General features: G+C 38.4%; 47 protein-coding genes, 1 pseudogene and 1 riboswitch (1 of these 49 only partly in view). Of the genes and pseudogenes, 13 read left to right on the plus strand and 35 right to left on the minus strand.

Features of this window, described 5'->3' with window-relative positions; genetic code table 11:
• Positions 1-201 carry the 3' end of an ABC-F family ATP-binding cassette domain-containing protein gene (locus AC1VNJ_RS23175; RefSeq protein ID WP_028412463.1) on the plus strand. The gene continues 1,356 nt to the left of window position 1, outside the view, so 201 of the gene's 1,557 nt are visible here — the last part of the coding sequence; the start codon falls outside the window, past its left edge; its stop codon occupies positions 199-201.
• A 194-nt stretch (positions 202-395) separates the two neighbouring features.
• Here AC1VNJ_RS23175 and AC1VNJ_RS23180 read toward each other — a convergent pair whose 3' ends face one another.
• Both AC1VNJ_RS23180 and AC1VNJ_RS23185 read right to left on the minus strand, forming a co-directional pair.
• Entirely contained in the window at positions 396-1,292 is an 897-nt protein-coding gene (locus AC1VNJ_RS23180) for an amidase (protein ID WP_155008624.1), read from the minus strand.
• A 160-nt stretch (positions 1,293-1,452) separates the two neighbouring features.
• Complete coding sequence (locus AC1VNJ_RS23185; protein ID WP_328158092.1) at positions 1,453-2,790, minus strand: ATP-binding protein; 1,338 nt, start codon at positions 2,788-2,790, stop codon at positions 1,453-1,455.
• Between the two features lie 347 nt (positions 2,791-3,137).
• On the opposite strand from AC1VNJ_RS23185, the gene msrA reads away from it, so the two are divergent.
• Positions 3,138-3,653 carry a peptide-methionine (S)-S-oxide reductase MsrA gene (gene msrA, locus AC1VNJ_RS23190; RefSeq protein ID WP_028412466.1) on the plus strand — a complete coding sequence of 172 codons (516 nt, stop codon included), beginning with the start codon at positions 3,138-3,140 and terminating at the stop codon, positions 3,651-3,653.
• Between the two features lie 48 nt (positions 3,654-3,701).
• On the opposite strand, the gene AC1VNJ_RS23195 is transcribed toward msrA, so the two are convergent.
• Together AC1VNJ_RS23195 and AC1VNJ_RS23200 are read right to left on the minus strand one after the other, a co-directional pair.
• On the minus strand, positions 3,702-5,339 hold the full coding sequence (locus tag AC1VNJ_RS23195; protein WP_033580731.1) for a family 14 glycosylhydrolase: 1,638 nt from the start codon (positions 5,337-5,339) through the stop codon (positions 3,702-3,704).
• A 105-nt stretch (positions 5,340-5,444) separates the two neighbouring features.
• Positions 5,445-6,599: an endonuclease gene (locus AC1VNJ_RS23200; RefSeq protein ID WP_033580730.1), complete on the minus strand. Its 1,155-nt coding sequence runs from the start codon at positions 6,597-6,599 to the stop codon at positions 5,445-5,447.
• A gap of 287 nt (positions 6,600-6,886) precedes the next feature.
• On the opposite strand from AC1VNJ_RS23200, the gene AC1VNJ_RS23205 reads away from it, so the two are divergent.
• Positions 6,887-7,363 (plus strand): hypothetical protein, encoded by a 477-nt coding sequence (locus tag AC1VNJ_RS23205; protein ID WP_033580729.1) that lies wholly within the window; start codon positions 6,887-6,889, stop codon positions 7,361-7,363.
• Between the two features lie 50 nt (positions 7,364-7,413).
• Here AC1VNJ_RS23205 and essA read toward each other — a convergent pair whose 3' ends face one another.
• From essA to corA, 16 genes are all read right to left on the minus strand, one after another.
• Complete coding sequence (gene essA, locus AC1VNJ_RS23210) at positions 7,414-7,911, minus strand: type VII secretion protein EssA (protein ID WP_033580728.1); 498 nt, start codon at positions 7,909-7,911, stop codon at positions 7,414-7,416.
• Positions 7,889-11,071 (minus strand): type VII secretion protein EsaA, encoded by a 3,183-nt coding sequence (gene esaA, locus AC1VNJ_RS23215; protein ID WP_482641350.1) that lies wholly within the window; start codon positions 11,069-11,071, stop codon positions 7,889-7,891. The genes essA and esaA overlap by 23 nt, the downstream gene beginning before the upstream one ends.
• Positions 11,068-15,546, minus strand: a complete 4,479-nt coding sequence (essC, locus tag AC1VNJ_RS23220; RefSeq protein WP_328173953.1) for a type VII secretion protein EssC — start codon at positions 15,544-15,546, stop codon at positions 11,068-11,070. The genes esaA and essC overlap by 4 nt, the downstream gene beginning before the upstream one ends.
• Positions 15,547-15,558: 12 nt before the next feature.
• A complete protein-coding gene (gene essB / locus AC1VNJ_RS23225) occupies positions 15,559-16,863 on the minus strand; it encodes a type VII secretion protein EssB (RefSeq protein ID WP_048021601.1) in 1,305 nt (434 codons plus the stop codon).
• A 14-nt stretch (positions 16,864-16,877) separates the two neighbouring features.
• Positions 16,878-17,117, minus strand: coding sequence for an ESX secretion system protein YukD (gene yukD, locus AC1VNJ_RS23230; protein WP_025752817.1), 240 nt, complete (start codon positions 17,115-17,117; stop codon positions 16,878-16,880).
• Between the two features lie 93 nt (positions 17,118-17,210).
• Positions 17,211-17,504, minus strand: a complete 294-nt coding sequence (locus AC1VNJ_RS23235) for a WXG100 family type VII secretion target (RefSeq protein ID WP_028412473.1) — start codon at positions 17,502-17,504, stop codon at positions 17,211-17,213.
• A 369-nt stretch (positions 17,505-17,873) separates the two neighbouring features.
• Positions 17,874-18,266, minus strand: coding sequence for an SseB family protein (locus tag AC1VNJ_RS23240; RefSeq protein ID WP_033580724.1), 393 nt, complete (start codon positions 18,264-18,266; stop codon positions 17,874-17,876).
• A gap of 61 nt (positions 18,267-18,327) precedes the next feature.
• Complete coding sequence (locus AC1VNJ_RS23245) at positions 18,328-18,927, minus strand: WXG100 family type VII secretion target (RefSeq protein ID WP_028412475.1); 600 nt, start codon at positions 18,925-18,927, stop codon at positions 18,328-18,330.
• A 109-nt stretch (positions 18,928-19,036) separates the two neighbouring features.
• Entirely contained in the window at positions 19,037-19,354 is a 318-nt protein-coding gene (locus AC1VNJ_RS23250; protein ID WP_013055102.1) for a hypothetical protein, read from the minus strand.
• A gap of 252 nt (positions 19,355-19,606) precedes the next feature.
• The gene (locus AC1VNJ_RS23255; RefSeq protein WP_028412476.1) at positions 19,607-20,812 is read right to left on the minus strand and encodes a DEAD/DEAH box helicase; all 1,206 of its coding nucleotides are present in this window, start codon (positions 20,810-20,812) and stop codon (positions 19,607-19,609) included.
• A 364-nt stretch (positions 20,813-21,176) separates the two neighbouring features.
• A complete protein-coding gene (locus AC1VNJ_RS23260) occupies positions 21,177-22,271 on the minus strand; it encodes an ATP-binding protein (protein ID WP_482641351.1) in 1,095 nt (364 codons plus the stop codon).
• A 293-nt stretch (positions 22,272-22,564) separates the two neighbouring features.
• Positions 22,565-23,317, minus strand: coding sequence for an STAS domain-containing protein (locus AC1VNJ_RS23265; protein WP_033580723.1), 753 nt, complete (start codon positions 23,315-23,317; stop codon positions 22,565-22,567).
• Positions 23,304-23,963, minus strand: coding sequence for a cobalamin B12-binding domain-containing protein (locus AC1VNJ_RS23270; RefSeq protein ID WP_482641352.1), 660 nt, complete (start codon positions 23,961-23,963; stop codon positions 23,304-23,306). Before AC1VNJ_RS23270 ends, AC1VNJ_RS23265 begins: the two co-directional genes overlap by 14 nt.
• A gap of 142 nt (positions 23,964-24,105) precedes the next feature.
• A complete protein-coding gene (locus AC1VNJ_RS23275; RefSeq protein WP_028412480.1) occupies positions 24,106-24,831 on the minus strand; it encodes a response regulator in 726 nt (241 codons plus the stop codon).
• Positions 24,824-26,410 carry a DcuS/MalK family sensor histidine kinase gene (gene dcuS, locus AC1VNJ_RS23280; RefSeq protein ID WP_482641359.1) on the minus strand — a complete coding sequence of 529 codons (1,587 nt, stop codon included), beginning with the start codon at positions 26,408-26,410 and terminating at the stop codon, positions 24,824-24,826. The genes AC1VNJ_RS23275 and dcuS overlap by 8 nt, the downstream gene beginning before the upstream one ends.
• Positions 26,411-26,564: 154 nt before the next feature.
• Entirely contained in the window at positions 26,565-27,530 is a 966-nt protein-coding gene (gene corA / locus AC1VNJ_RS23285) for a magnesium/cobalt transporter CorA (protein ID WP_028412482.1), read from the minus strand.
• A 151-nt stretch (positions 27,531-27,681) separates the two neighbouring features.
• Between corA and AC1VNJ_RS23290 the strand changes: the two genes are divergently transcribed.
• Positions 27,682-28,137 carry a ferritin-like domain-containing protein gene (locus tag AC1VNJ_RS23290; RefSeq protein WP_154990677.1) on the plus strand — a complete coding sequence of 152 codons (456 nt, stop codon included), beginning with the start codon at positions 27,682-27,684 and terminating at the stop codon, positions 28,135-28,137.
• 64 nt (positions 28,138-28,201) lie between these two features.
• Here the strand turns inward: AC1VNJ_RS23290 and AC1VNJ_RS23295 are convergent, their stop codons facing one another.
• A complete protein-coding gene (locus AC1VNJ_RS23295; protein WP_482641353.1) occupies positions 28,202-29,368 on the minus strand; it encodes a M20 family metallopeptidase in 1,167 nt (388 codons plus the stop codon).
• Between the two features lie 143 nt (positions 29,369-29,511).
• On the opposite strand from AC1VNJ_RS23295, the gene AC1VNJ_RS23300 reads away from it, so the two are divergent.
• Entirely contained in the window at positions 29,512-30,567 is a 1,056-nt protein-coding gene (locus AC1VNJ_RS23300; RefSeq protein ID WP_033580721.1) for an aromatic acid exporter family protein, read from the plus strand.
• A gap of 32 nt (positions 30,568-30,599) precedes the next feature.
• Here the strand turns inward: AC1VNJ_RS23300 and AC1VNJ_RS23305 are convergent, their stop codons facing one another.
• Positions 30,600-32,054, minus strand: a complete 1,455-nt coding sequence (locus AC1VNJ_RS23305; protein ID WP_028412486.1) for an alanine/glycine:cation symporter family protein — start codon at positions 32,052-32,054, stop codon at positions 30,600-30,602.
• Positions 32,055-32,310: 256 nt separating this feature from the next.
• Between AC1VNJ_RS23305 and AC1VNJ_RS23310 the strand changes: the two genes are divergently transcribed.
• Positions 32,311-33,063, plus strand: coding sequence for a lipase family protein (locus AC1VNJ_RS23310; RefSeq protein ID WP_482641354.1), 753 nt, complete (start codon positions 32,311-32,313; stop codon positions 33,061-33,063).
• A 26-nt stretch (positions 33,064-33,089) separates the two neighbouring features.
• Here AC1VNJ_RS23310 and AC1VNJ_RS23315 read toward each other — a convergent pair whose 3' ends face one another.
• Entirely contained in the window at positions 33,090-33,578 is a 489-nt protein-coding gene (locus tag AC1VNJ_RS23315) for a DinB family protein (RefSeq protein ID WP_033580719.1), read from the minus strand.
• A 346-nt stretch (positions 33,579-33,924) separates the two neighbouring features.
• On the opposite strand from AC1VNJ_RS23315, the gene AC1VNJ_RS23320 reads away from it, so the two are divergent.
• Complete coding sequence (locus AC1VNJ_RS23320) at positions 33,925-34,080, plus strand: hypothetical protein (RefSeq protein WP_014461889.1); 156 nt, start codon at positions 33,925-33,927, stop codon at positions 34,078-34,080.
• Positions 34,081-34,212: 132 nt separating this feature from the next.
• Here the strand turns inward: AC1VNJ_RS23320 and AC1VNJ_RS23325 are convergent, their stop codons facing one another.
• A complete protein-coding gene (locus tag AC1VNJ_RS23325) occupies positions 34,213-34,737 on the minus strand; it encodes a type 1 glutamine amidotransferase domain-containing protein (RefSeq protein WP_013055087.1) in 525 nt (174 codons plus the stop codon).
• Positions 34,738-35,042: 305 nt separating this feature from the next.
• Between AC1VNJ_RS23325 and AC1VNJ_RS23330 the strand changes: the two genes are divergently transcribed.
• Entirely contained in the window at positions 35,043-35,465 is a 423-nt protein-coding gene (locus AC1VNJ_RS23330) for a DoxX family protein (RefSeq protein ID WP_033580717.1), read from the plus strand.
• A gap of 67 nt (positions 35,466-35,532) precedes the next feature.
• Here AC1VNJ_RS23330 and AC1VNJ_RS23335 read toward each other — a convergent pair whose 3' ends face one another.
• The 4 genes from AC1VNJ_RS23335 to AC1VNJ_RS23350 form a co-directional block, all read right to left on the minus strand.
• Complete coding sequence (locus tag AC1VNJ_RS23335) at positions 35,533-36,696, minus strand: M20 family metallopeptidase (protein ID WP_482641360.1); 1,164 nt, start codon at positions 36,694-36,696, stop codon at positions 35,533-35,535.
• 231 nt (positions 36,697-36,927) lie between these two features.
• Positions 36,928-37,725, minus strand: coding sequence for a HoxN/HupN/NixA family nickel/cobalt transporter (locus AC1VNJ_RS23340; protein WP_098112295.1), 798 nt, complete (start codon positions 37,723-37,725; stop codon positions 36,928-36,930).
• 133 nt (positions 37,726-37,858) lie between these two features.
• A riboswitch (cobalamin riboswitch) is annotated at positions 37,859-38,041 on the minus strand.
• 105 nt (positions 38,042-38,146) lie between these two features.
• A complete protein-coding gene (locus tag AC1VNJ_RS23345; protein WP_028412491.1) occupies positions 38,147-38,566 on the minus strand; it encodes an organic hydroperoxide resistance protein in 420 nt (139 codons plus the stop codon).
• A gap of 151 nt (positions 38,567-38,717) precedes the next feature.
• Positions 38,718-39,311 carry an undecaprenyl-diphosphatase gene (locus AC1VNJ_RS23350; RefSeq protein ID WP_033580715.1) on the minus strand — a complete coding sequence of 198 codons (594 nt, stop codon included), beginning with the start codon at positions 39,309-39,311 and terminating at the stop codon, positions 38,718-38,720.
• Between the two features lie 190 nt (positions 39,312-39,501).
• Between AC1VNJ_RS23350 and AC1VNJ_RS23355 the strand changes: the two genes are divergently transcribed.
• From AC1VNJ_RS23355 to AC1VNJ_RS23370, 4 genes are all read left to right on the plus strand, one after another.
• Positions 39,502-40,194 (plus strand): response regulator transcription factor, encoded by a 693-nt coding sequence (locus AC1VNJ_RS23355; protein ID WP_243555742.1) that lies wholly within the window; start codon positions 39,502-39,504, stop codon positions 40,192-40,194.
• 3 nt (positions 40,195-40,197) lie between these two features.
• Positions 40,198-41,544 (plus strand): HAMP domain-containing sensor histidine kinase, encoded by a 1,347-nt coding sequence (locus AC1VNJ_RS23360; RefSeq protein ID WP_154992327.1) that lies wholly within the window; start codon positions 40,198-40,200, stop codon positions 41,542-41,544.
• Positions 41,545-41,616: 72 nt separating this feature from the next.
• Positions 41,617-42,192, plus strand: coding sequence for a PepSY domain-containing protein (locus AC1VNJ_RS23365; protein WP_482641355.1), 576 nt, complete (start codon positions 41,617-41,619; stop codon positions 42,190-42,192).
• Positions 42,193-42,325: 133 nt separating this feature from the next.
• Positions 42,326-42,865, plus strand: coding sequence for a PepSY domain-containing protein (locus AC1VNJ_RS23370; protein WP_025752882.1), 540 nt, complete (start codon positions 42,326-42,328; stop codon positions 42,863-42,865).
• 37 nt (positions 42,866-42,902) lie between these two features.
• Here the strand turns inward: AC1VNJ_RS23370 and AC1VNJ_RS23375 are convergent, their stop codons facing one another.
• The 7 genes from AC1VNJ_RS23375 to AC1VNJ_RS23405 form a co-directional block, all read right to left on the minus strand.
• Positions 42,903-44,180, minus strand: coding sequence for a DUF445 domain-containing protein (locus AC1VNJ_RS23375; RefSeq protein ID WP_482641356.1), 1,278 nt, complete (start codon positions 44,178-44,180; stop codon positions 42,903-42,905).
• A 127-nt stretch (positions 44,181-44,307) separates the two neighbouring features.
• On the minus strand, positions 44,308-45,663 hold the full coding sequence (locus AC1VNJ_RS23380; protein ID WP_033580704.1) for an amino acid permease: 1,356 nt from the start codon (positions 45,661-45,663) through the stop codon (positions 44,308-44,310).
• Positions 45,664-45,888: 225 nt separating this feature from the next.
• Positions 45,889-46,539 (minus strand): amino acid ABC transporter permease, encoded by a 651-nt coding sequence (locus AC1VNJ_RS23385; RefSeq protein WP_482641357.1) that lies wholly within the window; start codon positions 46,537-46,539, stop codon positions 45,889-45,891.
• 14 nt (positions 46,540-46,553) lie between these two features.
• Positions 46,554-47,192 carry an amino acid ABC transporter permease gene (locus tag AC1VNJ_RS23390; protein WP_013055074.1) on the minus strand — a complete coding sequence of 213 codons (639 nt, stop codon included), beginning with the start codon at positions 47,190-47,192 and terminating at the stop codon, positions 46,554-46,556.
• A 74-nt stretch (positions 47,193-47,266) separates the two neighbouring features.
• Complete coding sequence (locus AC1VNJ_RS23395; protein ID WP_028412504.1) at positions 47,267-48,082, minus strand: transporter substrate-binding domain-containing protein; 816 nt, start codon at positions 48,080-48,082, stop codon at positions 47,267-47,269.
• Positions 48,083-48,103: 21 nt separating this feature from the next.
• Positions 48,104-48,832, minus strand: a complete 729-nt coding sequence (locus AC1VNJ_RS23400; RefSeq protein ID WP_028410185.1) for an amino acid ABC transporter ATP-binding protein — start codon at positions 48,830-48,832, stop codon at positions 48,104-48,106.
• Positions 48,833-49,307: 475 nt separating this feature from the next.
• Positions 49,308-49,829, minus strand: a complete 522-nt coding sequence (locus AC1VNJ_RS23405) for a M15 family metallopeptidase (protein WP_048021637.1) — start codon at positions 49,827-49,829, stop codon at positions 49,308-49,310.
• A gap of 214 nt (positions 49,830-50,043) precedes the next feature.
• Between AC1VNJ_RS23405 and AC1VNJ_RS23410 the strand changes: the two are divergent.
• Positions 50,044-50,345, plus strand: a pseudogene (locus tag AC1VNJ_RS23410) (hypothetical protein); the annotation flags it as partial.

Here is a 50,345-nt window from a genome sequence, read left to right on the forward strand (position 1 = left end):
AAGCTGATTAACAATGAAACCAACATTCTTGTACTGGATGAGCCTACAAACCACTTGGATGTAGATGCGAAAGATGAATTAAAACGAGCTTTAAAAGAATACAAAGGAAGTATCTTAATTATTTGTCACGAACCTGAATTTTATCAAGATGTAGTCACAGACGTGTGGAACTGCGAATCTTGGACGACTAAATTATTTTAAAAAAACGGGTTAAAAGAGGCATATCTTTTAGAAAAAGTGGGAATGATAAGATTAAGTTCCCCCCCTTTGTGTGAGTAGCCATTTTTTAAATGGTTACTTTTTTTATGTATAGTCCTTTAATAAAATGGCTATATTGTATCTATACTCCCTAAACCCAAAAAGACCGCTGCAGTGATGCAGCGGTCTTTTCGTTGTCATGGTTTCATCTGTAGCCAGCTATCAAAATGATGAACAGCTATACTGCTTGGAGGGTTTTTAGCTTGACACTTCGTAAGCAACTTACCCAGCTCTTGCATCATCTTTTCTTCTCCTTTAGCAGAAAAAGAAATGTATTCCCCTTCATCTGAAGCCATCGTTTCTACCCCTATTTCAATCGGAGTGGATAGTACACGTCCCCACTTGCGTTCATTTTGCGTTATGTCAGCAATACCGTCTTCTTTATCTGCATGGTTTCGGTACGACATAATTGTGACTTCATCAGCGTACTGAATAATCCAATGCCCCAGCGAACCGGAACCGTTGCTATTTTTGAATGGAACTTCGTCAAACCAAAACGGTATATCTACAGCAAGCGGCAAGTGTAACTGACGAGACTGTACTGCAGCTTGAGAAATAACATATTGATACTGCAGAATACTTTTCGCTCGATTATTTTTCCAGCTTTTATACAAATACGGCTCTATATCTAAATGAACCCCTGAAAATTGCTGTTGTTCTTCCGCTTCTGCTTGGTAAGCTGTTATCCAATTAAAAAATGCGTCTTGCTCTTCTATACCAGAAGGCCCTATCCAAGAAGGAGCGCCGTCAAGTGCGTAGACATCTATACCCTGGACTTGCGCTTGTTGGATAAAATGCCTATATACAGAAGGTGAAAGATGAGCGTCAATTTGTAAATAAACCTTTGTCACCTTTTTTTCTTGAAGTTTTTCACGGATAGCTTCTTGGTCCAACATCCATTTCTTTGTATCCCACACCCACGTCGACAGCGGTATATTCATCTCTGCATTCACCTTTGATCCACATCCTGTTCCTTTCCCCATATTAAACAGCCATACAACCACCAGAAAAATAAGAACGCACTTGCTTTTCACACTCTATTTCCTCCTTTATACGAGCCAGAACTCATATAAAGAGAGTCTGGCAGCTTGGCAACTTTATGGTGAATTTCTCCCTTAGATCTGTAGCTTTCAGCAAACTCTCCCTTATCAATTTTTTCAGCCTAATCTTTATTTGTTCTAGCGGTTGCTTGATTTACTTCCCTGTATCTTTCTTATGGAATAAATATGCCTGCTTTGGATGGTTTGGCTGATTTGGATATTTCAACTGTAATTGTCCTTTTCGTAATAGCTTTGTTAAATAATTATTACGTACTCCATCCGGCGTTCTTTCTAGTAAATAAGCAAACTCTTTAAGCATGAGCGGTTTTTCTTTGCATAATTCAAGAATAATATGCTCCATCTGATTAGGCGAAAGCCGTTTTTTTTCACGAGCCAGCGCTGCAATATCCCATAGCTTCGTATCAATATCCTCACCATTCACTGAATTAGAAGAACCATCTTCCGATTCTTTATTATAGGAGCTTTGATAACTATTATAGGAGTAATCATCTTTATTATATGAGTTAAGTTCACTATTATAGTAGTTTTCTTCTTTATTATAGGAGTTATTGTCGTTATTACATGAGTTTAACTCCTCTAATAAATCTTTATTATAAGAGTCTTTATTTTTATTATAGGAGTTATTTTCGACATTGTTTTCAGGTATGTTTTGATATTTTTCGACACTTTTAAAATTATTTCCCAAATCAGTTACAGACGTATGATAAGTGTCTTTTTCAGAAGAACTAACCTGTCTTTCTTGAGTGGACAGAGATAACGTGACTACCGTACGATGCATAGAAACATCTTGATCAACAGAAGGCTTTTTATAATGATGCAAGCTCCAGTTTTGCTTCACTTTTTTCAAGCCAGAGCCCGAACGTTCACATAGCCCTAGTAAACTGAATAGCTTAACGATATTCGGGTTTCGAAGCTGACTAACGGTTTTACTAAAAACTGAATCTGTAGGTACTAACAAAAGACCTGGATTAGAAAAAACGTAATGAGAAGGTTGCTTTTCTAAAATAACGCCGCCCTCGCCATTATAATCTGCATGAATAAGCATATTGATTAAAACTTCTGTTAAAGAGGAAGCGATTGACGACTGGGGTTCGCTATTGCGAACAATTTCATGAATATGGAAATAAAAATCAAAAATATTTCCTGACCACGTCCCGTCTTGAGAGGTAAAACGCTCTGTCCATTCTTCATTCCCTTTACTTTCCCGGTATTCTAAAAAGTATTGTGGTAAAACTTCTGTGATAATCCGTTCTTCACTGAATAAAAGCAGGCCTGCGAGCGTAACTCCTTCTTTATGGGTATCTCTTACCTTTCCCCATGCTCCTACTTTGTATAAAAACTCTTTTGTTTCAAGCGCATTCCAAGGATGAGCTGGTTTTACTTCAGCAAATCGATCCCGGTAGCTTTTGATCGTATCAAAATTTAATTCATTTAATCCATAGTGCTCTAGGATGAGATTATCTTGTAACATATTCAACTCTCCTATTATCTTTGTATATTTATTTAACAGCGCGAATATGCTGTTTCTTACCTCTTGTTACTAACGTACTAACTTTATTTATCTAGATGCCGCATAGATCCTGCTTCTGCCGCCTAATCTCTGCTACATCGATATATACACCTCATCTATTCTATCATTTTTTCTTTCTTCTCTCCTGCATTTTTCAATCTTCAACATAGCCGAGTTTATTGTGTAAAAGCTGTGGATATTTATCTTTATCCACAGCTTTTACACAACCTACAAACCCTTTTCTAGCTGTTTCAATATAAATTTGTTATAATACCCTTCATAACAACGGATTAAGTGAGGGATTACGTATGGAAAAAGCTACATTTGCAGGTGGATGTTTCTGGTGTATGGTTACACCATTTGAAGAGCTAGAAGGTATTCACGGCATTGTATCAGGATATATGGGGGGAACTGTGGATAACCCTACCTATGAGCAAGTAAAATCTGGCACAAGCGGTTATTACGAAGTGGTTCAAATCACATTTGACCCTGAAGTGTTTCCGTATAAACGTTTGTTAGATCTTTATTGGCCGCAAATTGATCCAACAGATGATGGAGGTCAATTCCAAGATCGAGGCTCGCAGTATCGAACAGCAATTTTTTACCATAACGATAGCCAAAAGCAGGAAGCTGAAGAGACAAAGCTAGAGGTCGCAAAAAGCGGACGTTTTAAAAAACCAATAGTGACAAGCATCCTTCCTGCCTCTGCGTTTTATGAAGCGGAAGAGTATCACCAAGATTTCCACAAGAAAAATCCAAAGCATTATAAAGAAGACCGCGCTAAGTCTGGTCGAGATGAGTTTATTCAAGCGAACTGGAAATAATTCTTATGTTCAAAACAAAGCCGCATAGCGTTTGCTATGCGGCTTTGTTTACCAATTATCTGTATAAGTTGCTGTTGTTGACGGCACGCTCCAATATTGCTGCGAAGGCTGCCATGCTTTTAACGAGCCATCAGCTCTCTTCACAATTGCTTTAAATTGAACATTTTGACTCGCAGGAAAATAGACGGTGCCTCTCCAATCGGCTGTAGATGAATTATATGTTAATTTAATTGGATAAAGGGACGTATCCCACTGACCTAGCTCAGCTCTGTCTCCAACAATATAAACCGTTTCTCCTACCGCAGTTGGCGCATTTTTTACTACAACCGTTTGCGCAACTGGTGTAACGCCCAGCGTATTTTTAAATTGCCCCATCAGCGTATCATTGTTAATGACATCGTAGAAACGAAGCAAAGTAAATCCTGCAAAATTATAGTTAAAGGCCATTTCAGCTGCTTTTTTATATTGATCTTCACTGCCTATAGTTAGAGCATTTTCCCCGTTTAAAACAATTCCTTTTGCATTCGCAATACCTGCTACTTGGCGTACAAGCGTCTTTGGCATAGAATATTCGGGATAACTTCCGCTGTCCGTCATTTCTAAGCACGTAAACGTTATATCTAATTTAGCTGTTTTAAAAGCGTCTAAAAGCGCATTGTAATCATTATATCCAGCAGGTTTTTCTGCAGCATGAGGAATCGTCGGATTATTATACTGCCAATGAATTCCCGCCACTTTTGCACCGATTGGTACGTTAAAGGTGGCATCAAAAGCCTGATGAGCTAACTGTCCAATACGTTTTGTGTGATCTTCCAAAGCTCCTTGATACCATGCTAAGAAATCTTTTCCATAAGCTGTTGAATAACCATCTTTTAAGAACTGATAGCCATCTGATGGCGGTAAAATTTGCGATGCAGAGGTTAAATTGGTTCCCCATGCCTGATTGACGCCGGCGAGTGAACCGTATTTAGTCAAAGCATATGATTGAAACTTGCTTTTGGCGAAGTTCGTATACACTTGAAATTTTCCTCTAGACGGATAGCCGGTTCCGTCTGCTGCTGTATAGGACGGATAACGAATTTCACCTGCAGGGCCTCCGGATAAATAGATTTTAGCAATCACGTCTTTATAAGGTGCTAACGCTTGCGCAAATGCCGTATAGAGCTCTCCGTATTGCTTAGAAATAACGTCAGTTGCAAGCGGGCTTAACGTTTCTTTATTTGTCGTACCTGTTTCAGATTTAAAGTAAAGGCTGTCATCACTTTTTAAGTTCCATACCCAAGACGGAAGCGGAACGTTACAATCATCTCCAACATTACCGCCGCACTGATGAGTAGAAATAATAGGAACGATCTTTATACCTGCATTACGAGCAGCTTGAGCAAAGCGCTGAGCATAGGAAAAATCAAACTGCTGATCGCCGTTCTTCTCCATATCTCCCCACCAGAAGTCTACTGTCACCGCATAAAATCCATTTTGTTTCGCTTTGCGTAAATCGTTCTCAAACGCTTCCCATGTTGTATAGTCTGTTACCTTTTTTAAAGGCGCCATTAAGTAGGTTTTGTAACCAGGATTCATTGATTTTCCATCTACGGCAGCCGCTCCATTAAGTGGATTCAAAATGAAAGCGTTAACAAAAATGAGCACCAAAATAAAAGCCAATCCTTTTTTACATAGCTGTTTCATAGCTTCCCTCCATTTTTTCAAAATCACCTATAGGTATTCGGCGGATTTTAGTTTTTTCCTTTTTCTTTTATAAAAAAAAGACGCCCCGCCAGGACGCCTCCTACATTAGTTCCAAATCTCATTCACCCATTCAGGATGGTCAATAAACGGATTGCGGTTATGCTGATAGTCTGAATAAATAATATCATTTCTGCGTCGTTCTCGATCATCTACTGGATCTTCGGCGTTCCATTGAAGAAGCACAGATAATTTCCCATGATAAGGAGCAGTGCCATTATTCACTGTGTTATTAAGTTCTAAGTCAGGCTCATCACTTACATCGCCTTCATAGCGTACGGCCATATAAAACAACATACGAGCCACATCACCTTTTACTTCATCTCGAGGTTCCCATGAATCACTGTCAAAATAATTTCCGAGTGCCTCGCTATGTTCCGTCCCTCCGTTATCAAAATCTAAGTTTCCTCTCGTACCATTTACAGACACATCGGTTGGACGTAAATGATGAAGATCTGTTCCAGGACCCATAGCTGTTCCAAAGTCCCCGTGAGACTTTGCCCAGACGTGCTCACGATTCCAATCGTCCACTCCGCCTCCATTTGTACTCTTACTCTGTGAACGCCCCGTATAGAGCAAAATAACGTTATTTGCGTTAGCTGGATCTTCATCCGTTTTCTTTAAAGCTTCCCATACGGCTGAATACGAAAGTTCTGTGTGATGGTCAATAATGTTATGAAGCTCTGTTTTTAAGGTGTTTCCTGTTTTTCCAGCTGCGGTACGATAATAGTCTTCTACTGGAACAGTTGGCTCTGTGGGGTCTGGAGTCGGATCAGTTCCTCCTGTTTCTGTACTGATAGAAGTAACTGATTTTATTCCTGGGTGTGAAAAGTAAGGGGTGAGTGTGCCCGTAACAGTAAGACTTTTCCCTTTTAACTCCGAGCGACTTTGAAGTCCAAATGTACTTCGCAAATTTGAAGGAATTTGAACGTATACCATCTTGTCTGTGTTGGTTTCATTTGCACTGTCAGCGAGAGCAAGTGCATAATCGTTTGGGTAATTGCTCGTAATAACTGTAGATGTGCCTGTAGGTTGACCTACTACATATCCTTTAACAGCTTGTACACTATTGTTTTGATTTTCAAGAGCTTGTGACACAGATAAAGATGCCGCTGCTTGACTAACAGGAGTTAAGCTCACTACAAGAGCAAAAACAAGCAGGGACATTACCCATGTTTTTTTACATAGAGCATGTAATCTCACTTTTTTATTCCTCCTTATGATAGGTTTAAAAACTCGTTTCCTTCCACCTCTTTATATTATTTTTTCACTGTGAATTCCCTGCCTGTTTTTTGTTAAGTTTTATAGTGAAAAAGATGTGTTCTTCTTTACAGTGGCGGCTGCTTTATGCGAAGGGTTATATTTTTAAAAGTCCACACTGGAAAAAGCATTATGTGTCTTTCTTTATATATGGTATAATCAACCGAATCGTAAAAGAGCTTATACCATTTCAGAAAATGAAATGATTTAAATAGAAATGAGGATTGTCTATGCTTAGTTTTGACGAAAAATTAGCTATTATTTCATCGTTTCCAGAGCTGCATCGAAAAGATGTATCTTTAGGACGCGTGAATTTTCATTATGAAGAAAGCGTGTACGATAAAACGGTTGTTGTGCATCATCTGCATCCTAACGGAAATGGATTTGTATATGCAGGTTTTTTAAAAGGATATGAAACAAATGACAAAGGTCTTGTGAATATCCGTGATTACACTGAAGAAGATCTTCGATTAATTATTGAAGCTTCTATTGAATCTTTGTCTACCCTTCCTGATACAGCTAGAGAAGAAGCTATTGTAGGGAATGGAAATGAACAGCGCTGGAACGGTCCAGACAATGCAACGCTTTTACTTGTTCATGAAGATGACCTGTGGAATATTTATTCTGGCTTGAATTTGGAGGCAGCATTTTTATCTTACGAAGAAGCAGAAGATTATTTGTTTGAAGAAGGCTTCCGCCGCCTGTAAATTTACGTCTATACGCAAAAACCTCGCTGTTGATTAACAGCGAGGTTTTTTCATTTTTTCACAGAAGGCTGAGGGCTAATGCGCGGTATTAAAACCACAAATAATACAACAACCCCCACACCAATCAATAATAAATAAAACCATTGTAGATCTGATGACTTTTCAGAAGCCGTTTGTTCTGTCCGATCTTTCTTGTAGGAAGTGTTTTTAGAAGAAAACAAGTTATATTCTTTTGCTTTCGCAGAAATCGTATTATCTTCAGCTGATGCGTTCGCAAAAAGACTTTCTTTTAAACTCTCTTTCTCTGCATCTTCCTCTTTTTCAAATGTAAGATCCTTTATTTCCTCCGGAATATTTCCTACTTCTTTTTTATTTTCTAGCAAAGATTCGGGGTCTAAGTTAATGGGATCATCTTTATATACATTTGGTTTAATCTCTTCAACGTTTCCATCATCAGCTTCAGCCGCTGCTGCTATAGGGAAACAAAAAAGTGAAAAAATAAGAACAACACTTCCAATCTTCTTACTAAGCACTATAGGTTTCATCATTTTCAACCTCTTTAGTCGTCTTTAAAGCACGAATAATAGATGGCAGAACACTTAAAACGGCAGTCATTCCCAGTAATACAATAAGCGCCTGTCCAAACAGAGACTGCGTATCATATTGAATGGACATGTACACTTTAGATACTGGATCTTCGTAATTAAAGTTTGGCATAGATAAGTTAAGAAGCGGGGTAATATAAAATAAAATCAACCCTACTGTCGTCACCCATCCAGCGAAGCTTCCTAATAAGAAAGCAATACGTACAAGTATAGATGAAGCAAGCAATAAGACGATCGTAAAGATTGACCATTCCATTGCCCGGTCTCCCGATAACGAATAAATATTAAGGCTAAAGATACTTACCATTAACCCTACAATCAAATTCAATAATCCAAAGAGCGTACCTTTTACAAGCATCGGTGCATGTCGGTAGTATTGACTGAAATAGCCAATTAGTAGGCTGCTGATTAAGATAATAACCAAAATGACAACCGGTGGAACCTCTTTTACTTTTTCAGCCGGCACTTCACCGCTTACTTGAAGAGGATTTGCTAAATAATGATAAACGTAATCGTTATTCTGTCCATCTACTAATGTATTATTTAACAAGCGGTATACCTGGCCTCGCACCAACTTCGTTGAATCCACGTTTTGGGCCCACTTGCTGTTAAGCGTGTCAGCCTTATCCTGAACTTCATTTACACGCTTCTGCAATTCATCTGTGTACGTGACAACATTAGCTTGTCTTTCACCTAAAGATGAAATGAGTTCGTTCATTCCCTTCAACTCTTGACCCATGCTTTGCTGCAGCGTCATTAAGCCTGTTACGTCTGGAGCTTCTTTCTTTTCTAATGCTTGATCTTCACCTGCGCTAGATTGAAGCTCTTGATTCATTGCATTTGCTTTTTCTTGAATAGCTGATAGCTCTTCCATAATCGATGCTTGTTCAGCATCAACTGTTTGTCCATATTGATCAGCAAAATCTTGCACTGAACTTTGGAACTGTGCTAACTCTTCTTTTGTTAGAGACAGGTTTTGTTGGATTTGCTTACGCGCGTCTTGAGAAGAAACGGTTCCAGCTAACGCCTGCTGCAAACTTCCTTTAATAGAGTCATTGTTAAGGACGCTGTTCTGTATGTCTGTATTTCCTACTTGAGCTAAAGTCAAATCATACTGCGATAAATCACCGTAGTACTTTAACAGATCTTCGGCACTGCTGCTTTTAATCTTACCTGAGAATGTATTGCTCAGCTTTTCCTTTCGAGAAGCTGAAAGGTTTGGAGAAGATAAGATTTTATCTTCTTTGTTTTTAATCATCGTAATGAGACCATCAACATCCGCACTGCCTTTAGAAGGTTTTTTGCCGTCTTCTTTCAACTTTTCATTCTCTTTTTTTAATCGTTCATTTTCTTCTTGAAGCTTAGCAATTTGACTGCTCGACGACTTGGTTGCTTCTTCTAAGTCTTTCTCTGCTTTGTTTTTCTGTGCTGTCAAAGACTTAACGTCTGCTTCCAAACTGGCAATTTTCTGCTTCAGCGCATCCGTATTTTCTCCTGAAGTTTCAGGCTGAACGGTTACATTTTGCAGCTCATCTTTGACTGCCTGTACCTGTGTTTTCAGATTAGCCACTTTTTCAAGCGCACTTTTCACAGCATCGGATGTACCTGATGTGTCCGGTGTGTCCGGTGTTTCAGTCGTTTCTGGCGTTTCCGTGCCCTCAGGTGTCTCAGGTGCTTCAGGCGCTTCGGGTGTTTCACTCGTCATGCCTTGAAGCTGCTGTTCTAAATCATCAAGCCCTTTTGATATATCATCAAGCTTTGCTGTTTGCTGAGATAAATCCACTTGAATTGGTTCTGACGTTCCTTCGCCTTGACCGGAATCTGGCTGAGTTCCATCATCTTCTCCAGGATCCGTCGGCGTCTCTCCACCTTGATTAGGATCTGGCTGAGTTCCGTCACCTTCTCCAGGGTCCGTTGTCGTCTCTCCGTCTTGGTTAGGGTCTGGCTGAGTTCCATCACTTTCCCCTGGATCCGTTGAGCCCCCGCCGCCATCATTTGATGAAGCTGTCTCTAGCTGCGCACGAAGCGGCTTTAGCTTGCTTTCAATTTGATTTAGGGTTGTTTGCTCAGACTGCTGTTTGTATGAACTGATGATTTGGCCGTTCAAATCTTGCAGAGCTTTTTCTTGTTCACTGACGTTATCTGCTTGTTGATCTCCAAGTTCTCCAACGGCTTTTTGATTTTGATCCAGCTGCTGTTGAATGGAAGATAAGCCACTAAACACTTGATTGGCCTGCTCATTAAAATTTTGCTTAGAGCTTGGCTGATTAGATTCAAGGGAAGACAACCCTTGTTGAATCGCAGCGACGCTTTGAGCCTGCGTTTTTTCAAGCATTTGTTTCTGTGTTTCTTGATATGTTTGATATTGATTTACATATTCAATGAAGCTGTTTAAATTCTTTTCAACCTGTTCTACGTCGCCTTGTCTGTCGCTAGAACCTTTTTCTGCTTTATTTACATTATCTTGGATTTGCTGAAGAATTTTCTTTTGATCATTTAATTCACCTGCTAAATCTTTTGAATTCGGTTTATAAAAAGCGACCATTGTTTTTTGAAAGGCGATTTCTTTATTTAGAATTTTATCGAACTGTCCGCGTACCTTATCCACTTCCTGTGATACATAACTCCAGTACAAAGAGGACATTTCATTATTAACCTTTGTAGTAGCATCTTCTAATTCCCCTACTACTTTTTCCTTATTAACTGCGTTAAGCTGGCTTTGAACTTTGTATTCCAAAGTAGCTTTTTCTGGCTTTTTTTCCTGATACGATAAAATATTTTGTGAGAAAGTCGAGGGAATATAAATAACCGCATCATATTTCCCATTCTGTAAACCGCTTGTAGCTGCGCTTCGTCCAAGCACGGTCCATTGATAATCCGACCCCTCCTGTAAAAGAGGAGTCACTTTTTCTCCAAATTCTATCGCTTTTTCACTGTTTTCTTTTACTCCATTATCTTCGTTAACAACCGCAATCGTTCTTGTTGAGTTTTCTGTGACTTGTAGCGGGTTGTCTCCAATATACTGGAAAAAGAAAGAAGGAAGAGCCAAAATTAAAACAACAGCTAATATGACTTTAAGTGTATACTTACGCTGTTCGGTCATGTTAAGATCTTCCTTTCACTTACACATAGCGGGATTTGAATTCTTGTTTCTTTTCCACTTTTAATATAATAACCGAAGCCAGGGTTAACGTCGGCTTCTTTTCGGTCATAAGGAAGTGTAAATAAGCTTTGCTCTGTTTTCTTCATCAACAACACAGCTTGGCCAATTTGCTTCACTTCTGTTGTTAACGCGTCAAATCCTTTTGAAAACTCATTGTTGTTCCCTGCAACAATCAAGTTAAAGCCCAGGTGGCTATAATTTTTCATCAATTTTGTAATACGATCCTGCAAGACACTGTCTAAGTTTTGCTGGAATCGTACAAATCCGTCTACTACAAGCATGATCGGGGCAAATGAAAGGCCGTGTACGGTTCCTTCCTGCACTGCTTCCAAATACTTATTTTCACGTCGCTGCAATCGTTCTTCGGTTAGGTCAAGCCAGTCGACGATCTGTTCTTTTGTTTCCATGTAAACAACTTGCTCTTCAGCTGCATAGCTTGATAAACCACGGTCAACCGAATCAAATAGTCCGATTTGCTTCACGCCTTGTTCAAGCGCTGTTTGCAGTATGACTTTCACTACATTTGTCTTTCCTTTTTGCGTCTGCCCCATGACGATACAATGCTTATTTTTCGTAAAGTTCATATGCACCGGTCGAACAAACTCTTCATCTAACCCAAGAGGAATAACTCCTTTTTCGCGAATAACTCTTCTGTCCGTCATAAATTCGGCAAGTACAAGCTTCGATGACAGCATTGGCACCGGCTCCGGAAGAATAGCATCAGCGTATTGATTCTTTAATCGTTGAACGTGCAGCTTAACTGCATCAAAAATTTCAAAATCATCTTTTCCTTCCGCAGGTAAAAACAGCTGTGCAAAATAAGGTTGATCCGTTTTGATAATAGCCCGGCCTGGAATAGACTCTAGCGCATACGGCGTACGCCCTAAAATAGAATACGCTTCTGAATGATCCATTAAGTAATGAACCACCTTCGTTTTCAAGTTATTCATAAGTGACTGACGAATAGAATTCACGCGCGTTGCGGTAAAGATCATATAAATTCCTAAAGACTGGCCGTCACGCACAAGCTGCGTGAACTGCATTTCTAGATCTTGCATTTCTTCTTTGACAAGATCAAAATTATCAATCGTGATAAAAATTAGAGGAAGCTCTTCTGAACTTAAAGCATTATACATTTTGATATTGCTAACTTCCTGCTGTTGAAATAACTGCTTTCGCCTTGCGATTTCTTGTTTGATAATCGTCATGAATTTTTCAATTTTACGCATTTGATCCATTAAGAAATAATCCGCCGTATGAGGCAGCTGACGAAGCGGCAGCAGCGTACCGTTCCCAAAGTCAAAAATGTAATAATGAAGCTGCTCTGGGCTCTGTCTTTCAGCTAGACTAAGAAGCAACATCATGACTGTAAACGATTTACCGTATCCTGACGAACCAAATATACCAATGTTTCCGTCGTCCATCAGCTGATAGTTATATACCGTTTGACTTTGCTTTTCAGGTTCATCAATTAAGCCAATTGGGAATACGCCGTCTCGCTTCTCTTTGTACTCACTGCGAAGCAATCTCTCTTTAAGAGGCGGCAGCCATGGACTATTTAATTTTTTGATACCTAATTCCTGCTGCGTTTGTTCGATTTTTTGCACCACAACATCAATTTCTGCTTCCGCTTGTTTGGATGACGTCTGCTGAGTAGATACATCAGATAAAGGAATCAACCCGAGATCTGTGACAATGGCTACTTCATCTTCAGCCCCATACGTATCTTCCATGTACGGCGCGCCGCTCCAGGCTGACTGAAACAGTTCATACACTTCATTATTTCCAACCTGCAGATAGCCCCGACCCGTCACCGTAATAGAAGCAGCGTCTGCATTTTTTAAGATTTCTTTACTATCAGCGGCATCTTGGACTTTTAACGCTACTTTAAAGCGCGCATTACTCCAAATTTGGTCGTCAATAACACCGCCTGGCTTTTGTGTTGCTAAAATTAAATGAACGCCTAGACTACGTCCAATTCGCGCCGCGCTGACTAATTCGCGAATGAACTCTGGTTCTTCACTTTTTAACTCAGCAAATTCATCCGAGATTAAGAATAAGTGAGGCAGAGGTTCTTCTGCCATACCTTGCTTATATAAATCTGTATAATCATTAATATGATTGACTTCATATCTATCAAACAAGCGTTGGCGTCGCTTTAATTCACTTTTAATAGAAGCTAAGGCTCTTGTACTAAAATTCTTACTTCCTTCAATATTTGTAATGGTTCCAAGCAGGTGAGGCATGTTTTTAAACGGCTGAGCCATTCCTCCGCCCTTATAGTCAATCAATAAAAATGCGACTTCATGGGGGTGGAAATTCACCGCTAGAGAAAGAATGTACGTTTGTAAAAATTCACTTTTCCCTGACCCCGTCGTACCTGCAAGTAATCCATGAGGGCCGTGAGCTTTTTCATGAAGATTTAGTTCAACAATATCTTCTTTTCCTTTTAAACCAATTGGAACCGCTAGCGACTTAGCTGATTCATTGGTGTGCCACCTTTGCACGATATCCAGCTCACCAATTTCTCTTGCTTTAAATAATTCTAAGAATGAAACGCTATTTGGAATTGAGTTGGTCATGCCAACTTGGTGATCCAATGTCCGCAGCATCCTTGCAAATCTTTCATTATAATCAAGCGTGTGTTTATCAAGCTGAAATGGAATATTCACAGCTTTTTGCTTTTGAATTAATATATCCCCCTCGGATTCGTTAATATAACGAACGAGTGTGTGAACATGCTCCGTTAAGCTTTCTTTCGTCTCTGCCGCAAATATCGTAGAGAACCCAAGATGAGGGTGATACCCTTCTAAATACTCTAAGATAACGTGATCTGCAATTAGCTGCTGATTCGTAATAATAAAAACAAAGTGAGGCAAGAAAACCCCTTCTCCTTTTGCTTCATCTAAGTCGCGTTCTCTCAGCATTTCGTAAATAGAAGATAAAAGCTGATCTCTCGTTTGTTCATTATAAATGAAGCCTTTCGCAAAAGAATGAGGCAGCTGAAAATGAGGGAGCCATTTCATCCATTCCCACTCTTTATATTCTTCTTCATCAAAAATGAATACGAATCTCACATCATGATAACTGTGGGAGAATGCCAGCTGTCCTACAAGCTGATGCAGTTCATTCTTCACCGTCTTCATCTTTCCTACCAGACCGATAGAGCCTAAACCTAAGTGAGCGGTAACAGGCGCATTTTTGACTTCTCGATAGACTTTTTCCATGTGCTGAGACTGCTCAAGCAAATCATCAATTTCTCGATTAGCCATATCTCCGCTATTTAAAGAAATTTGGTAGCTTCCAGGAACTGTTCCTTTTCCAAGACGCACCTGTAAGAAATCACTGCTTTCCACAGTTCGTTCCCAAATTCGATCGGAAATCTGTTCTGTTAAATATTTCATTCGTTCAAACGTTGGAAAATGATAAGATAATACATCTCGTTGAACTGATGCTAGTTCTTGTAATTCCTCGCGCTTGTTCTCTAAGTACTTTGTATAAATTCGACGACGACGCTCTTGGCGCTTCTTGCGCTGTTTTTTATCTTTGAAATATTGAACGGTAGATACAATCAGCGTGGTCGTAAACATCATGACAGATATAATAATAAAAATTCCCCTGGGCTGAATAATCGATACCGTACCCATGACTAAAAGCATGACTAATGGGGGTAAAATGGTAAGCCATAAGCTTCGGTTATTTTCATCATTGTCTTGAGACGGAAAGGACAAGCTCACCTTATCATTAGGCAAATCATATATCATGCGCGGTGTCCGTCTATAAACCGGGTACTTCTTTTTCATTTCAGAAATAGGTTGCGCCGTAGCCGGAAGCTTAGATGCATAATCATAGTAGCTTTGAATCTTCAGCAAATCTTTTTCGATTAATTGAATCGTCATAGAAGACCATAAAATAAGATCTCCGGGCTGAAGGTTCCTATTCTCTTCTATTCGGTGTCCATTAAGATAAAGCCGTTCTTGGTTATAAAAGACCTTCCACTTCCCGTTTATCTTTGATAAGTAAAATCCTTCTTTTGGCTCTACTACATACTTTTCTTTCTGCTGATACACATCAGCTGCTTCATCACTTGTGGAAAACGAGACTTCTGATCCGTAATCAATATAATAGACAGCTTCTTTGACAGCCGTCTCTGTAAGGGCAAAGGTTAAAGCCTGTCCTTGTTCTCGCCATACAAACGACTCAGAAACAGACAGCTCTGCTATCCTTTCTTCTCCGTAGGAAATCAAGAGCCGGCCGTTCTTTTCAGATGACAGCGTCATTTGACCTTTCTCAAACGGATAGGAAAAAGTAAACGTTTGATGCTGCGTGTTTCCAACCGTTGCTTGGCGAAAGGTTTTAAAATCTATAGGCAGCTGCTGATACGTTTGCCCACTAACTATCCAAAGCATATTCATACAACTACCTCCCTACTTCGATTGATCTTCCTGCTGTTTTTTCTGCTCTTCTTGTTTCTTTTTCTCGGCTTCTGCAGCTTTCTGTTCTTCTTCCTGCTGCTTGGCCGCCTGTGCTTCCTCAGCCTGTTTCTCTTCTTGCTGCTTGGCTGCTTCCGCTTCTTGCTGATCATTTTCTTTCTTGAATTCTTCCAGTTCATTCGCTACTTTATCAAGCTCTTCTTGCTTTTTATCAGCCGCTAAATCGTTGTCTGTCTTTAGCTGACCTTCGTATTTCATTAATGCATAGATAATTAACGAACGTTCTTCTAACAACCTGCTCACTTCTAAAGCTTTTTTGTTGTCTCCTCGGCCAATGTAAAACCAATAGGCAAAGTACTGAGGATCTGACTGAAGCGTAATAGTCTTTAAAGCATTTGCCTTTTGCTCCTCTCCCAACTTTTCATTAACAAGATAGGAGGTTGCTATTTCGTATTGCACAATTTTAGGCATACTTTCAATATCGTAATCTTCAAGTGTGTCGACTACTTTGCTGTAGTTTTTTTCAAGAAAGTATTCGTTGCTTTCTACAAATGCTTCTTGTTTCGGCTGAGCAAAAAAATAAGAATAAAAAGTATAAATAAGAGCTGGAATTAATAAGACAAGTATACCGACAGATGAAAACTTAAAAATGGTCCAGCGTTTTTGAGGAAGTTGAACAAGTGTCTTTTGATGTTTTTCAATTTGGGTTAGCTTATGCTGAACAAATTGACTCAACTCTTCCTCATTGCTGATATGCATTATTTTTTTAGCGTCTTCTTTTAATTGCAAGGTCTCGTATAACTTAAAATACTGTTCAAATGTATGCGATGAGTCAACGGCCGCCGCTATCGTAGCCTTTAACTCCTGAAAGCTTTGTTCCTCGTTAGGCTCATAAGGAGGTAAACTTTCTTTCACTCCATAATGTAAAAAAGCAGGACTTAAACTTTTATCAAAAATGATATTTTCTGGACAAATCAACAAATGCAGCCTTGAAAAAGAATGCTGCTTTACCTTTTTGATAAGCTGATCTGCAAACAGCCACTTTTGCTGTTCTTCTTTTCCCCTTAATGCTGTAAAAGGTTGAAATTCAGAGGTAGGCTTAATTGTTATTTTGAGTTCATCATCGCTCATCATGATTTCTTTTTGAAAAGCCGTGTTTACATCCTTTAACATTTCAATTTCAACAGAACGATCAAGTCGAATTTTTTCTTTTTGAAAAACAAATGTATATTCATTATTATGACGTGTCATTACAGCTTCGAGCTGCTCTTCTAAGTAAGTCGGTTTCTTCTCTGACATTCTAATAGACTCCTTTAGAGAATTTCGATACAATCACCTGTGGTAATTCCGCAGTTAATCATCGTCTCATTTCCCGAGAAAATAAGATTTTTATTTGAAACACGTATCCACGCACCGTCCTTTGGTGATTGAGTAATCTTTTTAGCTTGCCAAACGATCTCGACTACTTTTTTGATTGAATGATAGTTTGATAGTCGCAAATCGAACCGATCACCTGTATAGTGCTTTAAGTCTACTGTTACTTCTATATACATAGGGTTTCATCACCTCAAAACATAGAAAAAGCGCCTTCATCTTTTGAGAATGGGGCGCTCCTTTTATTACTTCACTTAGATTATTAGATGAAGTTAACCGCGGATTTGGCTAGCGATTTGGTTATCTGTATCTTCAAGAACATTTGCAGAGTCGTCTAATTGCTTAGCAATTTTTGTAAGTAGGTTAGACATTTCAACGAAAGAAGGTTTTAATTCTTCGTATTGAGCAGCAAACGCTTCGCTTGAAGCACCTTCCCACATATCTTGAAGTTGATTTTTCATTGTATCAAGACGGCTTACTAGTTCTTGAACTTGACCGCTTTCGTTAGTATAGCGACCTGACATGTCGCGAAGCTCTGCTGGTGTTACGCGAATAATTCCTGACATACATATCTCTCCTTCGGTTTATATATTTACTATTATTGTAAGAAACTCTAGTGATAAGGTCAAAGGTTACTTGCAAAAGCCTCCAAAAATGAGAATATGTATCTACAAATACCCCTAAAAAATGCAAATAAAACCTGAAAAACCAAGATTTTGTTCTCATTTAAACCTTTTCCATCTAATCTATAGGTACCTATTTAAAGGAAAATAAAAACTATAAGACTATTAAATTACATTTCTATTTATTATCTATAGAACTATTTACTAGTAATAAAAAAGCAGCAGCCTGTTTAAGGCCCTGCCTATATATATCCTATTTATTTAAGATTCAGACATGCTTGAAAAAAGGACATGTGCTTGTTATCGCCTTGGCTACTGCTTAAAATAATTTTGATCTTCTTTTAACATTCTTATTTCTTCCGGGATGAATAATTTTGAGAGAGGCGTGTCAGGATTAAGTAATATGGCTATTTCTTCATTTAATACAGGCAGCATATCCTTAAATGATACACATACGGTCTTTTCATCTTTTAGCATCTGTTCAATCGGATATTTTGACGAAAAAACAGGTAAATATCGATACGCTGCACTTTTCATCGTCTGAACGTAGTGCTCTGCAATTAATATATCTGATGCTACATGTTCTGAGCTAACAACTAGCCATAAATTACTATTCATTAAAGTTTTATAAAATTGAGCAATTTTTTTATTATCTTTCATTGCTTCAATTAACGATTTTTCTAATAAGTTAAATGTATACTTCATTGCTGAGACAACCCTGTAAGGAACTGTACCATTTCACTTCCAGCGCCATCATATACTTCATTCATTCTCTCTTCACTTCCTCTGTGCTGTCACTAAACATAATGTTTGAAGGATTCATCTCCTGACTTAAAATGCCCAATCCCATTTGAATAACCCCATAAGTAAAAAATTCCGTTCGACTGCATGTAGAACCATTCACTACTTTTTCTTCCCAAGACATAGAAAGCGAATTCCACATAACATTAAGAGTACCTAGAGGTTTTTCAATCGTTCTATGCATATTGTCATACGTGTTCCATTCTTTTAAGTTCTTTATGTCATTCCACGTATCTTGCGAATGGGCGCTCCCATCGCTCCATACGCTCGACCAAAACTCCGTCCAGCCTGAAGAGCCTTCTAGCTCTCCATCTGCTTTTCTCATTTGCTCCGCAGTGTCTTTTACTAATAAATGTGCATTTTCCGTTAGCGAATCAAGTTTGCGAATCATATGCTGTAACTCTTCCTGCAAGTCCAGCACTTTATCAATATCTGCAACAGACAAGAAATGTAGATTTGTAGCTTCCCAGCTTAGTTTTTGAAGTGCATCAGCCGTCTGTGAATGAGACTGTTGAATTCGCTCTGCAAATGTCTGCAGCACCTCTGGATTTACTTTTATCTCCATGTATGTCCGTCCCCCTATCTCTTGTAAGCCTTCAGTCATCATCCAAACATTTTTTAAGCCTATACGGAAAGACTCACTTTCTAAAGGAGTGAGTCGATAATGTTATTTATTACGCCGATGCTAGCTCTCTTAATCGTGAAATTTCTAAGCGTAAAGTTTGAAACAATTCATCCCTTACGTCGTACAGATGAAAAGTAGATTGCGTAATATCATTATAAATATCCTCATATGAGCTCTTAGAACGCCCTGACCAATCTGACGCATATTGTTGGTGCGAATTTTGAAACAGATAGATACCTTCTTCAAGAAATTCCATGATACGTTGAACTTCATGTAAATATGATTCTAATTGATCTGCATCTCGACTATATTCTTTGCTTTTTCTTCTTCGCTCTATGTCGTCAAAGAGATCATCAATTGCATCCATAAAATGTCCCCACGTCCTTCTTCCTCTTTTATTAGAAGTCTCTTAAAGTAATGTTAAAATAAGGTTACAAAAAACAAAATCCATCATTCAAACTATTTTCATACCTAGGAAAAAATATCTACATTTCTCTTTTTTTACTTATTTATACAAGGGAAATAGAGAAAATAAACAACGCCAAGCTGCTGTAATAAAGCAGTAGACGTTGCTTTTTAGGTTGTGACACTGCTGTTATAAAAAGGAAGAATACCTAGTTTACATACGACCTTTTTGTTTCTTTTTCTTGTTAAATGGCTTTTTTGAAGGTTTTTTAGCTGTACGGGACTGCTCTTTTGTACCTTCATCGACGATTTCGCCCATATAAAGCTCTTTTTTCGCTAATGAAAGTTGAAGTTCACGTGCGATTTGTTTTAAATTTCGCTCTTCTCGTTCAGTGACAAGAGAAATGACTGTACCTTCTGCTCCCGATCTGCCTGTCCTACCTGAGCGATGTACGTATTGATCTGCATCTTGAGGAACATCGATATGAATTACATGCGTCAATCCCTTAATGTCTAATCCTCTAGCTGCGACATCCGTTGCTAATAAGACAGGGAAATCTCCTTTTCGAAACCCTTTAATCGTCGTAGCACGATCTTCTTTTTTCGTTTCACTGTGTAAAGAGCCTGCTTCTACACGCTTAAATGTTAATTTTTCTTCAAACTCGATCAGAGTATCAATCCCTTTAAAAAAGGCTAAAGCTTTCATTTGTTCTTGACGAACTAGTTTTCTAAGCACGTCCACTTTATCTCTAGCTTCACTTTTGATGTATACATGCTCTACCTTCGAAGCTGGGAGTTCATCTCTTCCTACCTCTATTTCAAGAGGCTGGTTCATCATGTCTTTCGCTAGCGATTTGGTACGTTCTGATACAGTAGCTGAGAAGACTAGGATTTGACGATCACTTAACGCCATTTTTACAATCTGTTGAACCGTTTGAACATGCTCAGGTACAAACAATTGATCCGCTTCATCAATCACAATTGTTTTGACTTCGTGCATTTTTAATTTCTTCATTTTAATTAATTCGTTCAAACGTCCTGGGGTACCAACAATGATATTAGGGCGCTTTTTGAGTTTTTCTAATTGCCGTTTCATATTTGCTCCGCCAATAAACGCAGCGCTTGAAATACCGCTTCCCTGCGACCAAGTTTGAATTTCACCATGAATTTGCATAACTAATTCATGGGAAGATGCTAAAATAACCGCTTGAACATGAGATGGTCCCGGCTGAATGCGATGTAAGACAGGCAACAAATATGCCAGTGTCTTTCCTGTTCCCGTTGGGGATTCTCCTATTACATCTTTATTAGCTAAAATCTCTGAAATAGCTTTCGTTTGAATGGCAGTAGGCTCATTGAACCCTGCTTTTTTCCACGCCTCTTGTAAAAAAGGCTGTAAAGTCTCTATAAACTGACTCATATCTATCTCCTTTTCCATGCTTTTCTCGATATTATAAACGATTTTTTTATTTCAATTAAACGAATGTATCAGTGGCCATGTGCGTTAATACTGACCTTAATTTCTATTTATAAATAAACCTTCCTTATCCCAAGGGACCCTGTCAATCCGTCAGTAGAAAAGTCGATTGTTGCCTTAACTTTTCTACATCGATATACATAGCTTCAACTATGATACACTATTGCTTCTATAGAAAACAATATGATCCTCTTTATTATGGACGAAAACTTGTATAAGAAGGAGGTTTTATGTCCTATATGGATCCGGACGCAAAGGGCCCAGCTGCTTACTTCATCTTTTTCAAGAAAACAACCGCCTCTCTGAACTACGAAAGGCGGCTGTTTCGTTCTGTAATTGGCATATCAATAGTAACCGTTGTCCCTTTTCCTTTACCGCTTTTAAAATGCATGGTACCTTGATGACGCTCCATGATTTTGTAACACACGGCCAGCCCTAAGCCCGTTCCAGCTTCTTTTGTAGAATAAAACGGCGTCCCTACTTGTTCAATCCTCTCTTGACTCATTCCGATTCCATTGTCTTCAAAGTGAATCAATGCTCGTGTATCTTTTTCTTCAACTGTTATTGTAATATGGCCTTTCTCAATAATAGCTTCTACACCGTTTTTGATCACATTGATGAACACTTGTTTCAACTGATTTGCATCAGCCGAAACATAAATAGGCCTTTTTGCTGTTTCTTTCAATAAAATAGAAACATTATTTAAATTGGCCTGCGCTTCCATTAGCGTAATAACTTGTTTTAAAATATCGCATAAATTGGTCTTTTCAAAAGATACATGCTGCTTTTTTCCAAGAATGAGCATTTCACTGGAGATTAAGTTGATGCGGTCGATTTCAGACATCATGATATCTAAATATGTGTCATTTGTTTCCTTAGAGGCTTGCATAACCTGTACAAAACCTTTTAAAGAAGTAAGGGGGTTTCTAATTTCATGTGCTACGGCACCTGCCATTTGTCCAATAACCGACATTTTTTCCGAGGTTATCATAAGCTCTTCATCTTGACGGTATGTAGTAATATCGCGTGCAATCATAAATACACCTACTACCTGCTTATGAACAATAATGGGAAGCAAAGAACACCTAAGCAACCGTCTTTCTCGCTTTCTATTGATCACATTCATTTCGAACTTAGCACCTTTTCCATTCAGCACTTCTTTAAAATACTCTTTACACATATCAAACTCTTCAGCTGCGATAAGAGCTGAAGGTTTCATCTTTTGCAGTTCTTCACTGGAGTATCCAACGATTGCTTCACCTTCCGGGTTAGCAAGAAGTACTTCACCCGTTTTACTTATTTCAAAAACACCATCAGGATTATGTTTGAACAAAGATTGATAGTGCTGATTGCTCGTTTGAAGTTCGTGTTCTTTCACTACGAGCTCTTGCTGGGACTCCACTAGTTTATAAGCTCTCCTATATACCAACCCATACAAAATAATGCCCGTAGCTAAAATAAAAAACCAACCTTTGTATTGTTGAAAAAAAATATATACTTCAAAACGACCTTGCGCTAATGTTCTAGATATATTATCAGATATCAAGATCCATACAGCGCCAATAATGATATATATAATTGAAATTCTTAAAGCTACTTTACGCGCGTGTTTCACCAAATTTTAATCACCTGTTTATCCGTATTGATCCCCTGTCTTATTGCCTTTATATGAAGTGTTCACTTTTTGTAGCCATTTCATGCCGTTGTAAAAAATTGATGAATGGCCTGACCTAGGTTACTAATAGATTTTACATTTGCTTGAAAATGATACTGGTGAAGCCATTGACTGTGATCGGGTGTCACACCTGTTAAATAAATCTGTACGCCCATTAGCTGAAATTCCCATATTAAATGTTCTAGGGCTGCAACACCTCGTTCATCAATTTGACCGATTCCATTAAAATCAATGATAACTCGATCAACCGTTTCCTCATCTATTTGTCTGAGCAGCCGATGTTCATTTTTCATGATGACTTCCTCAAATAAATCGCCAAACAGAGGTATAAGCACCATGTTGTTCGATAAATGAATAAACGGTCCCGACAGCTCTATAACTCGGTTCATGGCCTTTTCTAATCGTTCTTTTTGCAGCAGCAGTTCTAAGTCTGTTTCAGATAAACGCGCTGTATGCTGTTCGATTTTTTCTGAGAGAATTCTAATTTGAGAATCTTCCTCTACACATATTACATGCGCCTTATCTTGCTCCCATTTGCAATTCACGGTATAAAGAGACATCTTAGCTTTACGCGAATGCATGACTAATTCTGTTTTTATTTTTTCCTTCTTTCCTAATCGTTTTCTAGCTTTGTTCTGACTATCTTCATCAACAATTTCTAAAAAATGTTGAACCTCTCCGAATAAAGCGGCTGCTTCATCAGATTGCGCTAGAATATTCATTTCCTCATCCATAATAAAAGCAGGAAGCGGAGCATATTTAATAGTCGACAACCTTAATCCCCCTAATTGATTGATAATGAAAAAGCTCTTCCAACTCTTCTAGCTGTGCAATAAATCGAACTTGATTTGTTTGAACAAGAGGAAACTTATAGTTTGAAACTACTCGGCCTCCAACTAAAATAAGCGGCTGATGTTTTGTCTTTTTTAATCCTTCTATATATTCGTTTGCTTTTTCTATATGATGAGTTAAACTGAACGAGATTCCTACTAAATCAGGTTTCCATTGTTCAACAGCGTGCGTTGCATGTAAAAGCGGAGAATCTGCTCCTAAAAGTTTCGTCTGCCATCCGTGCTCTTCAAAGAGAATGGAAATCATTTTTAAACCTAAAAAATGCTGTTCATTTTCTATACACAAAAACAGACCTTTTTTTTCACTTTTAATAACTTCTTGTCTTATACACAATTGATAGCGTGACAAAACATAGTCACAGGTAGTAGTAGCTAAATGTTCATCAGCCACTGAAATTTCATCTTCTTCCCACATCATACCGATTTGAGCCATTGACACTGAAATGAATTGCTGAAAAATATAAAATGTGTCGAAACCCTGCTGTCTTTTTTTCCACACAATATTCCAAGCTTCATCTTGATTCCCTGATAACAGTAATTCAGTCAAGCGTTCTATGCTTTCAATCAAGAAACCACCTCTTTTTCAGTCAAACGACTTGTTTTTTTTCCTTTGTTATTATCAACCATACCACTTAACTCACCGGCACTCTACAGTAAAATATTCTCACACCGACAAAATAGCACCGGACGTCTCTGACAGGTAAATCTTTTTATTTTTCAAAGTCAACGAGGTAGTGATGCAGCAAGTGACGGTTTTGTTCATTGTATAAGTACGCATACACAGGACGTCCTATTGTGCCGTAAGTCATTCTTTCTCCAAGAAGACCTATATCTGTTAGAAATTTTAAATATTTTCGAATAGACACTCTTGAAATTCCCGTTTTTTCAGCCACATCATCGGTCGAAAAAGGGTGATCTTTAAGATGCACAATGGCTTCTACGATGACTTCTAATGTTCCTGTCGTTAGACCCTTAGGCAACGGCTCTACCGGAGCTTCTTTTATTTTTTTATTAGACAGCAGCCCGTCTAATTCCTGTTGATTAAGCTGAGGTTGCTGTTTTAACGTACGAAATGTTTGTTTATAAGCCGAAAGTGCTTGATAAAAGCGTTCAAATGTAAAAGGCTTAATCAAATAATCAATCGCTCCATAGCGTAAAGCTTGCTGAATCGTTTGAGCATCCGAAGCAGCGGTGATAAAAATGACGTCTATTTCCTCTTGCTTTGTTCGAATCTCTTGTAAAACTCTCAAACCATTTTGCCCAGGCATAAAGATATCAAGCAGTACTAAATCAACTTGATATTCATTTACCTTCACTAAGGCTTCATGACCCGAATGAGCAACAGCGACCACTGTAAACCCCTCTATCTCTTCAATGTACTTTTGATTAAACTGAGCAACCATTGGGTCATCTTCAACAATTAATACTTTAATCAACTTGATCTCTCCTTGTTTCGTACGGAATATCAATATAGAATGTGGTACCGCTATTTATAAATGAGTCAATAACGATTTGGCCACCTAGTTCATCAATCGTTTGCTTCACTAAATGCAGCCCAAACCCTCTGCTCGTTCCTTTTGTAGAAAAGCCTTTCTTGAAAACCTGATTCATTGTATCGGAAGGAATGCCGCAGCCTGTATCCGTAACTTGAATCGTAAGCTTATTGTTTTTATACACAAGCATAACGGACACTTTTTTAGAGGCTTGATGACAAACTGAATCAATTGCATTATCAATTAAATTTCCAATAATGGTAATGAGATGATGAGTAACGTGTGCATCTGAAGGTTCTGGAATAACTTCATCAGCGGAAAACGTCAGTTCTACGCTTTCCTCTCTAGCATAACTCATTTTGCCCATGAGAAACCCTGCCAACGCATGATCTTTAATAGATTTAGTCACTGAACTAGATTCATCGACACGATGATTAACAAGCTGATGAATATACGTTTTTAGCTCATCATAATAATTCATCTGCACCATTCCTAAAATCACATGAAGTTTATTCATAAATTCATGCGATTGTGCTCGAAGCGCTTCCACATACATTTTAACACCTGTTAGCTGTTCTGCTAAGATATTAACTTCTGTTTTATCCCGAAACGTAGAAAGTGCTCCTACAATCTCTTCGTTTACCACTAGCGGAACCCTATTAACTACAATGGCTACTCCATTTATGACTTGCTCTTCATCATAATGAGATTCCCCCGTAGACAAAACGTCGTCCAATCTGGAGGTGGGCATATATTCTCGAATAGACAAACCGATTGACTCTGGTGCTAACCCTGCTTTAACAAATAAGCGGCGTGCAGAACGATTAGCAAGTGTAATATTACCTTCTTTATCAACAGCTATCACTCCTTCACGAACCGACTGCAGCATGGTGCTTCTCTCTTCTAGAATTTTAGCAATTTCAGAAGGTTCCAAGCCAAATAAAATTTTCTTTATGTAATTCGCTAATAAAATAGCACCAAGAACGCCTACAAGTAAGCCAATTAATGAACCTAAAACAATTCGACGATGCCCATCTCTAATCGCTTCATTTACATTATTCAAAGAAATCCCCACAGCCACTGCGCCAATTTGTTGATTTTTTTCATTATAAATAGGTGCAAAAGCGCGCAGAGATTTATCAAGCGTTCCTTTTGATACAGATACATAAGATTTCCCGTGCAATGATTTTTGCTCATCGCCTCCGGCAAACCTCTTTCCTATCTTTTTAGGATCTGGGTGAGACTGGCGGATTCCATTCATATCTATAACAACGATAAACAAGACGCTTGATTTTTTACGAATTCGTTCAGTAAATTCCTGAATTGACTGAGGTGTTTTTGTCTCTAGTCCTTTTTTCACGTTCGTTGATTCTGAAATAATTGTAGCAATAGTCCGAGCTTTTTCAGCCTGTTGATCTCGGATGTTTTTTCCAATTGAACTGCTAACTAATAAATCCGTTAACAATAGCGATAGAATTACCACCATGCATACAAGCAGCACCGTGATGCTTCGCAGCCCCATTCTTCCGTGTTTCACATTCTTCCCTCGCTTCCCTGCTTTCCTTGTTTATAGCACAAGAAAAAGATCTTATCTAGAGGCAGATAAGATCTTCGCTTATTTAATTTCATTTTTACTGAGTTGATGAACATTTATACAGGAAGGTTAACAATCTACTTTATAGTTTAGGTCCTTTTCGATATTTGAACCATCCCATTTTATAAAAGGCAAAGACCATTACGCCTACAAGCCCAATCATAATGCCCAGTACAATAAAATAATTATATTTCCCCGTCAGTTCCGGCATATATGAAAAGTTCATGCCATAGAGGCCAGCAATAAACGTCAACGGTAAGAAAATAGCTGACATCAGCGTTAGCGTAAACATGATTGAATTCATACGATCCGAGTTGATGGACATAAAGCTTTCTCGAATATCATTTGACAAATCCCTGCTTGCTTGCATAATTTCAATCATATTTAATAGGTGGTCATAAATATCATTAAAATAGCGAACCTGCTCTTTTGCTTTTAACGCATTGGTTGACATAATACGATACATTAAATCTCTCATGGGGTTTAAAATCCGGCGCATTCGTGACAAATCACTTCGGATGTCATAAAGCTGCCTCATTAGTTCATCCATAGGTTCGTCTTTTGCATTGTCTTCAATGTCGTCTATGTGATCTTCAAATTTATAAAGCACAGGGAAGTATTCATCAACGGTATGATCTAAGAGTTCATACATGATATCCCATGTTCCATCTTCGGTAGCCTCAGGGTCTTTTTTGATAAGCTCCCACACTCTAGCCACGCTCGTTAGCTTGTCCAAGTGGTAAGTGACTAAAAAGTTATCCCCCACAAATGCAGATACTTCTAAGTGCTCAAGCTCTTCTTTATGAAGTGCATAATACACTAAAAAATAATGCTCATCATACAACTCAAATTTAGCCCGCTGACCTTGATTCAAACAGTCTTCAACTGCTAAAGGATGAAAATTAAATTGTTCAAGCTGCTTTTTTTCTTCCTCGGTGGGATTGTAAAAATCAACCCAATACCATTGAAAGTCATGGCTTGAACGAATCTCATTCATTTCTATCTCTTTAATAGCTCCTTCTTTGGTTTTAGCTACAATTTTAATCATAAGATAACCTCTGTCTTTTTTGATACTATTCTCTGCACATACCCTTTTTACCATTTTGTTAAACTTTTTTCTTTTAATGTACGCCTTTTCTTGTCTATACATACGATGATGGTGACGACAAGAGAACAAAACGGTGAGGAGGTATATCCATATGTATGAATTTTACTCCCGGCATGAAGAATATTGGGAAGATGATACAAGACTAGACGAACAGGTTTTAAGAGATATAAACAAAGCTGTAAACGATGAGTTTTCCGCTATTCACTACTATACACGCCTAGCAGAGCTGGCTCCTAATGATCAGTTTCAACAAGCTATATTAGGTATTCGGCAGGATGAAATTAAACACTTTGACTGGTTTTCTAAAGCCTATTATGATTTATCAGGCAGCTACCCACAGATTTCATTAAACATAAAACTGCCAAATACTTTTCAAGAAGGGGTCTCTGAATCCATTAAAGATGAAGTAGAAACCGTTCCATTTTATCAATCAATCGCTAGAAGAATCACAAATGCTCGAATTCAAAGCCGCATTGTTCGAGCTGCGAGCGATGAACAGCGCCACGGTCAAATTTTTCGAACCATTCAGTCCCACTTCTCATACTAAATAATACGCTTGCCACTGCAAGCGTATTATTTAGTATTATTTAGTATGATTTTATTATTATCTCTTACTTTGTAGCATTAAATTCTTCTTTAATTTTTTGGAGCAGCGTTTGATTTGTTAATACGTCATACCCTGTTAATGCCATTGTTTTTGCACCAAGTATCATTGCTTCTCTTCCTTGCTCACTTAAAGCTGCTTCTCTAAATTCGTGCGTATGACAAACAAAATAATCATCACAAATTTGAATATACGGATGAATAGCCGGAACAACCTGACTCACATTCCCCATATCTAAAGATCCATGATCGCCTTGGTCTTCCGTAATGCTTTGCTCGCTCACACCTAATGAGATGAGATTATTTGTATAGACGTCGGATAATATTTGATTCGTTTGCATATCATCATAAGAAAACTCATAGTTTGAGATTTTTAATTTTGTTCCCGTCGCTAAAGCAGCACCATGTGCACATGCCTTCACCTTATCTGTTACTTCATCTACATATGCACGAGTTGAAGCGCGAACATAAAATTGTGCTACTGCATAATCCGGTACAACGTTGGCCGCCTTGCCACCCTCTGTAATCACTCCATGAATACGTACATCCGGCTTCACATGCTGGCGAAGCGCATTAATGCTATTGAACGTTTGTAATACACCGTCTAGCGCATTGATTCCTTCATGAGGGGCAGCGGCTGCATGTGCAGATTTTCCGAAGAACTCAAACTGAATCGCATCCATCGCAAGAGAACGCCCGCTTTTTTGATGACAGTAATAAGGGTGCACCATCATAGCTACGTCTAAATGATTAAAAATACCTTGTTCAGCCATCGTTACTTTGCCGCCTCGTGTTTCCTCTGCAGGCGTTCCGTATACGTATATTTTACCGCCCGTTTCTGCGACTGCTTTACTCAGACCAATACCAGCGGCAATTGACATGGTTCCAATTAAGTTATGTCCGCATGCGTGTCCGAGATCCGGCAAAGCATCGTACTCTGCCATAAACCCAATCGATGGACCTGGCTTTTGACTGTCATAAACAGCGGTAAAAGCCGTTGGCAAGTCACATGTACCAATTTCAACTGTGAACCCTTGTTCTTTTAAAACATCCGTTAATGCTTTGCAAGCCTTAAATTCTTTATGGCCAAGCTCAGGATTTTGTCCAATATATTTGCTTACATCATAAAATGTATCCTGTAATTTATTAATTGTTTCATTTATTAATTGTTTCATTAGTTGTACTCCTCTTTTAAATATTTAAACAAATTATAGTATATTTATTCGTTTTTTGAAAGCTAGTTTTTAAGACGTGTTTTCCTATCACCTTAATATGCCTTATAATTAAACTACTAACTGTTTTAAAGAAGGTATGCATAATGATTAACGTAAAAAAATTTAATTTTTTAGGCGGTCGTATTATTAAAACAGGCATTGCCGTTTTTTTGACTGCACTCATTTGTCAGTCCGTTGGCTGGCCGTATATGCTCGCTGTTATTACAGCCATTGTTACGATTGAACCAACCGCTGCGGATTCTATCAAAAAAGCGTTCATTCGCTTTCCTGCTTCAGCAATTGGAGCTGCTTTTGCCATGATTTACACATTTCTTTTAGGCGTAACGCCGCTTACCTATATGCTTGTTGCTGTTTCTACTATTATATCCTGTTATAAATTGCGTTTACATGCCGGAACACTCGTTGCAACGCTAACAGGAGTGGCTATGCTAACGATTGTGCACGACCATTATTTCATATCATTTTTAATTCGCCTAGCGACCACTAGTATTGGGCTGCTTACTTCTTCACTTGTAAATATCATTGTTCTTCCTCCTAATTATACACCGATTATTACGAGGAAAATTCAAAATCTCTCAAAACAAATGAGTAGCGTCTTACAGCAAAGAGGAAGCGAACTTTCTCAAGTACACGCTTGTCATAAACAAACAAAGCTTCAATTTCAGCAGCTTTCTGCTGAAATTGAAAAAATTGAGACGCTTTGTGAGTATCAGCGAAAAGAATGGAAATTTCATCATTTCACTCGTACAGCTATGAGAAAATTCCACTATGAATATAAGAAACTTTCTCTTATGAGGCAGCTTGTCTACCATATTGGTAATTTAATTTATTTGCCCGCTCATCAGCTGCAAAGTGCAAAACATCAAGTGATTTGGGACACTTTCACTTCCTTTCATAACGTCTTACAAAATGAACAATATAAAAGCTCTTTGCAGCATCAAACGCTTGTTTTGACTTTAAAACAAAGGTTTTGGGCACATAAGCAGGAAGAAAACAGAGTGGATCAGCCTTTTTCAACAGAAACAACCATGCTGTACGAACTTCTTGCGATTCATCACCTGCTTGAAGAACTACACCGTATTCACCGTTTGAAGGAACGCTATAACTTAAACAATTCGCCTGTCTCACTTTCTTCATAAAAAAATCCTCACAAATGTGAGGATTTTCTTGTTTACGAAACTTGTGACTCATCTTTCTTATATTCTTTCTCCCAGTAGTCCGCATTTTTAATTCCTAGCTTAACAGGATCAAATACGGGGTCTACCCCTTGTTTTTTCTGAGCTTCATAGTCTTTTAATGCAACTAACGCAGGCTTAGCTAAAATTAAGATAGCAATTAAATTTAGCCATACCATAATACCAAGTCCTGCATCACCTAACGCCCAAGCTAATGAGGCTTGTTTCACTGACCCGTAAAACGTAGCTCCCAGCAGGACAAGTTTTAATGCAAACATAGCCCACTTCCCGTTCTTTCCGCGAGTTAGATAAGCAATATTTGTTTCAGCAATGTAATAATAAGCCATGATCGTTGTAAACGCGAAAAAGAATAGGGCAACTGCCACGAAGCCAGCTCCAAACCCCGGCAACACTGTTTCAATAGCAGCTTGTGTAAATCCAGGTCCTGCTTCTACACCCGGTAAATTTGAAATAATAAATGAACCTCCCGGTCCTTCCGTGTTGTACATGCCTGTGAATAAAATCATAAACGCTGTTGCTGAACAAACGAACAGTGTATCAATATAAACCGAAAAAGCTTGTACAAGACCTTGTTTCGCCGGGTGTGAAACTTCTGCTGCAGCTGCTGCGTGCGGCCCCGTTCCTTGTCCTGCTTCGTTTGAATAAATGCCGCGCTTCACTCCCCAAGAAACAGCTAAACCAACGATTCCTCCAAAAGCAGAATCTAATGCAAAAGCACTTTTAAAAATAAGAGCGATAACTCCCGGCAACTCCGAAATGTTCATGGCAATAATAATAAGAGCTAAAATAATATACCCAAGTGCCATAAAAGGTACAACGAATTGGGCTACCCCTGCAATACGCTTAACGCCTCCAAAAATAATAAAAGCAAGAATAATAACTAATCCTACTGCTGTAACCGTTGGACTAACACCAAATGCATTGTCGATGCCAAGCGCGATGGAATTGGACTGAACGCCCGGCATTAAGATACTCATCGCAACAAGGGCTGCAATGGCAAATAAAATGCCATACCATTTCATACCTGTTCCTTTTTCAATGTAGTACGCTGGACCACCTCGATATTGGCCATCTTGCTTAACTTTATAAATTTGAGCCAGTGTTGATTCGATGAATGCACTAGAAGCACCAATAAAAGCAACTGCCCACATCCAAAATACAGCCCCTGGACCTCCAAAAGCGATAGCTGTCGCAACTCCAGCAATATTTCCTGTTCCAACTCGTCCCGACAGCGCTAAAGACAGTGCTTGGAAGGAAGAAACTCCTGCTTCTGAGCTTTTACCCTGAAACATCAGCATAACCATGTCTTTTAAGTGTCGTACCTGTAAAAACCTTGTTAAAATCGAGAAAAACAGGCCAATCGCAAGACACCCATAAATAACAGGCGTGCTCCATAGCACATTATTCAAACTCGTTACAAATTGCTCCAAACGATAACCCCCTTATTTTTTCATTCAGACTATTTTAAATTATAAGTTAAATTATAAATTTTAACAATAAAACTCTAAATTAAAACTTGTTTTTTAGTTAAAATACACAAAAAAAGTTATAAACCCCTCAAAAACATCCAATAAGAAATCGTTTACATTCCATAATTATTGCTCTCAAAAAAGAGATATCTGCACCTTTCTTCTCAAGAACACATAGGCTATAGGAGTTATTTTCTATTAGAAGGTGTGAAAAACAATGATGAGAATCGAGCCTTTATTTTATCGTTCTTTAGCTCTAGACCTTCTTTATGCGTGCGTCTTAGCTTATAAGCAATACGCACAGGGAGGCACATTTGATGTACCTGAAGGCTACCGGCTTATTAAATCGTTTAAAGCTTCTGCCGTAGGGGTGCAAGAATGGTTTGGTTTTATTTTAGAATCTGATGAAGCCATTGTGATTGCCTTTCGAGGAACTCAATCTGAGGCAGACTGGATTGCTGATGCTCGCATTCGGCAGCGCCCTTATCCATACAATCAACAAGCGGGTCTCGTCCACGAAGGTTTTTTAGCTGTTTACGAATCATGCCGTGATGAAATTTTTGAAACATATAAATCGCTTCCCACCAAGCCCATTTATATAACGGGTCATAGCCTAGGTGGCGCACTCGCTGCTCTTCATGCCTTGGATGTCGCCACAAGCGCATCTTTTCCGGAAGTTACAATGTACAACTACGGAGCTCCTCGAGTAGGGGATCCTCAATTCGTTCAAACATACACAAATCTTGTTTCAAATAGCCGCTGTTTTGTTAACACGACCGATACGGTTCCTAAAATCCCTCCGAAGCGACTCTATTCCCCTTCCACCAAGCAAACAATTTATTACGATCAAGACCCTCTGCAACTCTCATTTACCATCCAAACAGGCTCTACCGTAGGGAACCATAATCCCCAAACATACAGTGTTGGGATATGGATGATGTCGGATTATCCTATTTTGGTCCAAAAATAAAAAAACAGGCGGAATGCCTGTTTTTTTTATGCGCCAATTGCTGTTTTGATTTCTTCTATTTGTTCTTGATGACGCTTTTCATGATAGCCAATAAAATCAATCCATTGCTTTAAATCCATTAACCCAAACACAGGATGTGGGAACGATTTTTGCTTTAGGTTTTCTTCACTGGCTGTTTCTTCTAACTCTACTAAAGCCGCTCTTGATTCCGCCAGCTTACTCTTCATTTCTTCTAATGTCTGCTTTTCATTAGAAGGCGTAACTTGAGCCGGTGCATCTACTTTTCGAGAACGGTCTACCGCTAAATGAAACGGCTTATCTTCGGTTGGCTGATCTACACCGTTTTCTAACTGATCCTTTACACGTGAAACAATCATGCGCTCCATCAAATATAAATGTTCTAATACTTGCATAACGCTCCATGTATTAGATGCTGGCTGCTGATTTAATTGTTCATATGTTAATGATTCTACACTGTTCAATACATCATTTCGAAACTGTTCATTTTTGTTCATTGTTCATCCTCCTCTAGGATTCCTCTAGCTTATCGTATCAAAAAACTCTTCTATATAAAAAGGATAACCCTTTACTTAACCATGTTTTAGCTGCAATTGTTTCACGTGAAAAAAATCTTTTTTCTATTTGACATGAATCAACTGAAGTGTTATATTTAGATTTCTGGCTTTTCTTTAAGAGCTGGACATAGTGAAAGTAACTTGAAAGGATGTATCGTACAATGCAAGGTAAAAATACTGGCATTCGACACATGTCTTTGAACAAAACTTATTCACACTGGATCGGCTTCGGAGCCGTAAGGATGCAAGAGAGGTAGGGCTTGCGTCGTTTAGGTTAATCGATCATGTGGAAAAACAAACCGCGGCAATGGATGAAATCCATGCAAGCACAATCAATGCTAATTGTGCCCTAACAACAACGAAACATACAAAAACCGTAATCATGGATTTTATAAAGAAAGTAATCATTTTGTTTTTACACTTGCAAAAAGCAAGTTACTGATAAGAAACACGAACAAAAGCGAGCAGATGCATCTGCTCGCTTTTTTAATGATGATTTTTTATTTACTTTATCATTTCTTTTTTTAGGGAATCTTATAAAAAAGCCAAAACCAATATGGTTTCGGCTTTTTTCTTATTGCTCTGCTAGTACATCAGCAAATGCTTTTGCATAAGGAGGAAGGTCTGGCGGACGGCGACTTGAAATGATGTGGCCGTCGATTACGACTGCTTCATCATGCCAAATAGCTCCCGCATTTTCCATATCATCTTTGATTCCTGGCGTACTTGTTACGTTTCGGCCATCTAAGATTTTTGCAGAGATTAATACCCATCCTGCATGGCAGATTTGGCCGATTGGCTTTTGCTGTTCATCCATATGACGAACCATTTCAATTACTTCAGGGTAGCGGCGCAGTTTATCCGGCGCCCAGCCTCCAGGTACTAAAATAGCGTCATATTCAGCTGGATCAACATCTTTAAATGCGTAGTCCGATACGGCTGGAACACCGTATTTCCCCATGTACGTTTCGTTTGCTTTTTCTCCAACTAAATGTACTTCTGCTCCTTCTTCGCGAAGACGCATCACTGGATACCATAGTTCTAGATCTTCAAAGTCTGCACTAACAAGCGCAATAACTCTTTTATTTTCTAAGCGCATCGTAACACCTCCGCCATCAGTATAGCATGTTGGAGAATAAGATTGAAAATAAGGAACTAAATTGTACATAATTAAAGGATTTTTCAAGTGCCCTTCAGAAATTTTTTGTATGCCAAATGGTCTAATTTTATATTTTCACTTGACTGGGGACAAACACCACACTACAATGTGTAGTGTAGTGTTCATAATGTTGTAAAATTATCCAAATAAGAAAGACTTTCTGATTTAATTGCTACATTTCTTTTTTCGGGCTTTCACACTACATAATGTAGTGTTTTTCAAATACACTTAAAGGAGGAAGTAAAGTGAATAAAAACGTCGAAATTGGTTCACTTATTATTCGTTTAGTATTAGGTTTTACATTTTTAGTACACGGCTTTCAAAAATGGCAAGGCGGGATTGAAAATACAGTAGGGTTCTTCGATAGCTTAGGAATCCCTGGTTTCATGGCATATATTGTGGCAACAATTGAACTTGTAGGTGGGGTTCTGATTATCCTTGGTCTAGCAACAAGAGTCGTAGCTGCTTTATTTGTGGCAGTTATGCTTGGCGCTATTTTTACAGCCAAGCTTAAAAGCGGATTCGTTGGCGGGTTTGAGTTTGATATTGCCTTAATTGCCATGTCTGCTCACCTATTTCTTGCAGGAAGCCAGTTCCTTGCTCTTGATAAAGTGGTATTTAAAAAGAAAGAAACTGCTTTTTCTCTTCAAGAAGAAAGCAGTAAATAAAAAAGAAAGCTTATACTCTCCCAATATAAGCTTTCAGGTTAGTCCCGCCGTTTGAGGCGGGCTTTTTTTATATTTGAAGCAGCAAATTCGCAAATAAAGAAGAACGCTCGGACAACGTATCAATTTGAATATGTTCATATTCTGCATGTATTCCTTTTCCGCATGCTCCTAATCCATCCAACGTGGGAATGCCAATGGCCGCTGTAAAATTGCCATCACTTCCGCCTCCAACAGCTGCTTCTTCTAATTTCATACCCAGTTTGGCCGCAATTGACTGAGCGCATTCAAATAACTCTTCCGTTTGTTTAGACTTAACCATTGGAGGACGGTTCATGCCTCCTGTTACTTCAATCTTAATCCCTTTTAAAATGGGCGTTAAATTCAAAATAATATCCGTCATACGTTTTGCTTCTTCTTCTGTAGAAACACGTAAATCCACGTGCGCTTCTGCATATTCCGGCACTACATTTGTACCGCTGCCTCCGGTAAATGTCCCAACGTTCACCGTTGTACCTTTTTCATAATCGGTTAAGCTCTGCAGAAAAATCACTTGGCGCGCTAGCTCTTCAATAGCATTGATTCCTTCTTTGTGGTGATTACCAGCGTGGGCTGCTTGTCCCCACACCTTTACGGTAAAAATCCCCGCTCCTTTGCGCGACGTTTTTAACGCACCTGAACCCGCCACCGCAGGTTCAGCTACTAGCACAGCTTCACTTCTTTGTGCTTCTTCTTCTATATATTTTTTAGAGGAAATTGATCCAATCTCTTCATCTGAATTGCAGAAAAACACAATTTTTTTATCCATTTCTAAGCCGAGCTCTTGAATCGCTTTAATTGCCCATATTGATTGCACAATGCCGCCTTTCATATCTAAAATTCCCGGACCATAAAGCTTGTTTCCTTCTGTTCTTAGACTCAGCCTTCCCTTTTCCCATACCGTGTCAAAGTGACCGATAATTAAAAGCTGCTTCTCTCCTTCTCCAATCGTAAATTTCAAATGGTTTCCTACTTCTTTTTCTTCTATGATTTCATACCCCACGCCTAAACGCTTCTGAAACAGCTGCGTTAAATACATTCCACACTGATCCACTAACTCTTTACAGTAGGACGGTGATTCTTTTTTCACAAATCCAACTAAATCTTCGAGCATCTCTTGTTCATGTTCTTTTAAATAACTAAATACGCTTTGTTCTACCATTACCTGACTCAAATCAATTCCTCCTCCAAACAACCCCTGCTGCTTGTGCATTCACTGCTTTTATTTATCGTACGTATGAGTATGTTCTACGTTTCACATAACGACCTTAAATTATCCTTAATTATAATGGTTTTCAGACAATTTTCCATCCTTAAAATACAGATAATACTTTAACTTATTCATAACTGACCGAAAATAGCCATAAACTTCAACAAATTTATACAAAAAAGCTTCAATCTTCAACAGATTAAAGCTTTCATTTTATTAATTGACATTTATTTTGATATTTTTCCCTTTTGACTTCACACTTACAAAAACAAACATAGACACTAAAAAAACAAACAAAATAACGCCAACCATTTCAAAGTTTACTTCGGCCCATGGATTAAAGAAAGTGAATGCTAAGTAGAAGGACACCCCGTATGCGAGGATAACAATAATCCAGCCCATCAAGCGGGAAGCAGATTGCCCAAACTTACTCGATTCATTCACCATTTTATGTACAATCAGTGAATCGATTGTATCTGTCAGCATCATACCAAACATAAATACTAGTCCTAATAAAAGCGGCGTATATTTGCCTGCGTTCCCTACAGCTAGAGACCACACGGCCGTTTGACTGACCGTTTCAGCCGCTAGGGCAAACAGCGCTCCTACAAGAATAATTAAAAAAGGATTCGTTGTTCCTTTTGCGATTTTCGGAATAAACTTCCCTTTTAACCCGCTCACCTGAAACTCTTCTTCTTTGTTTTTAGTTCGAAGCAAATGATATGTGTTTAATGTCCCAATCAGAAAGAGAGAGATGATAGATACCCAAGATGCAAAATGATCGAAATATGCTGGAAACGTAAAATTCTTCATCACTACGCCCAGCACCCCGGCCGTGACGGCCACCATTCCTCCATGACCGAGTGAAAACAGCGTTCCGACCCACGGGGCAAAACGGCTGCCCATTCGCCAATTATATCGGGTCTGGCCATCAATAAAAGCTAAGTGATCTGCATCTAATCCGTGCCTGATTCCTAATAAAAAGACAAGTAAAAAAACTGATAAACCTTCCATTTCCTACACTCCTTTTTTTAAAATAAAACGTAAAAAAGCCTCAATTCTATAGAAATTGAGGATGTGTCGGCATATGAAAATAAACAGTAATTGCTCACTGCGTACCTTGATACACCGCCTCTTTCCTAGAAGAGTCAAGTGTACAGAATAGGTAGGTCTCCTGGCTTGAGATCATCATTTTCTACCGCCTTCCCCGTTTTGAGTGACGATAAGATAGAAAACTCCCTGCTTACAGTGGCTGGACCGCTCGAGATTTGCACTCGATTCCCTGTTACCTCTTACGCTATGTAAGAGCACCTAAACTGTGCGAATGATTCATTTTCTTCCTCATTATACTAGTACTCCTTACAAATGAATAGAGAAAATTCAAATAAAAAAGCCCTGCTAAGCTTTACATGCTTAACAGGGCTTTTTAAAGCAATTAAACTACTTCTACCGTTACGTCTACGTTGCCGCTGATTGCTTTTGAATACGGGCAGTATGAGTGGGCTAGGTCTACATATTTTTTAGCTGTTTCTAAATCTAAGCCTTCGATATGAGCTTCAAGCGCTACAGCAATTTTTACTCCTTGATCAGCTTTATCTGGAAGCAGCTGAACCGTAGCTTTTACTTCACTGCTTTTAATTTCTACGTTATGTTTTTTCAACATAAATTCTAACGCACTGTTGAAACAAGCACTGTATCCAGCTGCAAATAGCTGCTCTGGGTTTGTTGCTGTTGTTGCTTCTCCACCAAGCGCTGGAGGTGTTGCAACGTCTAAATTAAAGATATTATCTAAAGAATGAACTTCTCCTGTTCTTCCACCTGTGTTAACGACTGTCGTTTCATATAAAGCTTTCATGTATAAATCTCTCCTCTTTTTTAGTAATTTTATTAAAATTTTTTATTTATCGTTTCTGTAATTTAATTGTACACAATTTAATTTTAAAAAACAAGTGTTAAATACATTAAAAATTTTCCAATAAAAAAAGCCGCGTATATGCGACTTTTTCTTAATAATATTGAGACTGTTCGTCATAAGCTGATTTTCGAAAAATAGACAAGTTGGTAATAGCCCTCATCAGTTTCGTATTAAATATAACATAATGAATAAACAGCGCCAGCACGCAGCCTAAAACGGCTCCTGTTAACACATCGAATGGATAGTGAACGCCAACCCATACCCGTGAAAATGCAATGAGTGCACCCATGACAACCCACATGCGCCCTGAACGTTTGAAATGCAGCCAAATGGTAAAAGTGATAACTAATGCAGATGTAGCATGATCGCTTGGAAATGAAGAATTCGCGGCGTGATCAATAAGCTGATTCACGTGGTGAGAGATAAACGGACGATCTCGATAAGCAAATAAACTAATCACTTTATTGATAATGACTCCTGTGGCACAAGCACATAAAGCTTGAAATGCTACAACACGGCTGCCGTTTTTATTAATAAGTAAAAACAAGCCGAGTAAAACAATAAGTACATACTGGGCATAATCTGCAAAGAATACCATTAACGAATCTACAAACTTCACATGCGAGGCATACTGATTCACCGCATGGAAAATGGTATAGTCTACTGAATTAATAGCTGATAACATAATCGAAATCCTTTCTTATTTTTAAATGTCATTAGCTATCTTATCAGTTTCTGAAGAAAATGAACATTATTTCTCGGGCTATTATTGATATATTTAGTAAATAACCATTGATTTCCTTATCATTTATACACCCCGAATCTCTCCGTGCTATAATGTACGCAACTATACATAGACACAAGGGGGAATTTTTTTGAGTAAAGGCAGAATTTTAATTGTAGAAGATGAGCGCAAAATTGCTCGTTTAATTCAGCTAGAGCTTGAACACGAAGGGTACGAAACGGGCATGGCTTATACAGGGACAGAAGGATTGGCAGAGTTTCAAGAACACAATTGGGATTTGCTGCTTTTAGATGTCATGCTTCCTGAACTGAGCGGACTCGAAGTACTTCGTCGCATTCGAGCAAACGATGATCAGACGCCCGTTATCTTATTAACCGCTCGAGACGCCCTTCCTGATAAGGTAAGCGGACTAGATTTAGGAGCGAACGATTACATTACAAAGCCCTTTCAAATTGAGGAGCTTTTTGCACGTATCCGCGTATGGCTTCGCCATCCTGCATCAGCATCTCCTGCTGAAAAAGAAGCAGATACTCTGCAGCTAGGAACTTTAGTTGTTAATGAAAAAACGCGAGAAGTCACGCGTGAAAATGAAGCTATTGAGCTGACTCCTAAAGAATATGATTTACTTGTCTATATGCTTCAAAACAACAATCAAGTGCTAAGCTTTGAACAGCTTCTTACAAACGTGTGGGGATTTGATTACTACGGCGACACCAATATTGTATACGTATACATTCGTTATTTGCGCAAAAAGATTGATGCACCATTTTCAACACCTTATATTCAAACGGTGCGCGGCGTTGGCTATATGCTTAAGGAGTAGCTTATGAAACTGCAAACAAAGATTATCCTTACATCAACTGCCCTGCTTTTTATTCTCTTAGTAATTGCAAACAGTTCGATTTACTTCATTTTCAAGAAAACCATGGAAGACAATGCAATTGAACGTTTACAAGCAGAAACAAGCAACGTAACAAATGGGCTAAAACAAACAAGTTCGACGGTTAAACAAGCCAATTTGCTTCGTGCCTATTTGCCTCCTAACGGAATGATTCGTATTTTGCCTAAATCAGGGAGTCCTTTAGTTGTATCGGTTACTGATCAAACGAAAGAGCTTCAGGACTTATCCTATTCTTATTATTCAAATGAACAAACAACCATCAAAGAAGACGACGGCCACCTATACGCAATTTCGCATACTCCGGTCATTTGGACGAACGGTGAAGTCGTTTCTTTAGAAGTCACGGAACAACTCGAAGACGTGGAACAATCTTTACAGACGTTAAAATTCATCTTGCTTATTGCCTCTCTTGTTATATTAATTCCGACCATATTTGCCGGACGGCTTTTAAGTAAAATCATTTTGCGGCCTATCAAATCTCTTATTCATACTATGGAAGAAATTCAAGTGTCTCGCACATTCAAAAAAATCGCTCTCTCTTCCTCTTCTAAAGATGAGTTAGATCAAATGGCCAACACCTTCAATAATATGATGGATTTATTAGAGGAAAACTATAAAAAGCAAGAGCAGTTCGTATCCGATGCTTCTCATGAATTAAAAACACCCCTGACCGTGGTAGAAAGCTATGCCAATATGCTAAAACGATGGGGGATGAAGCGTCCAGATATTTTAGAAGAAGCCATCGAAGCCATTCACTCTGAGTCTTTACGCATGAAACAGCTTACGTCTCAAATGCTGGTGCTTGCGAAAGATGAGTCGCAGTGGGAGCTTCACATGGAACACGTAGATGCGGCGGCCGTCTGTAACCAAACAATCAAGCATCTAGAACAAGCTTTTGAACGAACCATTTATTTAAATATAAAAACGGATCATCCCGTCGTAACAGCGGATGAAAAACGCTTAAAGCAGCTGCTTTACATCCTCTTAGATAATGCCATTAAATATAGTGAAAAAGCGGTAGAGGTAACCATAACAAGAAGCGAAAGCTTTATGATTACGGTCACAGATCAAGGAATTGGTATTCCAAAAGAAGACTTATCAAACGTGTATGAACGCTTTTTTCGCGTAGATAAAGCAAGAAATCGAGAAACCGGTGGTTCAGGGCTTGGGTTATCCATTGCTCGAAAGATTGTAGAAGCCCATAGCGGACGTATTGAGATTAGCAGCGATGAAGGAAAAGGGACATCCGTAACGGTTTGCTTTCCTCTTTGATTTCTCACCGTTTCTTAGAGATTTTTAAGAATTGCCTGCTATACTATTTTTCATAATACTGGAGGTGAATGTATGAAGAAAACGGTGCTTTTTATACTTATCTTTCTTGCTGTTGGTTCAGCTTGCTTTTATGGAATAGCAAAAGCAATGAATCCATCTGATACCATTTTATCCGAGTCTGAAATCAGCCGTATGATTCAGCAGAAATATGGCGGCACGATTGAAAATGCAAGTTTTTCTCAAAAAGATGATGAACCGATTTATCTAATTACTTTGCTTAAAGGTGATATTCCATACCACATCACATTAAATGGAGAAAATGGAGAAGTCCAGTCATTAATCAAACAAAAAGTAGAGAAACAAACGTCTACTCAAACTAAAAATGATACAGAAAAAGAACAAAAAAAGAGCGAGCAGCCACCCGTTTCTCCTACATCCGACGAGCCTCTCATTTCAATGGAACAAGCAAGAGATATTGCTTTACAAAAAGTAAAAGGAACGTTTTCCTCAGTTGAAATAGAAGAGGAAGAAGGCCAAACCTTCTACGAAGTCGAAATTGATCAGTCTAAAACAAGAGAAGCTAAAGTAATGATAAACGCTTACTCTGGGCATGTAGATTCCATCACCTATGAAAATGACGACGACTAAAAGTACAGCGGAAAGCTGTGCTTTTTTTATACACCTTTATTTATTTCTAAGAAAATTTTAAACTTCTTCTTCTTTTCCTTTAAAGTTCATCGGCTAAGATAGTCTTAACAACAAATCAAGGAGGCCGTAACATATGAAAGTTATTACAACCGTTTTAGCCAGTGCAGTATTAGTCGGTGGATTAGGTGCAAGTGCATATGCCATGACGGATCAGTCTAAAAGCAATGACAAGAAGCAAACCACAACGATTGAAGAAGCAAAGGCAAAAGACATTGCTCTTCAAAAAACAGACGGCGGTGACATTACAAATATCCAATTAGCCGTAGATGACGGCGTTAAACAATATGAAGTAGATATCACAAAAGGTAATAAAGAATACGATGTAGATATTGACAGCAGAAGCGGTAAAATCATTGAATTTGATGAAGACCAAAAAGACGATGATGATGAGAAAGAAGAAAATCTCCAAAACGCTTCCCCTGCTATTTCATTAGATCAAGCAATCAAAACAGCTTTAAAGAGTGCTAAAGGAACCGTGAATGAAACGGATTTAGACCAAGAAAACAACCGTTTAGTATATGAAATCGAAATTGACACAGCCGATAAACGTGAAGCAACTGTTTCAGTAGATGCCAAAAACGGCGACGTAATCAGTGTAGAAATAGATGATTAATAGAAAAAGCACGCTCCAAAAGGAGCGTGCTTCTTTTTTATACCGCTAATTTAATAACCGTTAACACAATACCAATCAAGAATCCACATAGAGCTCCGTTCACTCGAATCCACTGCAAATCTTTTCCGACATTGTTTTCCATCATATCCACAAGCGTTTCATCATCTAATTTATCTAAGTTTTCTTGAACAAGCTGCCCAATTTTTGAATGATTCTCGTCTACAAAACTCATGATTTGCTTTTGAATAGCCGTATCAATTGCTTCTTGACGCTGTGCATCCTCTTCAAGAGCATTCAGCCAGCTCTCTACGTAAGGAACGGCGTAGCTTTTCATAAATTCAGGGCTTTCAATAAATGCCGTCACTTTCGCTTTCATTTTATCGACGATTTCTGTTAATTTATTCGTTACATTTAATTCATTAATCGTTTTTTGTTTCCATGCTTCTAATTTCTCAAGAAGCTCTTCATTGTGTTCCAAGCCTTGCAGCTCTTTTCTAATTCCATTTACCAAAGCAAGGCGATATTCATCATCTTCATTACGAAGACGACCTGTAATAGAAAGCAGTAGATTTTGCAAAATAGACCCTAGCTTCTCTTCGTTAATCATGCTTTGAAATGATTTGAGAGCAAATTGTAAAATACCGTCAAGCTCAATATTATCAAGCGCATTTTTAGCAATACTTCCGAGCTGATACTGAGTTTCTTCTTTTTTAATCCAGCCCTCTCCCTTATTTAAAAGAACATCAAGTGCTTTTTCATCATACTGATTTCTAACCACTTCTCCAACAATCGAATGCACGATAGGCTTTAACTCTATTGCTGAAAGCGATGACTTGAGCTCTTTTTCAATAATAGGAACTACTTTCTCTGTATCCACACGATTAATCGCATCAACAAGCAGTGCTGTTCCTTTTTGTTGAATCGTTTCCGAATGAACACCTTTTCGAACAATCGGAAGCAAACGCTTTGTAAACGCAATTCTTTTCACTTTTTCTTGAATACTTTCTTTTGACAGCCAGTCGTTTTCAAGCGTTGAGACTAACCCTCTTGTAATACGCTGCCTGTTTTTAGGAAGCAGCGCAGTGTGTGGAATAGGAATGCCTAAAGGGTGACGAAAAAGAGCCGTAACTGCAAACCAATCCGCTAAGCCCCCGACTAATCCAGCTTCGAACCCACCTTGAAGCAACCGACCCCAAATTGAATCACCAAAAGGCATGGTGGCAACGAAGCCCACTCCCATAATGGCCAAAGAAATCGTGGCCAAGTGCTTTGATTTCTTTTTTGGGTTTGTTGTAAATACATTATTTGATTCCATTGTAGTCCTCATCCTTTATTTATTTAACTAAACATTTCATCTAGAAATATGTAACGTGATACAGAAATTTTCGCAAAAAAAGAAAGACAAGCTTTTACCCTCGTCTTTCTAGTATATTGCCTTTTTGCTATACTTCAAACTTTTTTTCTTTTCGACTTTTATTAATAAATGAAAAAATGAGGAGTACGACCAGGATAACCGCACATACGCTTGATCCAATCACATTGTTTTTGTTAAACATAAACGATACAAAAATAACAAGCAGTGCTGCTGTTGCAAAGAGCGTTGTATAAGGAAACCACTTTAAGGCAAAAAACGGCTTTTCTTTATACCCTTTACGCAGCTTTAATTGAGCTAAACAAATGCTCACCCAAATGAGAATGATCGTGAAACCTGGAATAGTCATTAAATAACTAATTACATTATCCGGCGTCTTATAGGCTAAAAACAAACCTATTAAAATACAAGCAGCCGTAATCATCAAACCGTTAATCGGAATGCCATTTTTTGAAACTTTCAAGAAGCGCTTTGATGCTTCTCCGCTTTGAGCCATAGCATAGAGCGTACGCGAAGTTGCATACATCCCTGAATTGGCTGCTGATAAAACGGCCGTCAATAAAACGAAGTTCATAATGTGAGCCGCACCTGGCAGACCGGTAATACTAAACACTTGCACAAAGGGACTGTCTTGCCCCGATACAGAATTCCAGGGCATAAGGCCGCAAATAATTAAAATAGGCAAAATATAAAAGCCAATCACTCGCCATACTGTGCCTTTAATTACTTTCGGTAACACGTTTTTTACATCTTTTGTTTCCGTTACGGCCACACCAATTAGTTCAGCTCCCCCGTAAGAGAACATCACAATTAAAAAGGCACTCAGCACACCGCTCATGCCGTGAGGGAAAAAGCCTCCATGAGCCGTATAATTTGCCCAAGGGTTTTGCACATCACTTGGAATTACACCGAATAAAATGAAAGCTCCCAAAATGATAAAAGCAGTAAGAGCAATTACTTTAATACCGGCAAACCAAAACTCAATTTCTCCGTAATACTTCACTTGAAATAAATTCATCCCGACAATCAGCACTGCACAGAGAAAGCTTAAGAGCCAAAGAGGTACAGAAGGGAACCAAAACTTCAAAAAGCTTCCTCCCGCAAGCAGTTCAACAACCGTCACAACAATCCAGTTCACCCAGTACAGCCACCCTACAATAAAAGAGGTTTGCGTACCGAATGCCTTATGCACTAAATTTTGTACGTTCATATTCGGATAGACAATTGCCATCTCCGCTAGTGCTGTCATTACAATAAATAAGATAAGGCCGCCAAATAAATACGCAAGTACAACACTTGGTCCTGCAATACCTAGCGTGTCAGCGCTACCTTTAAAAATGCCTGTCCCAATCATGCCGGCAAGTGCAATGAGCTGCACATGACGAGGCAACAGACCTTTTTTTAAATTTTGATCTTGTTTTCCCATAATGCCCGTCCCTTCTGTTCATTTTACGTGTTAGTTTAACCAAATCACTTCTTGCACAAAAACCCCTACCGGATATTCAGTAGGGGTTGGACCAACACTGTTTTTTTCTTCTATATAATGAATGAAAATAATCTCATTTAATCACTGTTACTTTAGTCATTTTATGCGTTGCAACAATGCATTGTCAATGTTATTTATTTTCCAAAAATAAAGTCAAAAGAGTATCTACACCCTTTTGACTTCTAGTCTTCGTGCAATGACTGATAAAGCATAGTTTACAATAAAATACATCATCGCAATGATCAAAAACATCGGCACCACGTAACTTTGTTTCTGTCCATAAATGATTTGAGCATTATGCAGCAAATCAGGAAGCGCGATGACCACTGCAAGCGACGTATCTTTTAATAATGAAATAAATTGACTAACTAAAGGAGGTACCATTCGTCGCAAAGCTTGTGGCAATACAATAAAACGAAGCGTTTGGTAATAGTTTAAACCTGATGAACGTGCCGCTTCAATTTGTCCTTTTTCAATTGATTTTAATCCGCTTCGGATAATTTCTGAAATCATAGCAGATTCAAATACAGTGAGGGCCACAATCGCTGCTGACGTAATTTCCATATCAATTCCGATTTCAGGTAAAGCAAAGTATGCAAAAAAGATGATTAAAAGAAGCGGCAAATTCCGGATAATTTCTACGACAAAAGCGAGTACATGAGACAGAACTGGAATGTGGGCATACCTTAAAATACCTACTATACTTCCAATAATAAAACTTAACACAATCGAAATGAATGCCACTTTTAAAGTGACCCAAAATCCTTCCATTAAGAAGGAAAGGTGATCAGGAGAATAAGCACCCATAAAATCCATCACTTTCACTCCTTTCAGCTTGTTTTACCAAGACGTTTCTCAAGATAACCAACTCCTAAACTCAACGGAATGGTTAGAACTAAATAAAACAGAGCCACAAAAATATACACATCAAACACTACATAAGTTTGAGAGGAAACAAGATCTGCCTGATACATTAAATCAAAACCAGCAACAATCCCTAGCACGGATGAGTTTTTCACTAAATTAATAAATTGATTCCCAAGAGGAGGAATGACAATTTTAATGGCTTGAGGCAATATAATGAATCGCATCGCCTGACCGTACGTAAGGCCGGATGAACGCGCCGCTTCAAGCTGCCCTTTTGGAACTGCCATAATTCCCGCTCGTATAGCTTCGGCGATAAAAGCTGCCGTATAAATAGTTAATCCCAGCACTCCGGCTGCTGTACCGCTGATTCCTGCCACAATAAAAATAAAAAAGACGATAACCACAAGTGGAATATTTCGAATAAACTCTACGTAGACAGTGCCAATTACATTTACTATTTTGAGAGGGGCTATTCGCATTACCGCAATGATTGTACCAAGTACAAAACTGGCCACTAAAGCAATCAGACTGGCGATAATGGTGTACTTAAAACCTTCTAAATAAAGATCCATATTGTTCGTCAGAATTGAAAAATCCAGCAATTTTCTTCCTCCTTTCAACTAAACAAGCAGGATGAGCATAATGCTGCTCATCCTGAGAAAAGAAAACTGTACGCTTATTGTTTGATCCACTTGTCGTGAATTTCATCATATTTTCCAGAGTCTTTCATTTTTTTAAGCGCATCGTTTAATGCATCTACAAGCTCTTTGTTTCCTTTTTTCACAGCAATGCCATAAGGCTCTTCTGTGAACGGCTTTCCTACTAATTCATAAGAAGGATCTTCATCAGCCATTCCATAAAGAATAGCATCATCAGTTGTTAAAGCATCTCCTTGCTTAGATTTTAAAGCGGTAAATGCTTCTGCATAGTTTTCAAACTCTAATACCGTTGTCTCCGGTGCTTTTTCGCGAATATTAATAGCTGAAGTTGATCCTTTAACAGCCAACACTTTAGTACCTTTCTTCAAATCATCAACGCTTTTAATTTTACTGCCTTTTTTCACAAGAAGAGACTGGCCAGCTTGAAAATACACATCCGTAAAATCCACTTCTTTTTTACGCTCATCTGTGATGGTCATTGTTGCAACAACAGCGTCAATATCTCCTTTTTGAAGAAGAGGAACCCTTGTTTTGGACGTAACTTCTTTAAATTCTACCTTGTTTTCATCTCCTAAAATCTCTTTAGCCAGCTGCTTAGAAATATCAACATCAAAACCTTCTACTTCACCCGTCTTTGGATTCTTTAAGCCAAATAAGCGCGTATCATTTTTAACTCCAATGATAATTTTCCCTCTGTCTTTAATTTCAGTGAGCGCATCTTTTTTAGCTGATGATCCACTCGTTTCTTCACTTTTTCCTCCACAAGCCGCTAACATCATAGCCGCTGCTAATGAAAGCACGGCTGCCTTTAAAAACGTTTTTGATTTCTTCATATTACTCCCCCTATTAAACAATTAATGATTTAAAATACGGCTAAGAAATAAACGTGCCCTTTCTTCTTGCGGGTTTTCATAAAACTCAGCCGGAGTTGCCTCTTCTAAGATTTTTCCTTGATCCATAAATACAATGCGGTCTGCTACTTCTTTAGCAAACCCCATTTCATGAGTTACAACTACCATCGTCATTCCTTCTTTAGCCAATGTTTTCATGACATCCAGCACTTCTCCAATCATTTCTGGATCAAGAGCAGAGGTAGGCTCATCAAAAAGCATAATCTCTGGTTTCATTGCAAGTCCCCTCGCAATGGCTACACGCTGCTGCTGGCCACCTGAAAGCTGGGATGGGTAGGCGTTGGCTTTTTCACCGATTCCTACTTTATCCAAATAGTATAGAGCTGTTTTCTTAGCTTCTTCTGACGACTGTCCCAGTACTTTCATAGGCGCTAAGGTGATATTTTCTAAAACCGTTTTGTGCGGATATAAATAAAAATGCTGAAAAACCATACCTATATTGCGGCGCAGTTTGTTAATATTTGTTTTTTTATCTGCAACCAATATATTATTTACCGTCAATTGTCCGTTAGATATTGTTTCTAAATAATTTATGCATCGCAGCATCGTGCTTTTACCCGAACCCGAAGGTCCAATTACGACGACAACTTCACCTTTTTTAATCGTTAAATTGATATCTTTTAATACGTGAAAATCACCGTAATATTTGTTCACTCCGTCAAAAACAATCATTTTCCTCCTCCTAATCTACGAACAATGATAAATATTTAAATTTTTAAAACATTTAAAATATGTTAAAAATTATATTCTTACCCTTAAAGCAAAGTCAACAGTTGACAAATTATCTCTTTTTTGTAATCAAAATGAACTATCTTCAAATAAAATATGCTAGAAAAATAAAAGGTTTTGTTGGCATTTGCCGATATGTAAGCATACGTTCGCTAGGCTGAAGGTACTTGTATAAGCTTAATCAATAGATTATATTAGTTAACGCATATCTTTATACGAATTGTCTTTCATTTTTCTAGGGCAGTTCTCTCTAATCAGCCCTTTTTCTAATTATCCGTCTATCACTTTATTATATTAATATATATAATTCTCTTAGCAGTAAATTAATAAAAAAGTAAATACAAGCTTTCATTCATGTTAGAGGTTCTGACATAAATATAGTGAAATTATATTATTTCTCTAAAAAACACACGCTTTATTAGCGTGTGTGGCCTTTTATATTTTCCGGACTCATTTGAAAATGCGGATAGTCTTTAAAACCTTGCCAATCTCCTCCCCATTCAAACCCTAAACTTTTTGCGATATCTACAACCTCCATCCAATCAGACCGATTATTGTTATTACCGTCATATTTCATGTCCCAAATAACTTGTCCGTCTTTTAACCCAATAGCAAAATCAATAGCTAGTCCATAGTTATGATAAGACTGGCCGCCCTTTGAATAGGTAACAATGTTGCCTTCTTCCGTCCTGCCTTTTGCATAAAGCTTATCTTGTTCTTCTTTTGAACGGAAACCTTCCGTAATGACAATCGAGATTCCTTGGTCGTTTGCTTGTTGAACAAGTTTATTTTTCTTTTCTTCTACGACAGGATGCAACTCAGCTGCTCCTGAAAAATCTTTTAACGTTGGACCTGGCTTTAACTCATCGCGAAACAAAAATAACAGGCTTACCGCTATCACAACTATCAAAGCTATTGCCAATTTTTTAAGAACGTTCATCTATATAAAGTCTCCATTCTTTTTTGCTGTTACTTAGATAAAATCATATCGAATTTCATTTTGTTATCCAATAAAAGAGCTGTAGTGTTCAACAAACGTCTATATTTTTTCGTTTTTTATCTATTTTCACCATTTTTTCACTATTGGTGGTTACATTAACAATTGTGGACAGCTCTGTACCACACCCCTATAACTTTTAAGGAGTGACAACAGCATGAAAAAGAAACTATTCGGTTATATCATGGCAAGCGGTTTAACACTAGGAGTTATGGCCGCTGCAAACTCCACGGCATTTGCAGCAAGCACAGATGAAACAAGCTCTTCAACGGTTGTAGAGCGAACAAATGGCAATACAACAACTACGAGTGATGCAACACAACAAAAAGTTGATGATATTATGAAAAAAGCACAGGAAAAATTACAGAAACTCGGCGTAAGCTTACCTCAGCATCATAAAGAAGGCCCCTTTAGCAATTTAGATGCTGGTACAAAGGCAAAAGCCAAAGCTATTATGGA

This window comes from Priestia sp. 3CA3, from assembly GCF_056836725.1.

Coding starts and splice junctions, on each gene's coding strand:
- AC1VNJ_RS23295 (WP_482641353.1), bottom strand. CDS start 29,368: ATGAAACAATTAATAAATGAAACAATTAATAAATTACAGGATACATTT.
- msrA (WP_028412466.1), top strand. CDS start 3,138: ATGGAAAAAGCTACATTTGCAGGTGGATGTTTCTGGTGTATGGTTACA.
- AC1VNJ_RS23350 (WP_033580715.1), bottom strand. CDS start 39,311: ATGTTATCAGCTATTAATTCAGTAGACTATACCATTTTCCATGCGGTG.
- AC1VNJ_RS23235 (WP_028412473.1), bottom strand. CDS start 17,504: ATGTCAGGAATTATTCGCGTAACACCAGCAGAGCTTCGCGACATGTCA.
- yukD (WP_025752817.1), bottom strand. CDS start 17,117: ATGTATATAGAAGTAACAGTAGACTTAAAGCACTATACAGGTGATCGG.
- AC1VNJ_RS23325 (WP_013055087.1), bottom strand. CDS start 34,737: ATGCGCTTAGAAAATAAAAGAGTTATTGCGCTTGTTAGTGCAGACTTT.
- AC1VNJ_RS23345 (WP_028412491.1), bottom strand. CDS start 38,566: ATGAAAGCTTTATATGAAACGACAGTCGTTAACACAGGTGGAAGAACA.
- AC1VNJ_RS23375 (WP_482641356.1), bottom strand. CDS start 44,180: ATGGAATCAAATAATGTATTTACAACAAACCCAAAAAAGAAATCAAAG.
- essB (WP_048021601.1), bottom strand. CDS start 16,863: ATGTCAGAGAAGAAACCGACTTACTTAGAAGAGCAGCTCGAAGCTGTA.
- dcuS (WP_482641359.1), bottom strand. CDS start 26,410: ATGGGGCTGCGAAGCATCACGGTGCTGCTTGTATGCATGGTGGTAATT.
- AC1VNJ_RS23185 (WP_328158092.1), bottom strand. CDS start 2,790: ATGTTACAAGATAATCTCATCCTAGAGCACTATGGATTAAATGAATTA.
- AC1VNJ_RS23380 (WP_033580704.1), bottom strand. CDS start 45,663: ATGGGAAAACAAGATCAAAATTTAAAAAAAGGTCTGTTGCCTCGTCAT.
- essC (WP_328173953.1), bottom strand. CDS start 15,546: ATGAATATGCTTTGGATAGTTAGTGGGCAAACGTATCAGCAGCTGCCT.
- AC1VNJ_RS23240 (WP_033580724.1), bottom strand. CDS start 18,266: ATGAAGTATACATTTAACTTATTAGAAAAATCGTTAATTGAAGCAATG.
- AC1VNJ_RS23290 (WP_154990677.1), top strand. CDS start 27,682: ATGTATGAATTTTACTCCCGGCATGAAGAATATTGGGAAGATGATACA.
- AC1VNJ_RS23255 (WP_028412476.1), bottom strand. CDS start 20,812: ATGAGTCAGTTTATAGAGACTTTACAGCCTTTTTTACAAGAGGCGTGG.
- AC1VNJ_RS23310 (WP_482641354.1), top strand. CDS start 32,311: ATGATGAGAATCGAGCCTTTATTTTATCGTTCTTTAGCTCTAGACCTT.
- AC1VNJ_RS23395 (WP_028412504.1), bottom strand. CDS start 48,082: ATGAAGAAATCAAAAACGTTTTTAAAGGCAGCCGTGCTTTCATTAGCA.
- AC1VNJ_RS23250 (WP_013055102.1), bottom strand. CDS start 19,354: ATGGATGCAATTGATGATCTCTTTGACGACATAGAGCGAAGAAGAAAA.
- AC1VNJ_RS23195 (WP_033580731.1), bottom strand. CDS start 5,339: ATGAAACAGCTATGTAAAAAAGGATTGGCTTTTATTTTGGTGCTCATT.
- AC1VNJ_RS23370 (WP_025752882.1), top strand. CDS start 42,326: ATGAAAGTTATTACAACCGTTTTAGCCAGTGCAGTATTAGTCGGTGGA.
- AC1VNJ_RS23205 (WP_033580729.1), top strand. CDS start 6,887: ATGCTTAGTTTTGACGAAAAATTAGCTATTATTTCATCGTTTCCAGAG.
- AC1VNJ_RS23365 (WP_482641355.1), top strand. CDS start 41,617: ATGAAGAAAACGGTGCTTTTTATACTTATCTTTCTTGCTGTTGGTTCA.
- esaA (WP_482641350.1), bottom strand. CDS start 11,071: ATGACCGAACAGCGTAAGTATACACTTAAAGTCATATTAGCTGTTGTT.
- essA (WP_033580728.1), bottom strand. CDS start 7,911: ATGATGAAACCTATAGTGCTTAGTAAGAAGATTGGAAGTGTTGTTCTT.
- corA (WP_028412482.1), bottom strand. CDS start 27,530: ATGATTAAAATTGTAGCTAAAACCAAAGAAGGAGCTATTAAAGAGATA.
- AC1VNJ_RS23405 (WP_048021637.1), bottom strand. CDS start 49,829: ATGAACGTTCTTAAAAAATTGGCAATAGCTTTGATAGTTGTGATAGCG.
- AC1VNJ_RS23360 (WP_154992327.1), top strand. CDS start 40,198: ATGAAACTGCAAACAAAGATTATCCTTACATCAACTGCCCTGCTTTTT.
- AC1VNJ_RS23400 (WP_028410185.1), bottom strand. CDS start 48,832: ATGATTGTTTTTGACGGAGTGAACAAATATTACGGTGATTTTCACGTA.
- AC1VNJ_RS23245 (WP_028412475.1), bottom strand. CDS start 18,927: ATGGAGATAAAAGTAAATCCAGAGGTGCTGCAGACATTTGCAGAGCGA.
- AC1VNJ_RS23300 (WP_033580721.1), top strand. CDS start 29,512: ATGATTAACGTAAAAAAATTTAATTTTTTAGGCGGTCGTATTATTAAA.
- AC1VNJ_RS23315 (WP_033580719.1), bottom strand. CDS start 33,578: ATGAACAAAAATGAACAGTTTCGAAATGATGTATTGAACAGTGTAGAA.
- AC1VNJ_RS23385 (WP_482641357.1), bottom strand. CDS start 46,539: ATGGATTTTATGGGTGCTTATTCTCCTGATCACCTTTCCTTCTTAATG.
- AC1VNJ_RS23340 (WP_098112295.1), bottom strand. CDS start 37,725: ATGGAAGGTTTATCAGTTTTTTTACTTGTCTTTTTATTAGGAATCAGG.